We start from the raw sequence: 57,671 nt of genomic DNA, 5'->3' as shown, positions 1-57,671 counted from the left end.
TGTTTTTGGCTTCCTGTACCATATTCTGAACTTGACTTTCTTCGGTAACATCGGTCTTAATATATTCTATATTTAATGCCTTTGCTGTTTCCTGTAATGTAGTTTCATTTCTTCCAGAAATGATTACCTGAGCTCCTTTTTCTTTTAAAAGCCTAGCAGTAGCTTTTCCTATCCCAGAATTACCACCTGTGATCAATACTTTCGCATTTTTAATATTCATAATCTGTGCAATTTTCTTTAGTTGAATATCAAAAGTACAGTATGTATTCTAAATCTTTTGTTAAGCCGAAATATATTTTTTAAGGAATTGGCAGATATGAGAAATCTTTTACTTCAGTCATCACAAAAGAACTTTGCACTTTAGAAATATTTTCTAAAGAAGCTAATTTGTTGGATAGAAAATCTTGATAACGCTCCATGTCTTCTGCATAGATTTTAATTAGGTAATCAAACATGCCCGCTACATGATAACATTCTACAACTTCAGGGAATTGCTGGATGTCTTTTTCAAATTTTTTTAAATAATCAGTTTGATGGAGATTTAAAGTAACATTGCAAAACACCATTAGTTGTAATCCTGTTTTTTTTCGATCTAATATGGCTTTATATGATTTTATATATCCTTCACGTTCTAGTTTCTTTACACGTTCAAAAATCGGAGTAGTAGTTAGATTTAATCTTTCTGCAATTTCTTTAATTGTGATTTTACCATCTTTTTGTAATAACAATAATATTGACCGATCTATTTTATCCATAATAATTTTCTTTATAAAGCCTGATAATATATCAAATATAGAATAATATTCTTTTTGATTTATGAATAGATATTATTTTTTCTTAAAATGAGGCTAAATAGGGTTTTTAATTCTTTTAGATGTAGTTTTATGAATTGAAATGAGGATTTAGAATTCAATTCAATTTAAGAAAGTAAAGGCAAACATGCGATCTATATTAGCATTAGCTCTACAATTAAGAAAAAGAATAAAATAAATAGATGAAGAAACACGATTTTAACCCCGAGAGCTTAATGATGACTCATGGTTATAAACCAGAATTATCAGAAGGAGCTATAAAATGCCCTATTTTTCAAACATCAACCTTTGTTTTTAAAACTGCAGAAGAAGGAAAAGCTTTTTTTGAATTAGCTTATGGTTTGAGGGAGAAATCTCCAAAAGAAGAACTTGGTCTTATTTATAGTAGGATTAATAACCCCAACCTGGAAATCTTAGAAAATCGCCTTTGTTTATGGGATAAAGCAGATGATTGTGCAGTTTTTGAAAGCGGAATGTCTGCAATAAGTACAGTATTGTTAGAATTTCTTATGCCTGGAGATTTGCTAGTATATAGTAATCCTTTATATGGAGGGACGGATCATTTTATCCATCACTTTTTAGATAAAATAGGAGTACACACGATAGGAGTAATGCCGAATCAAAGTATAGATGAAGTACTTCAAATGATCAAAGATTCTGGAAAAGCAGATCGATTAGCAATGATTTATCTCGAGACTCCTGCTAATCCAACCAATGATATTGTTGATATCGAAAAATATAGCCAGATTGCAAAACAATTTAGTACTAATGACAGAAAAGCTTTGGTGGCTGTAGATAATACATATATGGGGCCATTATGGCAACATCCTTTACAGTGTGGAGCAGATTTGGTGCTGTACTCTGCTACAAAATATATAGGGGGACATAGTGATCTCATTGCAGGAGCAGTTTTGGGAAATGCAGAACTAATGTTAAGAGTAAAAACACTACGTACTTTCCTGGGAAATATGGTAAGTCCACATACAGCATGGTTATTGCTTAGGAGTTTAGAAACTTTAAAAGTAAGAATGGATCAGCAAACAAAAAATGCTCAGATCATTGCTGATTATTTGAATAATCATCCTAAGATTGAAAAGGTATATTATTTAGGATTACTAGAAGAAGAAACAGAAGGGTATAAAACATTTCAAAAACAATGCTCTGCTCCGGGAGCAATGGTATCTTTTGATATCATTGGAGGAGAAGAAGAAGCATTTGTATTCCTTAATAATCTTAAGCTAATGAAACTTGCAGTAAGTCTGGGTGGTACAGAAAGTTTGGCAGAACATCCTAAAACAATGACACATGCAGGTGTAGATGAAGAGCAAAGACAACAAATGAATATTACAGATCGATTAGTAAGGTTATCAATAGGAGTAGAGCACTCTAAGGATTTGATCTGGGATTTAGAACAGGCACTAGAGCAAGTAAAAATTGATTCTGAATTAGAATTAGAAAAAGTATAAAAATCATAATTTTAGAGTTTAACAACAAAAAGCACGGTTAATTTCTAACTGTGCTTTTTGTTGTTAAACTCTCTGTGCTATTTATCTATAAGGTATTTTACCCTTTGTTTTCACAAATATTTTTGAGTGTTGATAGACCTTTATCCCAATCTTTACCCATCATTTCTTCCATATTAGTAAATAGATTCATAAGATTCATAGGATAAGGCATCTCGCTTTGAAAACCCCAGGTTACTTTTGTAGTATTGTTTTCCTTTAGTACTTTAATATATCCTTTGGCTTCACTTTCATAGGGTTCATAAAATTTGAGATCGGTTTCAAAAAGATTTGGTGCTTCGATTTTGGCTATAGTTTGACTACCTTTACCTACTTCTTTTACATCACTGTCCCAACTGGCTTTTGCACCAATGGCTCCATCTGTGCCTGTAAAATCTTTTTTCATATTTGGGTCATAGTCATTCCATGGGCTCCATTTGTCTAAATCAGTTAGACTATTTACATTTTCCCATACAGTCTCAATAGGAGCATCTATGCTAATTGATTTTTCATAAACTACTTCTTTAGAAACAAAGATTGCCGCTATAAGGATAATAGCAATAAGTGCAATCAGTACAATTCCAATTTTCTTTAAGATTTTCATGTTATTGTTGTTTATTTATAGTTAAAATTAGATTCAATATATAATACTCTTAACAACAAAGGTTAGATTCATAGTTTGTTATTTCTGAAATGGGGATGTATACAAATTTAAAAGTTTTTTATAAATATGTATGTGTTAGCTAATTGACAGGTTTATTAGGAGTTAATTTAACCAGGGTTTTGATAGCGAATAAAAGAGATGCAATGTTTGAGTATTACTTATTTTACTCTTCTGGCTTCAAACGTTTTAAATAAAAAACTTTTATAGGCCCTAATAAAGCAAAGATCAGTGTTATCACTATTAATCCAGACTTTTACAATATAGCTTTTACCACTATCTGCATTATAAATAGTGCCCCCTGATAATTCTCCATCTTTATAACTTAAATTTTCTAAAATATTCATCCCAAGTAAAGGGCGTCCCTTAAGTTCTTTAAGAGGGTTCTTGTTATCCAAACCATTAAGATTAGATAATGGGCGTTCTGCTCTTTTATCGATTTTTCCATAAAAATAATCTCCATCCCTATAGATTTCAATAATAGAACCTCCTTTAATTTTCCATTTTCCGATATAGGTATCAGAACTTACAGAAGAAGATAGAAAAAGTAGGGGTAGAGCTAAGAATATGATAAATTTCATTATTGTAAACATAACAATTAAATTAGATTAATTCCTAAAAAAATTATAAATGGTTTATTATCAATAGAATAAAATCTTAAAGGTATCTAGGAAAGATTCTTATGTGCTTATCTGCGGTCTTATTTGGTTCAATTTTATTTTATAGAGTAACTTTTAGTTGTTGGTGTAGAAAAACAATGATTTTATATAAAGAAATATAAATTATGTACAATAAAGATGACAAGAAAGACTAGGACTATCAAAGAATGACATTTCTCTTGTTTTTGATAAATAAGAGGGTATATATGTAAAAAGCCGTTATTTATTTTAATAACGGCTTTTTGATTATAATTTAAACTTTTAGTTAGTATAACACCAGATTAAAGGAATCTATTTTAAAACTCCCACCATATCTTCGGGTTTTACCCATTCATCAAATTGTTCTTCGGTTACATATCCTAAAGCTACAGCTTCATGCTTAAGTGTTGTACCATTTTTATGAGCAGTATTGGCAATTTCAGCAGCTTTATAATATCCAATTTTGGTATTTAATGCAGTTACCAGCATCAATGAATTATTTAATAATTCGGTAATTCTCTTTTGATTGGGTTCAATACCTTGAGCACAATGCTCATCAAAAGAAATACAGGCATCCCCAATTAGTTGAGCACTTTGAAGCAAGTTTGCAGCCATTACAGGCTTAAATACATTCAATTCAAAATGTCCTTGCATTCCTCCAACATTAATAGCGACATCATTACCCATAACTTGTGCACATACCATAGTTAATGCTTCACATTGTGTAGGGTTTACTTTACCAGGCATAATGGAGCTCCCTGGTTCATTAGCAGGGATAATTAATTCACCAATCCCACTTCTTGGTCCAGAAGCCAGCATACGAATATCATTTCCTATTTTGTTTAATGAAACTCCTAATTGTTTTAAAGCACCGTGACTCTCTACAAAAGCATCATGTGCAGCCAACGCTTCAAATTTGTTCTCTGCTGTGATGAATGGTAGGCTGGTAAATTGTGCTATAAATTCTGAAACTCGTTTTGCATACCCTTTTGGAGTGTTTAACCCAGTTCCTACAGCAGTTCCTCCTAAGGCTAATTCTGCCATATGAGGTAAGGTGTTTTCTAATGCCTTAATTCCATGATCTAATTGAGAAACATAACCAGATAACTCTTGCCCGATAGTAAGTGGTGTAGCATCCATAAAGTGGGTACGACCAATTTTTACTACGTTTTTAAATTCTTCGGACTTTTTCTTAAGAGTATCTCTTAATTGAGTTACCCCCGGAATAGTTACTTCAACTATTTTTTTATAGGCCGCAATATGCATTCCTGTCGGAAAGGTATCATTTGATGATTGAGATTTATTAACATCATCATTTGGTTGTAATGTTTTCTCTCCTTCACCAATTGTTTTACCGGCTAATTGGTGCGCTCTATTAGCAACCACCTCATTTACATTCATATTACTTTGAGTACCAGAACCGGTTTGCCAGATTACCAAAGGAAATTGATTATCGTGTTTTCCTTCTAGTATTTCATCGCATACTTGTGAAATAAGATCTCTCTTCTCTATCGGTAATGCTCCTAATTCACAATTTGTATATGCTGCAGCTTTTTTTAAGTACGCAAAACCATATACAATTTCTAATGGCATAGATGCCGATGCACCAATTTTAAAATTATTTCTGGAACGTTCTGTTTGTGCTCCCCAAAGCTTATCAGCAGGTACTTTTACCTCGCCCATCGTATCCTTCTCTATTCTATATTCCATTTGGTAAGATGATTTGTTTTTTTTAAGAGTGCAAATTTAAGCATTTGCCTCACTACTTCTGAATAAAGCAGCTACTTTTTAGCATATAAATTAAGATCAGAAGAGATTTAAAAATAAATCATATTTCTGCTATGACATATAAACAAGAGTTATTATCTTTGACAAAATTTGAAAATTAGAATATTATTATGTTTGAATTCGATCAGTACCTTGGTTTTTTAGCGTTTTTAACTATCCTTACCATTGGATTTTGGTTAATGATCTTTTTATTAACCTTTGTTGTTCCTTATTGGATAATAGGAGCTAACATCGAGAACTTTAAATTAAGAAGAGAAGCTAAACGAAAAGCGAAAGAAGAAGCATAACAGTTTATAACGTATATAAAAAAAGGAAGTCATTTTGACTTCCTTTTTTTGTTTTATTAATATCGTTTTTTATTATCCTTCAAATTCTTCATCACCATTATTTCCTCTTTGAGAACGTTGTCTTTTCTTTTTCTGATTAAATCTATAGGTGAAGGATAGATTAAAACTACGTTCCCTCCATTGAAATTCATTATCCGAAATAAACGTAGTAGTAGTAGAGGTGCTTGTCCGTTTTCGAGAGTTAAATACATCACTAACGTTAAAAGTAAGCGAAGCCTTTTCTTTAAAAAGATCTTTGCTGAATGCAAAGTTCATACTAAAAATACCATCACTTTTTGTTTGTGCATTTTCACTAGGCCCTCTATAAAATAGACTGGTTTGCCAGTCTATTTTTGCCGGTAGTGTAACCTTATTATTAAGCCTTGCAAACCAACTAAAATTATCTGCATCAAGGTTTTCTCCATTATTCTCTCCTCGAACACTATTCTGAAACGCATTAAAATTACCATTTACTCTCCATTTTCTACTTGGATTGTAAGTAAGTGTAAACTCAAAACCATACCTATCGGAGCTGGTGAGGTTTATTGGAGTTCTCCTAATAACAGGGACTTCTGTACCAGGATTATTTGCATCTGCTCCAATAATAGCTGTGTCACCTGTATCTTCAGAAATAAAAGTGAATATCTGTGTAGAATGATTATAATATATAGATGTATTTAAAGTAAGTTTTCCCATTCTATTCAAATATCCTAAATCAAATGCATTAGAATAACTTGGGTCAAGATCTGGATTCCCCTGAAATAAGTTAGTAACACTGGATCTGGAAGGAAAAGGGTTAATAAACCTGGATCTAGGCCTGCGTATTCTACGGTTGTAGCCAAGAGTTAAACTTTGTTTTTCAGAGATTTCATACCCCAGATTAATTGTCGGAAATATATCGGTATAATTCTTTTTACTTAAATCATTACTAGTTTGTTGGTCGATAGTAATTCGTGTACTTTCTACTCTAAGACCTAATAAATAGGATAACTTTCCCCATTTACTTCCTAGTTGTGTGTACCCGGCATTTACTTGTTCTGTATATAATAAGGTGTTGGATAAATCAGAATTTGTAGTTATGATTCCGTTATCTTCTAACTGTACCAGATAATCAGTATCCAGGTCATTAAAATTACCTCTATATCCTAATTCGAATTGAGTGTTTTCACCAATAGGTAACACATAATCGGCTTGCAACAGAATACGATTTTGTTCTTCTATTGTTTCTACAAGCTCTACAGCGGTTATGTTTTCTTGTGTAATTTTTGAACGCTCATCTTCATTACTGTCTTCTATCTGAAAATCGAAAGTTAATTTATGACCACTGGTATCAAAATCTTTTGTATAATTAAGAGAGTATTGTTTCGTAATATCATCTTCAATTTCTGGATCAAAACGAATATTTTGACTTAAAATATCTCCATTTGAATTTAACTCCGTAATTCTATTTGTTGTATTACTTTCTTTATCACTAGATCTGTATAAAAAAGATGTAGTGACAGATGAAGTCTCATTGATATACCATTCGACTCCGATATTAGAATTCAATCCTTTACGTATCCTGTCAAAATTACGTTCTTCTCTTAAAAAGGAGTTTGGTAGGCCACTAAAAAGATATTGAGTTTGGGAAAAAGAATTTCCCGGAACTTCTCTATAGTTATATCCTGAAGTTGTAAAAAAATTAAAATCTCCAGATCGATAATTTAGGTTTCCCGAAATACCAGCAGATAGGGGATAACCTCCATTGATTGTAATCGCTCCATTCATACCCTGTAATTTGCTTCGCCTTAGAATAATATTTAAAATCCCAGCGGTTCCTTCAGCATCATAACGAGCAGAAGGAGATGTGATTACTTCAACTCTTTCTATAGATTCTGCAGGTAATTGCCTTAATGCATCGGTACTATTTAAACCAACTAAACCAGATGGTTTTCCGTTAATAAGGATTCTTACATTATCATTACCACGAAGCGCAACATTGCCTTCGACATCTACAGAAACAGAAGGTACGTTATCCAGTACATCGCTTACCGTACCACCGCTTACTGTGAGGTCTTTACCTACATTATAAATCTTTTTATCTAATTTAATTTCGACAGTGGTTTTTTCTGCTATGACTACTACATCATCTAGTGTTTCGGTATCCAACCCAAGATTAATCGTACCTAAGTTTGTGTTTTTGAATAACTTTTGTTTGGGAAGGTTTTTTGTTTTAAATGAAATAAACTCTACACTTATGTTATATACTCCGGCATCTACCTCGATATTAAATTTTCCGTTTTTATCGGTAATACCACCAGTAACAATTTTTTGTAACCTGGGGCTAAAAAAAGCTATGGTAGCATATTCGAGGGGTTTGTTGGTATCTTGATCTAAGATTAAACCAGTAATATTTACAGGCCCTTTTGAAAAGTTTCTGTTTTGGGCTGATAGCATAAGTGTTGATGCCGAAAATAATAAGAATAAAAATTTCTTCATTTTTAAAATTGAATAATTCTGGCCAAAAGTATCGAAGCAGATACAAGAAGGCGGTTAATGATGTGTTAAATGTGATGTACTCAAAATGTGTGATACGTAGTATCACCTATTATGCACTACATGCATTTAGACATGAAGAAATGTAAAAGGTTTAATCTTATGCGAAAAAATATTTTATAAGAGAGGGATTACTTATATAATATCAATAACTTTTTCTGGTGGTCTTCCGATTATTGCTTTATTTCCATTAACCACAATCGGGCGTTCAATTAATTTTGGGTTATTAGAAAGTATAGTGATCAATTCGGAATCGGTAAAATCTTTACCTTTAAAATTTTCTTTCCAGATAGCTTCATTTTTTCTAACTAAATCTATAGGAGGGATACCTAAAAGTTTAAGTATTTCTTTCAATTCTTCTTCTGAAGGTGGGTTTTCCTGGTAATTAACCACATTAATGTCTTTTTTTTGTTCTTCAAGTATTGCAAGACACCCTCTTGATTTACTACATCTAGAATTATGATAAATTGTGATCATTTTAATTTTGTGTTTTTTTAATCATCATTTTTTTGTCCCATTGTCATAAGGTAAGCCTTTAGAAATTGATTGATATTTCCATCCATTACAGCATCTACATTACCTGTCTCTTCTGCAGTTCTTACATCCTTAACGAGTTTATAAGGATGCATGACATAATTACGAATTTGAGAACCCCATTCTATTTTCATTTTAGAAGCTTCAATTTCGTCCCGCTGTGCTTGTTGCTTTTTGAGTTCAATTTCAAACAATTGTGATTTAAGCATTTGCAGTGCTTTTAATCTATTTTCTTGCTGAGATCTTGTATCTGAGCATGAAATCTGGATTCCGGTAGGGAAGTGGGTAAGCTGTACTTTGGTTTCTACTTTATTTACATTTTGTCCACCTGCTCCACTAGAACGAGACGTGATAATCTCATAATCAGCAGGATTGATGTCTATTTCTATACTATCATCAGCAAGAGGATACACATAAATAGAAGCAAACGAAGTATGGCGTTTTGCATTACTGTCAAATGGAGAGATACGTACTAATCGATGTACACCATTTTCTCCTTTCAACCACCCAAAAGCATAATCTCCTTCTATTTCTAGAGTAACTGTTTTTATACCCGCTACATCGCCACCTTGATAATTAAGTTCTCTAATTTTAAAACCTTGCTTTTCTGCCCACATCATATACATACGCATTAGCATACTTGCCCAATCACAACTTTCGGTACCTCCGGCACCTGCTGTGATTTGTAAAACAGCACTCATGCTATCCCCTTCATCACTAAGCATATTTTTAAATTCCAAATCTTCAATTGATGATTTGGTCTCATCATAACGCTCAGAAACTTCTGATTCGGTAGCGTCACCTTCTTTATAAAATTCATAAAGAACTTCGAGGTCATCAACTAATGTAACTCCTTTTTCATAATCAGAAACCCATTTTTTTTCAGCATTTAGAGTACGCATTAGTTTTTCGGCCTCCTGAGCATTGTTCCAAAAATCAGGAGCAAATGTTTTTTCTTCTTGATTCGCTATTTCTATAAGTTTGGCATCAATGTCAAAGATACCTCCTTAACGCAACCAGGCGCTCCCTAAGATCTTGTAAAGTCTCAGTATTGATCATAATTTATTTATTTTTGACAAAAATAAGATTTAACAGTTCAGTAAGAAGTAATTTTTGTGTTATTTTATAGATTTAGAAATTTTATCACATAAATCATAGTCTATGAAACTACGCTTCATTTGTTTATTCTTTCTAGCGGGGAATATCATTTCTGCCCAATTTTTGGAAAAACAGAAAAATCTTACATCTTTTGATGGCTATTTTAAGTTCTATTATAATGAATCAAAAGACGAAATCTACCTAGAAGTAGACAAACTTGACTCAGAATTTTTGTATGTACATTCGTTAGCTACAGGATTAGGATCAAATGATATAGGATTAGATAGAGGACAGATTGGTGACGGAGTAGTAGTTAAGTTTCAAAAGGCTGGTAATAAATTATTACTTGTACAGCCTAATCAGCGATATCGAGCTATTACAGACAATGTACTAGAGAAGAGAAGTGTTGAACAGGCTTTTGCAAAATCTGTACTGTTTGGATTTCCTATTAAAGAGGAGAAATCTAATACATATATTATTGACTTAACTCCTTTTCTTTTACAAGATACTCACAACATAATTAATCGATTAAAATTTCAAAAAGAAGGAACATACAGTGTTGATAAAACAAGAAGTAGTTTGAGCCTGGAAAGAACTAAAGCTTTTCCTAAAAATGTAGAATTTGAGGCTTTGATTACTTATAAGGGTTCATCTATGGGGCGAAATATTAGATCTATAGCGCCAGACTCAAAATTCTTAACGGTTGTTCAACATCATTCATTTGTGGAGTTGCCAGATAATGGATATAAGAAGAGAGAGTTTGATCCCAGAAGTGGAGCTATATCGATCTCATATATGGATTATGCTACACCGGTACAAGATCCTATAAAGAAGCGATATATTATTAGACATCGATTAGAGAAAAAAAATCCAAATCAGGCTATAAGTGAAGCAAAAGAACCTATCATTTATTATTTAGACCCTGGCACACCAGAACCAGTACGATCTGCATTATTAGATGGAGCAAGATGGTGGAATCAGGCATATGAAGCTATTGGTTTTAAAAATGCATATCAGGTTAAGATGCTACCTGCAGATGCAGACCCTATGGATTTAAGATACAATGTAATACAGTGGGTACATCGTTCTACCAGAGGTTGGAGTTATGGTGCAAGTGTGGTAGATCCCAGAACGGGAGAAATTCTTAAAGGACATGTAAGTTTAGGGAGTTTAAGAATACGTCAGGACTTTTTGATAGCTCAGGCATTACTACATCAACCTTTTGCAACGCGGGATGATAATTATCAACCCATGTTAGAAATGGCACTAGCTCGTATTCGTCAATTATCTGCACATGAAGTAGGGCATACTATTGGTTTTGCACATAATTTTACTGCAAGTACAAACGGAAGAGCCTCGGTGATGGATTATCCTCATCCAACAGTAAGGCTTAAGGATGGCAAAATAGATTTGTCTGATGCCTATGATACTAATATAGGAGAATGGGATAAGGTAACGGTAGCTTACAGTTACTCAGAGTTTGACAAAAACACCAATGAAAAAGAAGCACTTAATAAAATTTTGAACACAGCTTATCAATCTGGTCTTCGTTTTATTTCGGATAGTGATGCCAGATCACAAGGAGGAGCACATGAATTGGCTCATTTATGGGATAATGGAAAAAGTGTTACCGAGGAGTTAGGAAATATGTTGAAAATTAGAGAAGTTGCGATACGTAATTTTTCTTCAGACAATATAAGAAGTAATGAACCGTATTCGGTTTTAGAAGATGTTTTTGTACCTCTCTATTTTTTCCACAGATATCAAACTGAAGCTACTGTGAAGCTTATTGGGGGGCTAAATTATAATTATGCAGTTAAAGGTGATCAACAAACGATTGTAGAAACAGTTGGTTCGAAAAAACAAAAAGAAGCACTTGGGCAGGTTTTACAAACATTAGCTCCCGAAATTTTAGCTATTCCAGAAGATAAATTAAAATTGTTTCCACCAAGAGCTTTTGGATATGGTAGAACCAGAGAATCTTTTAAAGGAAAAACAGGAGTTGGTTTTGATGCTATTAGCGTAGCTTCTACAGCGAGTGACATGAGCCTTTCCTTGTTACTGCATCCTGAAAGAACCTCTCGATTGGTACAGCAAAAAAGTTTAGATCAAAATCAATTAGGATTAGTAGAAACTCTTGATCAATTGTTGAAATTCTCTTTTGAAACCAAAGCAAAAAATAAGTATCATAAAGAAATACAGCATACTGTAAAAACTAATGTTTTAAAACACTTAATGAACTTAAGTAAAAATACACAAGCATATTCACAGGTTAATGCTATTGCTTATGCCAAAATTAAAGGGTTAATCCCTCTTCTTAAAAACAAGACAGGTGATGTTACTGATAAGATGTATAATGAATATTACCTGAATCAAATTAATAATTTTATAGAAAAACCAGAAGATTTTAAAGCATTACCATCCCCAAAAATACCAGATGGATCTCCTATAGGTAGTTTTAGTTGTGGTTTTTAAATATGTATCTATCATTTAATATAATTTAAATAGATGTCAGTCTAAATTCTAGAATTTAGACTGACATTGTTTGAAGCACTACTATTTTACTTTTTATCTTTACCACTTTACAAATTCGAAATACCAAATACCGGACACTACATGACTATTGAAATTCAACTAAGGAATAAATTAAAGGAAATAAGTGAGGTTATAGATGCTAAGGCAGAAAACAATCAGGAAGTAGGGGTTTTATCGGGAGTTTCTGGAGTTGCATTATTTCAATTTTATTATTCAAAGTTTTTGGATGAGGATATTCATGCAGAAAAAGGAGCAGAAACCATTACGAGAGCAGTAGAACTCATTAATAATGGATTCACTTTTCCTACCTTTTGTACCGGAATTGCAGGAGCATGTTGGGTGTTGGAAATTCTTAAGGAAGAAGAATTTGTAGAGTTAGATGATGATTTTCTTTCATCAGATTTAGATTCTTATTTATTAGAAGCGATGAGAGCTGATATAGAAACAGAGAATTATGATTTTCTGCATGGTGCAATGGGGTATGGATATTACTTTTTAAAACGATATCAAAACTTGACTTCAAAAGAATCAAAAAAGAAGTATAAGAACTATCTGGATGAATTGATTACTGCACTAAAAAAATCATCAAAAAAGAATGACTACGGAATATGGTGGGAATCCGTTCTAAGGCGAGAAGAAGGGATTTCGGGGTGTAATTTAAGTTTATCTCATGGAATATCGAGTATGGTTAATTTTCTATCCCGAATAGCCGAACATAAAGAATTTTATGATGATGTTAGAGAGATATTAGAACAAGCAGTGAACTACATATTGCATTGTAAAAATAAAGACAAAACATTGACTGCTACATTTCCAAACTGGATTGTTAAAGAGAATATAGTGGATAACAATTCGAGATTAGCATGGTGTTATGGGGATTTAGGGATAGGAATATCAGTATTTCGAGCTGGTAAAATATTAGGAAATACCCAAATTAGTGATGAAGCAATAGCAATTTTAAAATATTCTACCCAACGAAGAGATATTGAAGAAGCAGGGGTTCAGGATGCTGGATTGTGTCATGGAGCATACGGAATACTTCTTATTTATAATTACTTATATAGAAAAACAGACGATATTGTATTTAAAGAAGCTTCTGATTTTTGGGCTCAGAAGGCATTGGATATGGCAATACATGAACAAGGGTATGCTGGATATATGGTATGGCGAGGGGTAGAAGAAGAGAAATGGAAATCTGAAGTAAGTTTACTTGAAGGTATCGCAGGTATTGGATTGTCTATTATATCCTATTTGGCTCCTTTTGAAACCAAATGGGATGAATGCCTTCTAATTAGCTAATTCTTTTTTCTATATAAAATCAAATAACTTCAAAAACTACAGCGTTAAAAGATTGTTTTAACTACTTCGTGGTAAGATTTTCTGTCATTTAATCTAAAAATAAAGTCGAAATTCTGGAAAATCGCTCGTTTTTCCAGAATACTCAATACTACTATTTGCATTAAGCTTATGGTGTGAGCTATGTTTGTTTCTGTCAAAGCGCTTTGATATTTGTATAATTTAAAATTAGATATCATGAAAAGTAAAAAGAAACTGAATCTTAAGAAAATGAATGTTGCACAATTAGATAGTATTAAAGGAGGGGTGAGATTTCCTTCTCCTGTTTTTACAAGTCCAACTCTCCCAACAGCAAACCCTGATGGTTGTGGTAATGGCACACAAGGATTAGCATGTCAATACTCTCAGACACCAATGAGTTGTATGGTGTGTGTGTAATGTTCAAAAGTAGATAACACTATTTTTCGATTTACTTAGAGAACACATTTTTAGCTGATTTGTGAATATATGGTTTTTCGAAAGTTGAGATGAATCGTCTGAAAATATATTTTCAGACGATTTTTTGTCTACATAATTTATATATGGAAAGTAGTTGCCAACTATAAAATATTAAAAAAAATGAAAGAAGTTCAGTTAACAAAAAGAGAGATTGATGTTATTGTTTTAATAGCTCAAGAGTTTACAACAAAAGAAATTTCTGATAAACTGTTTTTGAGTAAGCATACTATAGAAGACTATAGAAAAAACCTAATTTCAAAACTGAACGTTAGAAATTTAGCTGGATTAACAAAGTATGCGGTAATAAATAAATTGTGCGAACTTTAATATAGTTACTTAAATGTTTTAAAAAGAAGAAAAATATATTGATTACTCACTTCTTATACTCACTAACAAATGAGTTGTTAAAAAATATATACCGTTTGAAATGAACTTCAGACGGTTTTTTGTTTTATAACAGATAGGAATTATATTAATTCTTAATAAAAGAATAAATGTTTTGCTGATAGTTGACTCTGCTATTGCGAATATTTAGGTTTTACGTTGTTATGATGTATGAGATATGATAGAGCAAAACTACCTTTTTTGAGATTGGATATTCATTTTTTTAATGATTATTAATTTTTAAAAATAATCATCACATTTTTTCTAAAAACAAAATCGAAATTCTGGAAAAACGATCGAAATTCTGGAATCCCCAATACAAGATATTGCAATGAACCTCTTTGTTCTTCTATGTTTGTTGATGTCAAAGCGCTTTGATAAAAAGGAAGTTTAATAATTAAAATTTACAAAATGAGAAATTTAAAATTTGAAGAAGTACAAGAAGTAAATGGTGGAGATGGGGCGCAAGCTACAAAAGAAGTTATAGATGGGGCTTGTGCTACAGTTGCAGTTACAGGTGTTCTTGGATGGGCAGTACCAGGACTTAACGTGGCTAAAGCCTTTTGTGCTGGTTGGACTGTTGGAAAGTTAATTAATGATTAATACTAATTTATACAAAAAATAAAAAAATGAGAGATTTAACAAATATAGAAATAGCAAATACAAACGGAGGAGTAAAAGCAACTGAAGCAGCAGGAGCAAGTTGTGCAGTAGCAGTTTTAGCTGGAGCGGCATTAATTGCCGGTACCGGAGGTTTAGGAGCAGTAGCTGCTTGGAGTATTGGTGTAGCAGCATGTACAGGGTTTTCTGCAGCAGCAGCAACATCTAAATAATCAGATTAATAATTGTTATCTGTATTTATAGTGAAAAAGGAAATTGAAAAAGGTTAAATGATCCGATTATTAATTTCTTATGATAAACTCTCTTGAGTTTTATCTCAGGAGAGTTTACAATAACAATTTTTGTGTAAACCAATCATATCATTAAAAATAAATCGTAAAAATTAATACAATGAAAAAATTAAACCTTAAAAAAAGCACGATTTCTAATCTTCAATTACAGCAAATTAATGGAGGTGCCCATCAAGGGAACGTAGGAGTAGTCGATTCTTGTACTCCAGATTGTCAACAAACGTTTGGGATTTGCTTAACAGGATCAGGAAAGAAAAAAACATTTACAGGAAGATAAAAAATAAATCATATGAGTTCCTCACTATTTAGAAAAGAAGCTATACAAAGTAATACACAACGGTTATTAGGAGACGTTTTGTTAATTCGCCCCATGTCATTTTGGATCTTTACAGGAGCAATTACTTTGATTGTTATCATAGTGGGGTTCTTTTTAGCATTTGGAACCTTTGCCCGTCGTGAGATGGTAACTGGTTATTTAGTACCCGATAAAGGTTTAGTACGGGTATATGCTCCTTTTAATGGCATCATTGATCAAAAACATAGTACAGATGGTCAAGAAGTTAGTAAAGGCCAAAACTTACTCGAAGTTACCACAGAACGAGGTACAAAAGATAGTGTTAGTATCAATCAACAATTGATTACCAGGTTAGAAGAGCAAAAAATAAATCTAGAACAACGAATTGTAGATGAAACACTGGTTCTGGATAGTGAAGGTAGCCGCTTGTCGGTAATTCTAGCCAATCACAAGAACGAATATTATCAGATCAATCAACAATTACAAAGTCAGAAGGAACAAGTACAACTGGCAAAAAAACAATGGGATACCTATAAAAAATTAAGAGTAAAAGGGCTAGTTTCTGAAGATGACCTTAGCAGTAAAAGAAGTATATATTTTAGTGCTAGGGCTTCTTTAAATGCTACCAAAAGATTACAAATCAATAAGAAAACAGAAATAGCCAATATAAGAAAGCAGCAGGAACAATCTCCTTTGCGAAAAAGTACACGATTAAAAGAATTGCAAAACCAGCTAGCGCAAAAAGAAGAGCGCCTTATAGAATTAAAAAATAGCCATTCTTATATGGTTAAAGCCCCCGTAAACGGTCGCATTACTTCAACCCAGGTTAATATTGGGCAAAATGTATCTTCTGCTGTACCCATACTAACCATCATACCAGAAAATACAACATTGTATGCTGAGTTGTTTTTGCCTTCAAGAGCTATAGGTTTTATAAAAAAGAACCAGCGGGTATTGCTACGGTATGATGCTTTTCCGTATCAACGATATGGATTGTACCAGGGCAAAATTGTGCAAATAGCAGAAGCGGTTATTGGCCCAAATGAGGTTACTATACCCATTCCTATGCAAGAACCGGTATATCGTATAAAAGTTGCTCTAGATGTACAAACTATTAACGCATATGGCAAAAAAATGCCATTACAATCAGGAATGTCTGTGGCGGCAGACATTATTTTAGAAGAACGCAGCCTGGGACAATGGCTGTTAGAACCTATTTATAGTCTAAAAGGAAAATTATAGTATATGCAAAATCCAATTCATTTACTTCATTACGGCTGGGGAAAAAGAGTGCCTGTAATCATACAAACAGAGGTAGCAGAATGTGGGTTGGCTTCTATGGCCATGGTTGCTAATTACTATGGACATAAATTAGATCTAAACTCGTTGCGCCGTAAATACTCTATATCTTCTAAAGGAGCAACACTACAAGGTCTTATAAAATTAGCAGATAATCTTCAGTTTAGCTCCAGACCGCTACGCCTTGAATTAGAAGAGCTTTCGCAATTAAAAACCCCATGTGTTTTACATTGGGATTTAAATCATTTCGTAGTACTTACATCGGTAAAAGGAAATAAAATCACGATCCACGATCCAGCGGTAGGAAAAAGAATAATGAAGCTATCAGAAGTTTCGAAACATTTTACAGGAGTAGCTTTAGAGCTAACGCCTACACCAGATTTTAAACCGGAAAAAATTTCAAAAAGAGCAAAGTTATCTGATTTTTGGAGTAGAATAACTGGTTTGAAGCGGGTATTAACACAAATCTTAATATTATCATTGTTATTGCAGATATTTGCTATCGCTACACCGTTTTACATGCAATTGGTGGTAGATGATGTAATCATAAGCAGAGACCTGGATTTGTTGCTGATACTGGCATTAGGTTTCGGTCTAATGAAATTGGTTAATTTGGCAGTAACTGCGTTACGTGGAGTCGTTATTTTATATATGGGAACACAACTTAATATCCAGATGGCAGCTAATCTATTACGGCATTTATTAAAATTGCCAATGGATTATTTTGAAAAAAGACATATTGGTGATATCATTTCGCGATTTGGTTCTTTGGAAGATGTAAAACAATTGTTAACCACTGGCCTTATTGAAACTGTCGTTGATGGTATAATGGCTATTGGGCTTTTGGTAATGCTATTTATATATAGCACAACACTTGCTCTTATTGTACTAGCTGCTGTTGCATTATATATTATTGTACGCTTAGCATTGTATCGCCCATACAGGCAATTAAAAGAAGAAGCTATTGTAGCAGATGCCAAACAGAATTCTAATTTTATGGAAACCGTGAGAGGTATCCAAAGCGTTAAATTGTTTGGTAATGAAAGTCAACGACAAACCGTATGGCATAATTATTATGCAGATGCCATGAATACGGGTATACGAATAGGAAAACTGGACATTGGATATAACTTCATTAATGGATTTCTATTTGGTCTCGAAAATATTATAGTGATTTACCTGGCTGCCTCTTTGGTAATGGATAGTTTAATGACTATCGGAATGTTGTATGCTTTTATGTCTTATAAAGGCCAGTTTACAGAAAAGGCTTCTGCTCTGGTTAATAAATTTATACAGTTTAAAATGCTTTCCCTTCATATGGAACGCCTGGGAGATATTATCCTTACCGAGCAAGAAGAAGATATTGATAGTAAAAGGCAATTGTCACAGATAAAAGGAGAGCTAAACCTAGAAAATATTAGTTTTCGATACTCTGATAACGAACCGTATTTATTTAAAAACCTTAATTTTAGAATAGAACAGGGGAGTTCTATAGCAGTGGTGGGAGCATCGGGTTGTGGAAAAACTACATTGATGAAGGTGATGTTGGGATTACTAAAACCAGAAACAGGTACCATCCTTATTGATGGGTATGATATACGAAAGGTAGGGTTAAGAACATATAGAAATTTGATAGGTACAGTAATGCAAAATGATCAGTTATTATCGGGTAGTATAGCAGATAATATTTGTTTTTTTGACCCGGACTCTGATCAGGAATGGATAGAACAAAGTGCAAAAATGGCAGCTATACATCAGGATATCATGGCAATGCCAATGGGATATCATACCTTGATAGGGGATATGGGGAGTAGCCTGTCTGGAGGGCAAAAACAGAGATTACTACTCGCAAGAGCTTTATACAAAAAACCTAAAATATTGTTTCTCGATGAAGCTACCTCACATCTTGATGTAGGTCTGGAATCTGTAGTGAATACTACTGTAAAAAAGTTAAATATTACAAGAATAATTATCGCGCATAGACCAGATACCATTGCGATGGCTGATCGAGTAGTTGCATTACAAACCGGTCAATTGTTAGAAGCGAAAATACCTGATGTAGCAATGGCGATATAGAGACTAAAAAAACTTTACTTCTATTTTTAATAGAAGTAAAGTTTTTTTATAAATAATATAAACAAAAAGTTATTTATTAAATGCCTCCACCAATTTCAGTTTGACAACTTTCACAACTTTCAGTATGGCAGCCACCACCTCCACCACTTGCCATTTGATTGTTAGGATGTAAATGGACCCCGCCGTAAATTTTGTTTAAACCATTAATTTTAGAAATTTCAAACTTTTTTAATATGAGTTTTTTAGATTTGAATGATTGTTTTTTCATTAATTCTTTATTTAAAATTTAGAGAATCAAAAGTATGTAAAATTTAATTTCTCTATACAGGAGTATTTGGTCTATTACACGAAATTCCAGAATTCCGACTAACTTCTGAACTAATTTAATATGTGTAATAAGCCTTTTTTATTCTGCTCATTGTTTATTGTTTTCAGCTTTTCGTAATTCCTTAATAAAATAGGATGGTTTAATTTTAACTTGTTTATAAAAAGCATTAGAAAAGGTTTCGGCACTGTTATATCCCATTTCATTGGCGATAGCTTTTATAGTATATTTTTGTAACGTAATGTTTGTTTTTAGTTCTTTTACTGCATGTGCTATGCGAAGCTCGTTTAGATAGGTGGTAAAGGTTTTATTCTTATAGTGATTGATTACCCGAGATAAGTATTTAACATTAGTATTAATATCATCTGACAGTGATTGTGCGCTGATCCCAAGAGTAAGATATTTTAGTTCCTTTTCAAATTCATCTAATTTACCCAATATATGAGTTATATGTTTTTCAGGTACTTGTATAGTTTTATTAGCAGCAACGATTTCTGTTTTTTTATCAATATGTACAGACTCAGAAACTACGGTATGTGCTTCCATTAATTTTTCAAATCTTAAACGATATAATCTTTTTTTTCGATATTGATAATATAACAAGCCACCAGAAGATAATAGTAGTATGATAAGTATCAGTATACTCGAGACGTATGTGCTATTACTTTTGTTTAATTTTTGTATCAGAACATCCTGTTCTTCTAATAAGAGAGGAATGTCATAATCTTCTTTTACTTTTTTACTAATGAATATTTGGTCGTTTAAATATTCATTCAGAACAGTATTGAGTTTATTAAGGTATTTATTTTGATTTTGTAAATCATTTACGTTCTTGTAATAATTTTTTAGATATTCATAAGTCTTAATATGGGTATATTGAGGGATAGATTTTAATGTTTCTAATATAGAATCTGTTTTTTTAAAATAAGATATTGCCTTTTCTTTGTTGTCTAAATCATAGTATGATTTTCCCAGATAAAAATAAGCATCAATTGTCTTAGCCTTATCTTTAAATTCAATCATTGTGGGTAGAGCTTTGTTAATACTATCAATTGCGGTTTGGTACTTTCTTTTTGCATATTGATTAATACCTTCACATAAAACAAAGTATGATTTCATAGGAATCAAGTTTAAATCAGCACTTATAGAAGCTTTGTAATATCCTACAGTATTATAATAGGTGGTAGAATCATACTTTTTAATACCTAAATAGGTTTCTGCAATAATATGTAGAGTATAGAGATAATTTACTTTATGATTGTATTTGGTTCCATTTGAATAATATTTTTCACACTTTTTAAAAATTTCTAAGGCTTTTTCTTTATCATTTAAATGTTCACTTTTAATGGTGGCAATATGATAATCTACTCTGTTCACTAAATCAATATTTTTATTTAAAATGGCATGTTTACGTGCTTCGTTTAAGTTATTGATTGTTTTTTTGATATCTCTTTTTTCATACAAAAAAAGTTGAGCTTTAGCAAAGTAAGCAAGAGCTGGATATTCTTTATTTTGTTTACTTTTTGTATACATTATAATACTATCCATATATTTATGTTCCTCTTCATAATTAGAAATGTATTTATAGAGGTATAAACCTTTAACTATTTTTAAAGTATCTGTATTGTTCTTGGCTTTTTTTATATAAAAATCTGCAATTTTTTTTGCTTTCGTAGAATCTGTTTTTCGAAGTTTGAAAAACTGTTGAGCAAGTTCTTTGTAATTTTTTTGCAGTAAAGAATCTGTAAAATTTTGTGCCGTTAGTGAGGTCGAAGCAAAAAGAAATTGAAGTAAAAGATAACATATGAAAAACCTATACATAATATTTTTTTGGAGGAACATTTATTTTAGAGCAATATGCTAGTGCCATTCGCAAAAATAACATTATTTTTATTGGTCGAGTAGATTACAATATAAATCATATAGTATAATAAAAAAATGAAAATAGATCTTAGAAGCGATACGATTACCAAGCCTACTCCAGAAATGCTTACCGCTATGATGAATGCTGAGGTAGGGGATGATGTGTATAAAGAAGATCCTACAGTAAATGCATTAGAGGAAAAGGTAGCACATATGTTTGGTAAGGAAACTGCATTATTTTTCCCATCGGGAAGTATGGCAAATCAAGCAGCTATTAAGTTACATACACAACCAGGTGAACAATTGATTGCTGATAAATTTGCACATGTGTATAATTATGAAGGGGGAGGAGTTTCTTTTAATAGTGGTGTATCGTGTAAATTACTAGATGGCCATAGAGGTATGGTTACAGCTGCCCAGGTAGCAGCAGCAATTAATCCACCAGATTTTTATCATAGCCCATTAACAAGTTTGGTGTGTATAGAAAACACAACCAATAAAGGAGGTGGGGCATGTTATGATTTTGAAGAAATTAAAAAAATAAAGCAAGTATGTGATCAGAATGATCTTGGATATCATTTGGATGGAGCACGACTATGGAATGCCTTAGTAGCCAAAAATGAAAGTGCTGCACAATATGGAGAAGTTTTTGACTCTATTTCTGTTTGTTTAAGTAAAGGTTTGGGAGCGCCAATAGGATCTGTTTTGATTGGCGATGCTAAAATTATGGAGAATGCAATCCGGGTCAGAAAAATCTTAGGAGGAGGAATGCGTCAGTTAGGGTATTTGGCAGCAGCAGGATTATATGCTATTGAGCATCATATCGACCGATTAGCAGAAGATCATAAAAGAGCCAAAGAAATTGGTGAAGTATTAAAAAAATTACCTTTTGTAACACAAATCGAACCCATAGATACCAATATAGTTATATTTGTTATAGATGGCGATGAGGAAGATTTTATTGCACAGATGGCATCAAAAAATGTTCATTTTTATGGAATGGGGCAAGGCAAATTAAGATTTGTGACGCATTTGGAATATACCCAGCAAAAGCATGAGTACTTTTTAGAATTATTAACTTCAGTAACTCTGAATAAAAATAGAGCTGCTCATATATAATGAGCAGCTTTATTTATAAACACTTAAAAAATTAAATTTCTTTAGTATCGGCACCAGACGAATTTTCTTTTACAGAATTGATACCATTTTCCATTCCAGACTCAGAAGCATACATTTGACTACTACCTATTATCTGGCCATTACCAGCTTTTAGGTTAAAATAGAACTTACCATTTTTAGCTGTTTTACGTTCGTATCGACCATCTTCAGATGCATTTTTCTTAACTGAAGCGATTCCATTTTCAGCAGCAGATTTACTGTTGTAAACTTCACTACTTAAGATAACTTGTCCGTTTTTTGCTTTTAAGGTAAAATGATAGCTAGACCCTTCCTTATTTTTGAGTTCAAACATATTGTCAGATTTTAGTTAATTTTTTAGCTTTTGTTAAAATTATAGAATTAAAAGGAGAAAGAAAAATATAAAAATAGCTAACTGCATTTTTTTAAAGCCAACGTCCTTATAATTGATAACAAGGCTATTTAAATAAATCCAGTCCAGGAATATTTGGCATACCCTCCTTAGCTACTGCAGCTAATTCTGTTTCATTAACCTGTGTTGCTTTTGCAATAGCATTATTTAAAGCTAAAATTAAGTAATCCTCTAACTGTTCTTTGTCTTCTAATAGTTGATCAGATATAGTGATTTTTTTGACTTCTCTATTTGCGGTGAGTGTAATTTTAAGCAAACCATCAGGACTTTCTTCGTCTACTAAAACGGTATTTAACCTTTCTTTAGTTTCCTCTACTTTTTTCTGAGTTTCCTTTAATTTACCCATCATCCCCATCATATCTCCAAACATGTGTATGTGTTTTTAAAATTTATAAACACAAAATTAGTACTTTGGCTGTTAATAAACTAACAAGATTATTATGAAAACTTCATTCATTATATTCTTATTATCACTTATTTTCGCAACTTCTTGTAAAAAAAATACCATGACGACATTGGATTCTAAAGTTCAACCTCCTATAGTAGCTAAAAAGCCTACAAATCTAGAAAAACATGATGATGTACGTGTTGATAACTATTTTTGGTTAAATGACCGTGAAAACCAAGAGGTAATTGATTATTTAGAGCAGGAGAATACCTATAATGATAAAATGACTGCTCATACAAAGAAGTTTCAGACAGATCTTTTTGAAGAAATGAAGAGTCGTATTAAAGAAGATGATTCTTCGGTACCGTATAAATTAAATGGGTATTGGTATTTAACCCGTTTTGAAAAAGGAAAAGATTATCCTATATATTCTAGGAAAAAAGAAAGTCTTGATGCAGAAGAAGAAATCCTCTTTGATTGTAATAAAGAAGCCGAGGGACATAGTTATTATAGATTATCTGGACTTAGTATTAGTCCTGATAATAGACTGGCGGCATTTGGTGTAGATACTGTAAGCAGACGTAAATACACTATACGAATAAAAAACCTTGAAACAGGTGAAATATACCCAGAGACTATAGAAACAACGACAGGAGGCAGTACCTGGGCTACAGATAGTAAAACTTTATTTTACACCAAAAAAAATGAAGAAACACTGCGGTCTGATAAAATTTATAGACATGCTCTGGGAACTCCGGTATCAGATGATATAGAGGTTTTTAATGAAACAGATGACACCTTTTCTACATTTGTATATAAGACCAAATCTAAAAAATATCTTGTCATAGGATCAAGCAGCACGTTAACTTCAGAATATAGAATTTTAAGAGCAGATGATCCTACAGGAGAATTTAAAGTTTTTCAGCCAAGAATAAGAGGGGTAGAATATGGAATTGCCCATTATAATGATCATTTCTATGTGTTGACTAATGCAGATGAGGCTACTAATTTTAAACTAATGAAGGTGCCTGAGGGTAATACGGCCAAAGAGAACTGGAAAGATGTTATACCACACCGGAAAGACGTTTTGATTGAAGATGTAGAGATTTTTAAAGAGTATTTAGTTATTAGTGAGCGTAATAATGGCCTTAATAAGATTAATATTAAACGATGGGATGGTACTGCTGACTACTACCTTCCTTTCGATAATGAAACCTATACCGCTTATGTGAGTGCAAACCCTGATTTTGACACCAAAAACCTAAGATATTCTTATAATTCTCTTACCACTCCTAATTCGGTAATTGATTTTGATATGAAATCTAAGGAAAAAGAAGTGAAAAAGGAACAAGACGTACTTGGTGGTAAATTTGACAAGAATAATTATGTTTCAGAAAGAGTATGGGCAACAGCAGAGGATGGAACTAAGATTCCTGTTTCTTTAATATATAGAAAAGGCATACAAAAAGACGGAAATAATCCATTATTACAATATGGTTACGGTTCATATGGATCAACTATTGACCCTTATTTTTCTACAGCCAGATTAAGTTTACTGGATAGAGGGTTTATTTATGCCATTGCTCACATAAGAGGAAGCGAATATCTGGGAAGATCCTGGTACGAGGACGGAAAACTTCTTAAAAAGAAGAACACATTTACTGATTTTATTGATTGCTCAAAATCTTTAATTGCTCAAGGATATACCTCTGCCGATCATTTATATGCAATGGGAGGTTCTGCCGGAGGACTATTGATGGGAGCGATAGTTAATATGGCTCCAGAATTATATAATGGAGTAGTGGCAGCGGTACCTTTTGTAGATGTTGTAAGTACGATGCTTGATGATAGTATTCCTTTAACTACAGGAGAATACGATGAATGGGGTAATCCTAATGAAAAAGAGTACTATGCATATATGAAGTCATATTCTCCTTATGATAATGTTGTAGCTCAAGAATATCCAAATATGTTAATAACTACAGGTTTACATGATTCTCAGGTGCAATATTGGGAACCGGCAAAATGGGTAGCAAAATTAAGAGAGTTAAAGACAGATAATAATTTATTGGTATTGCATACGAATATGGAAGCCGGACATGGAGGAGCCTCAGGGAGATTTGAAGCACTTAAAGAAGTAGCAGAAGAATATGCCTTTTTATTAGATTTAGAAAGTATCAAAGAGTAATTAAAAAAAAATAATGTAACTTCGTACCGTTTTTGTAACAGTTAGTGGACCCCCATTTTATTCCACGAATCTGTAAAACACATTTATATGAGAGAAGATATTAGGGCTTATAATAATGTTTTAGAGCTTATTGGCGATACCCCGCTTATAAAATTAAACAGAATTATGAAAGACTTTCCGGGAAATTACTACGCAAAAGTAGAATCTTTTAACCCGGGACACTCCACCAAAGATAGAATTGCACTTTATATTATAGAAGAAGCAGAAAGAAGAGGTATTCTTAAACCCGGTGATACCATTATTGAAACAACTAGTGGTAATACAGGTTTTAGTTTAGCAATGGTTAGCGTGATCAAAGGTTATGATTGCATTCTTGCTGTTAGTTCTAAGTCCTCTAAGGATAAAATTGCAATGCTTAAGAATATGGGAGCAAAGGTATATGTATGCCCGGCCCATGTAAGTGCTGATGATCCAAGATCGTATTATCAGGTGGCAAAAAGACTTCATGAAGAAATAAAAGGATCTGTATATATAAATCAATATTTCAATGAATTAAATATTGATGCACATTATAATTCTACAGGACCAGAAATTTGGGATCAAACCAATGGTAAGCTTACACATTTTATTGCGTGTTGTGGAACCGGAGGAACTATCTCAGGTACTGCGAGATTTTTAAAAGAAAAAAATAGTAATGTGCGTGTTTTGGGAATCGATGCTTATGGATCGGTTTTAAAAAAGTATCATGAAACCAGAGAATTTGATGAGGAAGAAATATATCCTTATAGAATTGAAGGTTTAGGTAAAAATTTAATCCCTACTGCAACAGATTTTGATGTTATAGATAAATTTGAAAAAGTAAGTGATGAAGATAGTGCACATACAGCTAGAGAATTAGTGAAAAAAGAAGGGCTGTTTTTAGGATATACAAGTGGAGCAGCTATACAAGGTGTAAAACAACTTGCTGAGCAAGGTGAGTTTGATGAAAATAGTAATGTTATTATTATTCTTCCTGATCATGGATCACGATACATGAGTAAAGTATTTAGTGATGATTGGATGACAGAGCAAGGATTTTTTGATAGCAAAAATGAAATTGATGCAACAAAAGTTCAATTCATTAAATAAAATATATTTGAAATAAAATTATAAACATCCCGATATTTCGGGATGTTTTTTTTTGATATAATTTTTACAATATGCTTCTTATTTCCTCAATTGTTGATGTCAGTTTTATTTATTAAATTACAGAAAATCATTAAAATACTTGTGGTTCATTGTGTAGTAGATTTTATAAAGTGTTAAAATAACACTTTATAAAAGTGAAATTGAATATAATTATGTCATCAAATCAATTTTCCGTATTTTCGCACACTTATAAGAAACAATTTTTTGATAAATGAGAGATTTATTTGATAAGATTTATAAAGACAAAGGACCATTAGGAAAGTGGGCGGATCAGGCAGAAGGATATTTTGTTTTTCCTAAACTAGAAGGACCTATATCAAATAGAATGAGGTTTCAAGGGAGAGAAGTAATTACCTGGAGTATCAATGACTATTTGGGATTAGCAAATAAAGAAGAAGTTCGTAAGGTAGATGCAGAAGCAGCTGCAGCTTACGGATCTGCATATCCAATGGGAGCAAGGATGATGAGTGGGCATACAGATCTTCATGAACAGTTACAAGATGAATTGGCAGAATTTGTCGATAAAGAGGCATCATATTTATTAAATTTTGGATACCAGGGAATGGTCTCTACTATTGATGCACTGGTAAGCAAAGATGATATTATTGTATATGATGTAGATGCACATGCATGTATTATTGATGGAGTACGATTACATCAAGGACAACGCTATACATATCGACATAATGATATAGAAAGTATTGATAAAAACTTGATGAGAGCCACAAAAATGGCGCAAAAGACAGGAGGAGGAATTTTACTGATTTCTGAAGGTGTTTTTGGAATGCGAGGAGAGCAAGGAAGATTAAAGGAAATCGTAGCTTTAAAAGAAAAGTATAACTTTAGATTGTTTGTTGATGATGCACATGGATTTGGTACATTAGGAGCAACAGGAGCAGGAACAGGTGAGGAGCAAGGTGTTCAGGATCAGATTGATGTATATTTTGCAACTTTTGCTAAGTCTATGGCTAGTACAGGAGCATTTATTGCTGCCGACCAAGAGATTATAGATTATTTAAAGTATAATTTGCGTTCTCAAATGTTTGCAAAATCATTACAGATGCAATTAGTAGTAGGAGCTCTTAAGCGTTTAGATATGCTTAGAACAATGCCTGAACTAAAAGCTAAGCTATGGCAGAATGTAAATACTTTGCAGAATGGACTTAAAGAAAGAGGTTTTGACCTAGGAACTACACAAAGTTGTGTTACACCAGTATATTTAAAAGGAAGTATTCCTGAAGCTATGGCTCTGGTAAAAGACCTTAGAGAAAATTATGGAATTTTCTGCTCTATTGTAGTATATCCTGTGATACCTAAAGGGTTAATATTATTGAGATTAATCCCTACAGCTTCACATACTATGGAAGATATTGAAGAAACACTTATTGCATTTTCTGCAATACGAGAACGATTAGAAAACGGAACTTATAAGCGTATGTCTGCTGCTGTTGCTGCCGCAATGGGAGAATAAAGAACTAACATCAATATTTCTTGAAATAGAGATTGATTTGACCGCTACAAAATAAATCGGATTATAAAAAAGGCTACTAAAAGTAATTTCTAGTAGCCTTTTTAGTATAAATATTCTAAGTGTTTTAGCAGTGACAAGTCCAGTTTACTGTTGGATCATTAGTAATCTGCTCGTCCATACGTGCTCCTCCAACAATTTTTCTAAGATTCAATTCAGTAACAGTTGACTTTTCAAGAGATAATTTTTTGAAATTTAATTTTTGTTTTTTCATAATAGTAATGATTTAATGTAAATTAATATTTAATAGATTTCCCCCGAACATTATAGACACTCAGGCATATGTCTTTGTGTTTACTGTTGTTACATTTTGTAACTGAGGTAAATGTATAATTTGACTATAATGTTATGTCCTGATTCTTTTAGTTTTCAAGAAATCAGGACAATATTTTTATGAAAAAAGAAATCTAATATTAAACTGTGACCAAATCTGGTGGTTTGGCTACTTGGGAAGTTGTTAAGGAGGTAATCAAGGGGCATACTGCTCAGTTTTTGACTATATTAAAAAAAGGGTCTAACTTTAAAAAAGTCAAACCCTTAATATTTTTGTTTTTTTAAATAATTTTCTAATTGATATAATATTAGCAGGGGTCATATAAAACAGATGCAGGATCAAAACAGCCATATCCACAACAGAAAAAATTTACAGGGCAAGCTCTGCAGTTAGCTTCTTCACCTCCATTGATTTTTTTCTTTTGTTGGTTACTTAGATTTTTAACTCCATTTACATTTAAAATGTTTTTTAACATGATGTATAGTTTTAAGAATTTGAAAACTCTGATTTTTTTATAGACACTCAGACTTTATGTCAAAGTTTTATATCTACTTACTACAAGTAGAAATGTTGGTCTCATTAAAAATAGATAAAATCTAAGAAGGTGGTGTTAGCTATTTATTATTTTACTAAGTATTAATAATCTTAAATATAAAATTAAGACTACAGCAATCCCTAGCACATTAACTAATAGGTAGATAAAAATAAAAGCGGTTAAATGCTTTTTCTAAACGTTCGCCTCATCTTATGTTGCTCATGTTCATAACCATTCCAAAGGGCCTGGATTGCTTTATTTTCTTCAAGCTCGGGATTAGTTTCAACAACTTCAATCCCATTACGAAGAAAAGCTTCATTCATTTCTTTAAAAATAAGTGCAGTAACTCCTTTATTTTGGTATTCTGGATCTACTCCTATAAGATAAAAAGCTGCTGTGTCATTTCTACGCTGTGCTTTTAGGATATGAAGAAATCTTAGAGGATAGACTTTACCATTCATTTTTTTCAAAGCTTTTGAAAATGACGGCATTACAATCGAAAATGCTATAAGCTTACCTGTTTTATCCGCGATACAGGTAATATACTCAGGATTTAGATATGGTAAGTATTTCTTTTTATACATATCTATTTGATATTGCTGTATAGGAACAAAAGTTTGTAAGCTACTATAAGTTTTATTTAGTAGATCAAACATGTCATCAGCATATTGAAGTATCTCTTTACTTTTGTTGAATTTAAGGAGTTGAAGCTGATAACGTTCTTTAATAACCTGTGCGAATTTTATTACTTTTTCTTTGGTCTTTTTCGGAACTCTTATTTTGTATTCTACCCATGTAGCAGCAGGTTCAAAATTAAGTTGCTCCATATGTTTCGAATAGTAAGGGTAATTGTACCAGGTAATCATGGTATTTAACTCTTCAAATCCTTTAATTAGAATTCCTGCTTTATCCATATTTGAAAAACCTACAGGGCCCTCCATATATTCTAAGCCATGCTGAGTTCCATATTCTGAAACTTTCTCTAATAATGCTTTGGTTACTTCAATATCATCAATAACATCAAACCATCCAAAACGTACTTTTGGTTTTTTTTGTTCGTTTACTTCAATCCAATTTATAATTGCAGCGATTCTTCCTACTATGGTATCGCCTTTGTAAGCTAAGAAATATTTTGCATCAGAGTTTCTAAAAACAGGATTCTTCTTTGGATTCATCACATCTACTTCTTCCTTGATAATAGAAGGGACATAATATGGGGAATCTTTATATAATTCAAAAGGAAATTTAACAAACGTTGTTAAATCTCCTTTTGAAGTAATTTCTTTAATCGTAATCATATATCATCTCTAATTCATCACAAATATATAATCCTTTTATTAAATATTATGATTGCATACAGATCATTTTAATAATAATTGCATTAGATTCTTTATTTAAATGCCTAAAAGAGTTTTATTCCCGCTTTTTTCACCATTACTGATCTATTTTTTCTAATTCTTTGTCTAGATCAGAGTCATCGGTTTTATTATCTTTTTCCTCTTTGTTTTTGCGTTTTTGTTCTTCTTTTTTTCTTTTCTTTTCTTCTTTTTGACGCTTCTTTTCCTCTTTTTTTCTTCTCTTTTCTTCTGCTTTCTTATTTTTTTCTTGCTCCTTTTGGTACTTTTCGTACTCAGCATCCACATCTTCCTCTTGCTTTTCTTCTTCTTTTTTCTCTTCTTTTTTCTCTTCCTTTTCTTTATTATCAGAATCTAGCTCTTTTTCCATTTTTTCGAGTTCCTGGAGCTCTTTATCTATATCTTGTAGTTCTTGGTCAACCCCTTGTTGTTTCTCTATTTTGTCCAATTCGGCATCAATATCATCGATCATTTTTTGCTTTTCTTTCTCTGCTTGGATTTCAGCTTTTTCAGCTTTTCTGGCTTCTTTTGCTTCACGTTTTAGGCGTCGGGCTTCTTCTTTCTTAAATTTCTTACCTTCTTTTTTAGCGACCTTTTCATTTTCGATACGCTCACGCTCCAGTCGTTCTGCAGTTCGTCTTTCATCAAGATCTTTTTCAATACCTTCTCTTAGACTATCATCTTCAAAATCATTAACAAAAGGAGTTGTTTCTAATTTAAGGCTATCATTTTCATTTTCTTCACCTTCTTCACGGTCATCAAACTCTCCTTCGTTTTCTTCTTCGTTTTCTCCTTCACCTTCATTTTCTTCTTTTTCTCCTTCTTTAATACCACCTTCTAATCCTGGCTGCTCGATGATCTCATCTTTGGTATGCCAGTCAAATCGATAAGATGCTCCAAAACTAAAAGTAAAAATAGAAGGAGTATCTTTGAAGTTGAATGCAATATTTGCATCCAATTGTAAGTCTTTATTATATAAATAGGCCCCTCCGAGTCTAAGGATATTATCGCTATAAAAATCACTTTTTTGTCCCTGGTATTCTCCAAAAGCAGCCCATTTTTCATTAATTGTATGGGTAGAAGTAATAATCCAACCAATAATCGGATCATCTGTAGTTACTTTATCGACAATCAAATTGGTCACTAACACCCAATTTCCATTTAAACTGGTAGTCCAGTTATTCTGAGTCATTAAAACAATCTTTGGACTAAAAGTATCATCATTTGGTGCGGTAAATGGATTGTCTTTTGATACAAAATTTGCACCAACATAAGCAGAAACTGCCGGGATAAGGCTTTTCCACTTAAACCTGTAGCGCTCTTTCCAGCTTTTTAATTCATCATAATTAGTAGAATCTTTTTTTGGCTTCTTATATGGATCATAAATCAAGTATTTTGCACCAATTGTATTTACTTCAAAATTACTTCTCTTTATTTTTTCTTCGTTCCCACCAATGGTTTGTCTAACTCCATCTGCTCTAAATGTACCATTTAATCTAAGTTCTAATTGCTCAATTAACAAACCATATCGCACAGAATAGTCAAACTTAAAAACATTAGTTTTTGTGTTAAGGAGTTTATGTTTTTCTTTTCCAAAACCAAAACCACCTTCTAATTGTAAAACATTATTACCAACCGAAAAAGCACCTTGTGATGTACCAGGTCTATTGGTATTGATCTTCTCGGTATATTGTGCAGAAACCGTTAGGCTACATAAAAATAGGGTAATTAATAACAGAATAGACTTAGGGCACATATTCAATAGATTTGGTTCAAATATAGCAGATTTTATCATTTTTTTAGGACTGTCTACCTGTAATTGTATGCAGAGTTCATTATTTTTGAAAAAAAATGTTATGCAAGAAGCATCACTACAAGGGGTATTAAAGATAATTCTCATTATAATCTTAGTATATTATGGACTAAAGGTAATAACGCGATTATTTGGTCCTCTATTGCTTAGATATGTTACAAAGAAGGCAGGAGAGAAATTTAAACAACAATTTGATCAATATCAGCAACCCCAGCAGTCTACAGAAGGTGAAGTAACTATTGAAAAAAAATCAAAGCAAAATTCTTCTAATAAAGATGTAGGAGAATATATCGATTATGAGGAAATTGATTAATTTGGCTCTTTATTAGTAAACTCACACACATCATGTCTTTAATTAAAAGATTCTTACCTCATATTCTTGTTGTTTTAGGTTTTGTAATAGTTTCATTGGTTTATTTTAACCCAGTATTGAGTGGGAAAAAAATGAAGCAAGGGGATATTGTTCAATATTCTGGGATGGCAAGACAACAAACAGATTTTAGAAACCAAACAGGAGAAGAACCATATTGGGCGGATAATGCATTTGGAGGAATGCCAACGTATCAAATGGGAGCTCAGTATCCGCACAACTATGTAAAGAAATTAGATAGGTTAATACGATTTTTACCGCGACCAGCTGATTATTTATTTTTATATTTTGTTGGATTCTATATTCTTTTATTGGTTTTAAAAATGGATTATAGGCTCGCTTTTTTAGGCAGTCTGGCTTTTGGTTTCTCAACATATTTTATAATTATCCTGGGCGTAGGACATAATGCCAAAGCTCATGCTATTGGTTATATGCCATTGGTCCTTAGCGGTATCATACTTACATTTAGAAAAAAATATATATGGGGTTTTCTTTTACTTGCTATATCTATGGCATTAGAGATTGCTGCAAACCATTTTCAGATGACCTATTACCTGTTCTTACTAGTTCTTGTTCTGGGGATTTCATATTTGGTTGATGCTTATAAAAAGAAGGAGATACCAGATTATTTTAAATCGCTTGGTGTAATGGTAGTCGCAGTTTTATTCTCTTTAATGCTTAATGCTACCAGTCTTTTGGCAACAAAAGAATATACACAATTTAGCACAAGAGGGAATACGGGACTTACAATACAGTCTAATGGAAAAGAAAAAAAGAGTACAGGTTTAGATTATGAATACATTACTCGATATAGTTATGGTATTCTAGAGAGTTTCAATTTGTTTATTCCTCGTTTTATGGGAGGAACATCTCATGAAAATCTAGGCACCGATTCTAATGTTTATGAAGAATTATTAAGGTTGGGGGTATCGCCAGCTCAGGCAAAATCATATACAGAATATGTACCGACATATTGGGGGAGCCAACCATTTGTGGGTGGCCCGGCATATATAGGAGCCACAATACTATTTTTGTTTGTACTCGCTTTATTTTTGGTTAAAGGAAGATTAAAATGGTGGATCTTAGGAGGTTCTATTTTAGCACTGCTGTTATCATGGGGAAAAAACTTTAGCTTTCTTACAGAGTTATTTATAGACTTTTTTCCTTTGTACAATAAATTTAGAGCGGTTTCTTCTATACAAGTTATAGTAGAGTTATGTGTACCTATTCTAGGGATTATGGGAGTTCATAAGTTATTAAGTAAAGATGTAACTAACGATTCTAAAATTAAAGCTCTAAAATATGCAACAGGGATTGTGGGTGGATTAGCTTTACTGTTTTTATTGTTTAAATCAACTTTATTTAACTTTAGCGGACTTGGAGATGGCATGATTCTAGAACAAGGAGGACCAGACTATTTAAGAGCAATAAAAGAAGATAGAAAAGCAATGTTTACTACAGATACTTTGCGTTCATTACTATTGGTATTATTAATTGCTGGTGGATGTTGGTTATATATTAAGGGTAAACTGAAAGAAAATTTATTGCTAATCGGTCTAGGTGCTTTAATTACTCTAGATCTGGTTTTGGTAGATTGGAACTATGTAAACAAGAAAAACTTTGTGTCAATTAGGGAATTTAACAGCCCATTTATAGCTAATAAAGCAGATAAGGAAATTTTTAAGGATAAAGGACATTTTAGAGTATTTGATTTAACAACTGATCCGTTTAATTCTGGTAGAGCTGCATATTTTCATAATGCTTTAGGAGGGTATCATGCAGCAAAACCTGGTAGAATACAAGATCTTTTTGATTTTTACTTAGCTAAAAATGATGTTGGAATAATGAATATGATGAATGTAAAGTATATCATATCCCAGAATGAAGATGGAGTAAAAGCATTAACTAATCCATATACCAATGGAAATGCATGGTTTATCTCTAACATCAAACAGGTTAATTCTGCAAATGATGAAATATTGGCTTTAAAAGAAATAGATAATAAAAAGGAAGCAGTTATTAATTCTAGCATTAATGGTATGTCTTTTAAAACCAAGTATGCAGTGGATAGTTTAGCATATATAACGTTAACAGCACATAAACCAAACCATCTGGTTTATGAATCTAATTCTAAAGAAGATGGTTTTGCTATTTTTTCTGAAGTATATTACCCAGGATGGCAAGCGTCTATTGATGGAAACCCAGTAGATCATGCACAAGTAAATTATACATTACGAGGGTTGCCAATTCCTGCAGGAAAACATCAGATAGAATTTAAATTTGAACCTCAGGTTGTTAAAACAGGTAGTGCTATTACACTTACAAGCTCTATTATTTTTGTTTTATTAATAATAGGAGGGTTGTATTTTCAATATAAGAAAACAGGGAGTTTATTATCTTTAACAAAAGAAGGTAAGTAAGGTATATTGTGAAGGTTCTAATCATTACATATTATTGGCCTCCAGCAGGAGGACCCGGAGTACAGCGATGGCTTAAGTTTGTCAAGTATTTTAGAGATTTTGATATAGAGCCAATAGTATATGTGCCCCAAAACCCTACATATCCTCTTGAAGACACTTCTTTATTGCCTGAAATTCCTGAAGGAATAGAAGTCATAAAACAGCCCATTTTCGAACCGTATCGTTTTGCTCAGGTATTTTCTAAAAAGGAAACCAAAACGATAAGTAAAGGGATTATTGCCGGTGCAGCAAAGCAATCTTTCATACAGCGACTGCTATTGTATGTACGAGGTAATTTTTTTATCCCCGATGCACGTAAATTTTGGGTGAAACCTTCGGTGAAATATTTAGAAAAATATCTTTCAGATCACAAAATTGATACTATAATTACTACTGGGCCACCTCATAGTATACACTTAATAGGGAAGGAGCTGAAACAACAAACCGGCCTAAGGTGGTTTGCCGATTTTAGAGATCCATGGACTACCATAGGATATCATGATAAACTGAAACTCACAAAACGATCTATGCAAAAGCATAGATTTATGGAGAAAGAGGTATTGAGTACCGCAGATCATATTGTTGTTACAAGTTTTACTACACAAAAAGAGTTTAAAGCCATTGCTAATACTCCAATTTCTGTAGTGACTAATGGCTATGACAGAGAATCGATTCCTGAAACGATTTTGGATACCAAATTTACCATTTCACATATAGGATCTTTATTGTCTGGTAGAAATCCAGAAAATCTTTGGAAAGCCTTGTATGATTTGACCAAGGAAAACGAAGCATTTTCATTAGCATTTCAATTACAATTGGTAGGAGCTGTTAGTGATGATGTATTGTCTTCAATTCGGGAGGCTGGATTATCAGATTTTTTAGAACTGAAAGGTTATGTCCCGCATATAGATGCTATCAAAATTCAAAGAAGTTCGCAAGTTTTACTATTGATCGAAATCGACAGTAAAGATACTCGATGTATTATTCCGGGTAAATTATTTGAATATATGGTTTCTAAAAGACCTATTATAGCATTGGGCCCTGCTGGTGCAGATGTATCAAAACTTATTTTTGATACAAATTCAGGATGCTTTTTTGAGTATTATGAATACGAAAAGATAAAAACACAAATACTCGAATATTTTGTTCAGTTTCAAAAAGGAACATTAGCATCTCATGTTATTGGTGTTGAAAAATATAGCAGGAGGGAGTTAACCAAAACACTGACCACACTATTGAAGAATCCAAAAACTTAAATTGTAGTATTGCCCAAATTTATGATCACTTCTATTTAACACACATACAATTATTCTTCATCTTATTATGAAATACCACTCGAATTGATACTTTTTTCGCTATTAATATTGACATGTATAATAGATAGATATTACACATGTCAAATAAGATATAGCAGATATCCAACAATATATAGCAAATAAAAAACAACGTCTTTTCGTGATAAACATCTTTCTAGGTTTGTTTAAAATATTAATTATTAGAAACAAAATTACGTAAGCTCTGAGGTTTTCTTTTTTTAAACCTGAGATCACGCCTCAAAAAAAGATGTGAAAATGATGAAACGAAAACAAATTAAAGTAAGTGTGTTGGCCTTATCGATGATGGCCATATTGTCTATTGGATGTAGTAAAGACGATGATGTACAGCCTCCGGCAGAAACTCCTGATGAGACCCCTGTAGTAAATAAGGCTCCTGTAATTGATACTCAAACGTTTACTACAGCAGAAGATATCGCCGATGATGTGGTGATCGGTACAATAGCAGCCACAGATCCAGAAAGCAAAACGCTTACTTTTACACTGACTAAAAACAGTACTGATCTTTTTGAGTTAACCGAAGCGGGAGAATTAAGTTTGGTAGCTGATAAAAAATTGGATTTCGAAACAGTTACCTCACACACACTAACCGTAGAAGTATCAGACGGTACTCATAAAGCTAGTGCAGATATTACTATTTCTGTAGAGAATGTGGTAGAAGCCTTTATCACTACCTGGGAAACTACTACTGCTAATGAAGAAATTACTTTTCGATTTGATACAAACCGAACTTATGATTCTACTATTGATTGGGGAGATGGAACAATAGATACTAATGTAACAAGTACACCACTGCATACCTATGCAATTGCTGGTGTCTATACAGTTAAAGTTTCAGGAAAATTTCCTAGTGTTAATATGAATTGTGACAATGAAGATGTTCAGAAACTAAAGACTATAGAACAGTGGGGAGATATTATATGGGAATCTTTTCATGTTACTTTTAGTAGTTGCGAAAGTATGAAATATAATGCTACAGATGTACCTAATCTTTCTAAGGTGACTATTATGTCGGGTATGTTTATTGGTGCTGCTTCTTTTGATGGAGATCTTAGTAAATGGGATGTAAGTAATGTAACTAATATGGATCGTATGTTTGGCGCAGCTTCTTTTAATGGAGATGTTAGTACTTGGGATGTAAGCAAGGTTACAAATATGAATAGGATGTTTTATGGTGCTACTTCTTTTAATAGAGATCTTAATAATTGGAATGTGAGTATGGTGACTAATATGACTGAAATGTTTGGTCTAGCTGATTCTTTTAATGGAGATATAAGTCAATGGGATGTAAGTAATGTAACTGATATAGATAAGATGTTTGTTGGCGCTAAATCTTTTGATAGAGATCTTAGTAAATGGGATGTAAGTAATGTAACTAATATGGAGGGTATGTTTGCTCGTGCTACTTCTTTTAAAGGAGATTTGAGTACTTGGAATGTGAGTAAAGTAACTAATATGACTTTTATGTTTAGTGGTGCTATTTCTTTTAATGGAGATCTTAGTAATTGGGATGTGAGTAATGTAACGATTATGTATGATATGTTTAGTAAAACTAACATGTCTACGGCCAACTACGATGCGTTACTTACCAAATGGGCGGCTTTACCAAATTTACAATCTAATGTAGCTTTTGGAGTACACGGGTTAACCTATTGTGACGCATGGCATGCTAGACATACATTAATAAACGATAAGAACTGGACATTCACCGGTGATGATAGTTGTCCTAGATAGGTAATTGAGGGATATTTATATAAAAAGAGGTTGTTATATATAAACAACCTCTTTTTTTTACCAGGTTTTAAATGTTCTATATTCAAACTAGAAATCACTTCCTTTTAAGAATGTATGTATAGTACAGATATCAAACAAAGCATAGCGAATATCAAACAGCGTATAGCGAATAAAAAACAACTTCTTTTCGAGGTAAACATCTTGCTAGGTTTGTATCAAAATATCAAGTATTAGAAACAAAATTACGTAAGCTCCTCAGGTTTTCTTTTTTTAAAATCTGAGCGTACGCCTCAAAAAAATGTACAAATGAAGAAACGAAAACAAATTAAAGTAAGCGTGTTGGCTATATTGATGATGGCCGTATTATCTATTGGATGTAATAAAGATGATGACGCACAACCTCAACCTCCTGTAGTTAATGAAGCACCAGTGATTAGTGCTCAAACATTTACTGTGGCCGAAAATATTGCTGATGATGTAGTTATTGGTACTGTAGCAGCAACAGACCCAGAACAAGCTTCGATTACTTTCGAACTTACCCAAAATAGTAATGATCTTTTTGAGTTGACCGATGCGGGAGAATTAAGCCTGGTAGCGGGTAAAAAACTGGATTTTGAAACTAGTACTACATATACGCTTACTGTAGAAGTATCTGATGGTACGCATAAGGCTAGTGCAGATATCACCATTTCTTTAGAAAATGTTGAAGAATCTTTTATTACGACCTGGAAAACGACCACGGCTAATGAAGAAATTATTTTTCAACTTAATGATGAACTAATCTATGATTTTACCATTGATTGGGGTGATGGAACCATAGAAGCTAATGTAACAACTAGTCCGAAGCATACTTATGTAGAGCCAGGTGTACATACCGTTTCTGTTTTTGGAGTATTACCAGCAGTTCAATTTAAAGATAAACCTGGTGATGTTGAAGGAGAAGGTGCTGTTTCAAATGCTGCAAAATTAGAAACGATAGAGCAGTGGGGAGATAATGAATGGGAATCTTTTGCAGAAGCTTTTATTGATTGCGAAAATATGACGTATAATGCCAAGGATATACCAAATTTGTCAAAGGTAACAGAATTGCAATCTATGTTTTATGGTTGTACTAAGTTTAATGGGGATATTAATAATTGGGATGTAAGTACCATAACAAGCATGAGAAGTATGTTCTCTGGTGCCAGTTCTTTTAACAAAGACCTTGATCAATGGGATGTTAGTAATGTAACAAATATGACAGGGATGTTTTCTAATGCTACTTTGTTTAATGGAAACATAAGTACATGGAATGTAGGTAAGGTAGAAAAAATGGGCTCTATGTTTTTTAAAACTACTTCTTTTAATGGAGATATAAGTACATGGAATGTAAGTAAGGTAACTAATATGAATGGTATGTTTAGCGATGCTACAGTTTTTAATGGAGATATAAGCAAATGGAACGTTACTAATGTAGTTAGTATGGCATCTATGTTTAGTGAAGCTACTTCTTTTAATCATGATCTTGGTAATTGGGATGTAAGTAATGTTACGAACATGAGGTTTATGTTTTCTATAGCTAAAGCTTTTAATAAAAATCTTAATAATTGGGATGTGAGTAAGGTAACCGATATGGCGGATATGTTTAATGGGGCTATTGCTTTTAATGGAAACATAGATGCTTGGAATGTAAGTAATGTAATTAGTACCAAAGGAATGTTTACTCATGCGCAATCTTTTACAGGAGATCTTAGTAACTGGGATGTGAGTAAGGTTGGTAATATGAATTCTATGTTTTTTTACGCTACCTCTTTTAATGCAGATATTAGTAAATGGGATGTGAGTAGTGTAGTAAGTATGTCATCAATGTTAGATGATTCTATGCTTTCTAATGATAATTATAATACGCTATTAATCGAATGGTCCAAATTACCAAACATACAATCCAATGTAACTTTAGGAGCAAAAGGTCTAGAGTATTGTAATGGTAATGTACAAAGAAACACTTTAATAGTCGTAAAAGGTTGGACTATTACAGGGGATGTGGCTAAGATTTGCCTAGATAAATAATACGTATAATGTTATTAAAAGAGGTTGTTAGAAGTAACAACCTCTTTTTTATTATAACAAGTAATATAGTAGTATAAAAGAATTTTGAAATGAAAAAATAATGAAATCGTAATAAGCTATTACCGCTAATCTCGTATTTTGTACTTTTAGGCTCTAAAATTAAAACTATCGAGAAATAGTAATGGGAGTAGTTGTTAATCAAACCATACGAAATATTATTATTACCTGTCTTGGGTTTGGTATTGGAGCTATAAATACCTTGTTCTTATTCACCAATTTTATGGATGAAGAACACTATGGATTGATTTCTTATCTAATTACAGCTTCAAATCTGATATGGCCCTTAATGGCATTTGGTGTACATAATACTCTGGTGAAGTTTTTTTCATCCTATTCAGATCAGAAGCAACAGGATAAGTTTCTAACTATGATGTTGATCTTACCCTTTTTGCTAGCCTTGATCCTGGGGTTGATAGGTGTTTTTTCCTATACTACAATCCTTGATTTGTTTAGCGATAAGAATACAATAGTACAACCTTATGTCTGGACTATTTTTATACTGGCGTTTGCGGTATCTTATTTTGAAGTGTTTTTTGCATGGTCAAAAGTAAAGCTCAAGAGTGTATTCGGAAACGTAATGAAAGAGCTGTTCTTAAGGTTGTGCATCAGTATTCTTTTGTTTTTGGTGTATTTTGAAATCCTTACAATTCAGCAATTCGTATACGCACTTATGATTGCATATGTATTGCGTACAGGTATTATGCAAGTATATGCGTTGAAGCTTCATCGTTTTAAACCACAATTTTCACTACCTGATAATTATATTTCGGTACTTAAGTATTCTGGATTGATATTGATTGCAGGTTCTGTGGCTACCTTATTAATTGATTTGGATAAGACGATGATAGAGCGCTATCTTCTTATAGAAAATGTGGCTAAATATGGTATATGCGCCTATATCGCCAGTGTGATTATTATTCCTTCTAGAGCTATGCACCAGATTACATATCCTTTAACAGCTAAATTAATTAACGAAAAAGCAAAAGATCAATTACGGGATTTGTATAAAAAAAGCTCTCTAAATCTTTTGGTAACCAGTGGATTACTTTTTGTGCTAATTATTTGTAATGTGCATCAGCTTTTTGAAATTATTCCTGATGAGTATGAATTGTATATATGGGTTGTAATTTTGATCGGAAGTGCTAAACTATTCGATAATCTTTTAGGAAATAATAATGCGATCTTATATAGTTCTGATTATTACAGAATGGTATTATATATAGGAGTAGGGATGGCAATTCTTACTGTCATACTCAATATGCTTTGGATTCCTGATTTTGGAGTTACTGGCGCAGCTATTGCTACATGCATTGCAGTGTTTTGCTATAACTTTGCTAAGTTATGGATTGTCTATGCTAAATTTGGGATGCATCCGTTTTCGAAAAAAATAGCTTTGACATTAGTGCTAATTATAGCTTTTGTTTTTGGATTTTATTTTTGGGAATTACCGTTTCATCCGATTCTTAATATCATTTTTAAAAGTATTATAATTGGCTTGGGATATGCTATTGTTTTTTATATGCTGAAAGTATCTGTAGATATTAATAATTTAATACAGAAAATCCCTCGAGATGCTTAAAGCATACTACTCTGAGGGATTTTCCAACTAACCAACCAAAAAATTTAATGTCTTATATGTCTTCTTAGCTTCTACTTCTGCTGCTACGAGAACGAGAATTGTTTGATCTCGATGCTCTGTTAGAAGTATTGCTTCTTTGTCTATTTGTTGTTGCTCTGGATCTATTTGTTCTCTTACTACTATATTGACTGTTATTAGAACGTTTTGTTACATTACCAGAGTAATTTCTACCAGAACTTCTTTGTCTTTGAACCTGATTTGTCTTTGCTACGGTATTACGAGACCTATTATTTCTGTTATACTTAGGTCTGTTGGTTACAGCACTTCTGGTTCTTTGTTGAGTTGATTGAACTCTTTGTCTAGAAGGAGTACTTCTATTGTTTGATTGTACTCTCTGTCTGGTCTGAGTATTTCTACTCGTCGTACGTGTTCTTGTATTTGGTGTTACAGAACGTGTTCTGTTTACATTTCCGATTTTATTGTTATTCGATCTACTTCTGGTCGTACTTCTGGTACTATAGTTATTTGATCTGCTACGAGTCGTATTACCTCTATTATAATTAGATCTACTACGAGCTACTTTATTATAGTTACGATCATTTCTTTTATACATTGCTGTTCTATGACCTCTTGTTCTATATGTAATACCTCTGGCACTAGAGCCTCTATATCCTCTGTTATAACTTGATACTCTACTATGTGGTCTGTAATAGTTACGGCTTCTGTATGGTCTGCTGTAATACCCACTATAATAATTAGATCTGTATACAGTATATGAACATCTATAAGGAGTATAATATCTTCTGTATGGTCTTTCATACACAATACATCTGCTTACTACTGGTATTGTAAAATAAGCGTGAAACGGTCTGTATTCATAATATCTGTTATATCTGTTAATATAACCTGTACAGTTTAAGAAATTTCCGTAGTTATTATAATGAACATATAATCCACCAACTCTTGAGATACGTCCATAATTATTATAATTGATATATATGTCTCCAGCTTGTATAATTCTACCGTTATAGTCATAAAAGATAGGTACATCTTCTATTTGTACTACAGCTCCATAATCATCATACTGTACATAAGAATCATAATCATATCCAGAGTTAAAACTTATGTTTACTCCAGGAGCATTAACTCCAACACTTACACCGCTTCTTTGTCCATTGATATAAAAATCAAATTGACCATCTGCATATACCGAAAAATTAATTCCTCCTTCAGAGAAGATGAATGATTTTCCATAATTGTAATATCGAGCAGATGATTCTGTATTCGTTTCTGAAGCGTTAGCAGTAAATGATGCTAACAATAAGCCTGTAAAAAGTAAAACAAAATTTTTCATAATCTGTGGTTTTAAAATGAGAACAGAAATTAATTTTTCATTCTCAATTTTATAGTATCAAGCAGTGTGCCAAAAAACTAAACACTTAAAAGACAGTGGTTTATGTTTTTGGAGTTTCTAAAACTGTTCTACTTGTATGTACACTATCTAGAAAAAAGATTATAAAAATATATTCATTAAGAGGGGTAACAATATTCTTTGTGTATTGATATGAAGGTGTAAACTTTAAAAATTAAGATGATGAATACATTAAAAAATATTTTGGGAATAGTATTATTAACTACTTTTTTGATAAGCAGTTGCTCAAAAAATGATGATGATCCTATACCACAGCAAGAAATTCTTGATTATAATGACATTCTAGGATTTTATGAATCCAACGGTGTGCAAAAACAAGATTTTACAGTTGATGCGACCACAGGAGGTACTATTACCGGAGAGGACGGGACTAAGATAATTTTTCCTCCAAATTCTCTGGTTGATAGTGATGGAAATTTAATTAGCGGTACAGTAGATGTTGCGATTAAAGAAATTTTTACGGCAAGTCAAATGATTTTGTCTAATAAACCTACTAATGCAGTTAATTTTTCTGACGAAAATACCTTTCTTCTTTCTGAAGGAGAGACAGAAGTTGTGGTTACTCAAAACGGAAACTCTCTGGATATGGCACCAGGTACATTTTATCAGGTTCAGGTTCCATCTGCAGGAGGTGCAGATAATGATATGCTCCCTTTTGCCGGGACGATAACAAATGATGGAAGTATTGTTTGGAATGCAACACGAGATGTTGGAATTGGTAATAGTGCAAGTGGTATTGTATATAATGCAGCTCCGTCTTCTTATATCTATGATGTATTTGATACTGGATGGTCAAATTGTGATAAGTTTTATGCGTATCCAGGAGCAAAAACCACAAATTATATCAATTTAACTAATAGCCCTAATGCTACAGAAACTGCTGTGTATTTAGTTTTTGAAGAAAATAACTTGCCTGCTGTTGTTAAAATCTTTAATGCCGGGACTCCAATCATACAAAGCTATACAGACTCTTTACCAGTTGGGTTAGCAGTTACCTATATAGTAATTACTATCGAGAATAATCAACAGTATTTGGCGATTAAAAATGTAATTATCTCTGAAGAAGAAGAGCTTTCGTTTAATTTTGAACCTAAAACAACACAAGAAATTTTGGACACCCTGGCATTATTAGATTAAAGTTATAATTGGTTTATGGTTTAGATTGATATTGGATTATTATTAATTATGGAGTGTTTGACATCAAACACTCCATAATTTTTATATACGATACTTTACCAATTATATCATTATATGGAAATAACGAATAGCTTATTTTCTATTTAGGAAATAGACTCTTGTCGATATTAGGGATTACTTTTAGTGCATTTTTATAATACAGCTTTTTTAATACTTCATCATCAAGATCTAACCCGTACATTTTCCAGAAAGCATGATATCTTTTGTAGTAGGGAAAATACTCATCGTCTGATTCTAAAACTCTGAAGTAGGTATAGTACTCTTTGGGTTTCCACGAATCTTTTCCGAACATTACTCTGTCTTGATATTTGGTAAGAAAAGCTTTTGCATTACGGGGTTGCCTACCTAATTCTGCTATGACCGCTCCAATCTCGCTATACATATTTGGCATTTCATCCATAAGCTCAGCAAGTTTTGCAAGGTTGTTTCCGTACCACCCTAAATGTGCATTGATAAACTTAGTACTTTTATGTTTTTTAAAAATATTGTGTTGTTCTTGTATAATGGTTTCCCAGGAACCTGTTACTTTGGAATCTCTTTTTCTTCTTGATCGCAGCTTAAGTTCTAGCCAGCGCTCATTCTTATTATCATGTGCATCCCAAAATGATTTTGGATCTGCAGAATGTATCAAAACCGGGATGCCTAGTTGACCACATTTTTCCCATACAGGCCCTATTCGCGGATCATCGATCTTAATACGATTGCCTTTACTATCTTTATTATCCATCCCCTGGCTTTTATAGATCTTCAATCCATTAGCTCCCATGGCTACGTCTTTTTCTATTTGAGCAACTGTTTTTTCTGTCCAACCAGGTTCATCTATTCCTTTAAGATCAATATTTGTAAATACAATAAATCTATTTGGGAAATTTGTTTTAACATTTTCTAGTGATTTGGTAAGATGTTCATCAGATCCTCTACCTCTTCCTGATAGATTTACCATCACCCCCATGTTTAGTTTATCCATTTCGGTAACAACCTCTTGCAGATTTTGTGTTGGCATTCTAAATTGATGATTATGAACATCGATAAATGGATATTTTGCTTTTTTAATTTCTGCTCCGGGAACGACTAGAGTAGAGGGTGGATCATAGTCTTCGAATTGCATTTTTTGGGCATTTATTGATGCACTAACGATTATAAAAAATAATAGAAAAGTTTTGCAGAAATTCATATTTTTTGATTTGATATTTATTGAAATGACTACTTGAGATAAGTATGTGGTATAAATATATAATATTCATGCTGTCTTGAAAAAAGGTTAACAACACTTTAAAATTAAATAAGAAAAGAGATTCGTCAATTGTATGTGGTTTTTGCGTTAGGGATAGTAGTGTAAATCCCGCAGCACGCCAATAGTGTGCGAGGAATTGCAACGGATAGCCCGCTCGAACGCTCTAAATAAAAAACCCCGCTACCAAATACTCCAGGCAACGGGGTTTAAACAACTAACCAATCTTTATACAATCTATTTTTTAATCATCATCATCGTCGTCATCGTCGTCGTTATATCTTTTTTTTCTTTTTCTATTCTTATAATAGTGACTATCATCATCATTGTCGTCGTCATTATGTTTATAATGTTTATTTTTCCAATTCTGATTATAGTATGGGGAATGAGTGATTGAACATCCATCTATTCCACAATATCCACAGCCATCATAATGTACATTACCTTCTACATATTTTATTCGTCCATATTTTTTATAGTAGATATGTAGTCCTCCTATTTGATATACTAATCCTCTTCTATTATATCTCATAGATATTGAGCCTATTCTACGTACTCTATTATATCGGTCATATGTAATATAATTACGTCCTACCTTTTTTAGTCTACCATAATGATCATATCTAATGAAGTTGTTATAATGTCTACGATGTGCATATGAACCTGGCGTATTATAAGTGTTACGGCTCCAATTGCCATGATGAGATCTACCTCTTCTTTTAATGATTCTGTAATCTATGTCTCCTTCTGGATACACAAAAAACTTTACTCCGCCCTCTACAAATATAATGGGTTGTGCTTGGTGATAGCGTTTTGTAACCCTATCCTGGTGATCCGAGTGTTTTTGGTCGGTCGCTTGTGCAGTTGTTCCTACTAGTAATAATACTGCAATAAAAAGTATCATTTTTTTCATAACTTACATGTTTTGGGTTTGTGCCTACTCATTAGCTTTTCGGCTTCCGCTATTTGACAAGTAGTGTTTCAAATGGCGTGCCAAAAATTTGAAAGAAATCAAAAATTGATTGTAATTAATTGATTTTTAGTGAGTTATTTTTTTAAAGATGTTTTTACTCTCTATAATTTTCTTTAAAGAAGTGGTAGCTGATAATTCTATTTTGATTGGTTGTAGAGATTAGAGTTGTAAAAACTTATATAAATTTTGATTGGATTTTTAAGTGAACACTATTTTATAAAATAGTATTTAAAATACGTTGAATTTGTATGTTCTGGTAGGTTGTATCGATTTCGAATTAATGAAATTATGTAACAAATTGACCTATTGTATACTTTGTAATTATGAAGTAAGAAGTATTAGAACGCAAAATGGGTTAGAGTGGCATTACTTTTGATAAGAAAATATCGCTAAAATTATAGCTTCTCCTTCAGATATTCTCCTGTATATGATCCTTTAATTTTTACAATTTCTTCGGGCGTACCTTCTGCAATGATATTGCCCCCGTTTTTACCACCTTCGAGTCCAAGATCAATTATATAATCGGCACATTTTACAAGATCTAAATTATGCTCTATCACTAAGATAGAATGCCCTTTTGCAATCAATTCATTAAAAGACTTGAGTAATTTTTTAATATCATGAAAATGAAGCCCTGTGGTAGGTTCATCAAAAATAAATAATGCTTTGTCTTTGGTATTTCCTTTTACCAAAAAGGAGGCAAGTTTAATTCGTTGAGCCTCACCACCAGATAGTGTAGATGAACTTTGCCCTAATTGTACATATCCAAGACCAACGTCTTGTAAGGGTTGTAGTTTTCTTTGAATTTTGGTTTGATTATGATCTGAAAAGAAATCAATGGCATTATCTATGGTCATTGAGAGTATATCATGAATATTTTTATCATGAAATGCTACTTCGAGAACATCTTTTTTAAAGCGTTTTCCGGCGCAGGTTTCACATTCCAGATGTACATCGGCCATAAACTGCATCTCTATCGTAACTTCTCCTTCTCCTTTACATGTTTCGCATCGACCACCATCTACATTAAAAGAAAAGTGCTTTGCTTTATAGTTACGAATGCCGGATAATTTTTGGGTAGCGAATAAGTTACGAATATCATCATAGGCTTTAATGTAAGTAACAGGATTAGAGCGAGAGGATCTACCAATTGGATTTTGATCTACAAACTCTACATGTTTTATATTACTATAATTGCCTTTAAGTTCTGTAAACTGTCCGGCTTTTTCTCCATAACCTCCCAATTGTTTAAGTAAAGAAGGGTAAATGATTTTTTTGACAAGAGTACTCTTACCACTACCAGAGACTCCTGTAATAGCTGTAAAGACTCCCAGAGGAACTTTTACATCAATATTTTTTAGATTATTCTCACGTGCACCAATGATTTCGACATTATATTTTGAAGTTCTTCGAGTTTCGGGAACTTCGATTTCAAGGGCTCCATTCAGGTATTTTGCAGTAAGAGAATCTGCTTTCAGGATTTGATCAAAAGGACCTGTTGCAACGACATGACCGCCATAAGTACCAGCTTCGGGACCTATATCGATGATCTCATCGGCCGCTTTCATAATATCCTCATCATGCTCTACGACAATTACTGTATTTCCTAAATCACGAAGAGATTGTAGTACTTTGATCAGCTTTTCGGTATCTTTTGGGTGTAATCCTATACTAGGTTCATCAAGAATATACATAGAACCAACCAGGCTACTTCCTAAGGAGGTTGCCAGGTTAATACGCTGTGACTCTCCTCCGGATAGTGTATTTGATTTACGATTAAGCGTTAAATATTCTAGTCCTACATTTTGTAAAAATTCTAATCGACTATTGATTTCTTTAAGAAGACGATTAGCGATTTTAGCGTCGTATTCGTTAAGATTAATATTTTTAAAGAAATCGGCTAATTCGTTTAAGGGTTTTTCTACCAAATCTGTTACTGTGGCTCCATCAATCTTCACATAATTAGCTTCTTTACGCAATCGCTTTCCTTTGCAGGTGTTACATTTCGTTTTTCCACGGTAGCGAGAAAGCATTACACGATTCTGAATTTTATACGCTTTGGCTTCTAGTTCTTTAAAGAAACTGGTAATACCTTCAAAATATTCATTTCCTTTCCATAGTAATTCTCTATCCTGATCTGATAATTCGAAATATGGTTTATGAATAGGGAAATCAAATTTATAGGCACTATTTACCAATTGATCTTTATACCATCCCATACTATCACCTCGCCAGGGAAAAACGGCTCCTTCGTATACACTTAATGCAGTATTTGGGACAACAAGATCGTCATCAATACCTATTACATCACCATAACCTTCACATTCTGGACAGGCACCATACGGATTATTAAAACTAAATAAATGTATATTGGGTTCGAGGAAAGAGACTCCGTCTAATTCGAATTTATTACTAAATTGTCTTAGGTTACCACCATTTAGTGTTTCGATAAAGCAAGTACCTTTCCCTTCAAAAAATGCAGAGCCAATAGCATCTGCCAAGCGGTTATAAAAGTCTTCTTCGTCTCTTTTTACGATACGATCGACAACTAAATAAAAATCATCATTTTCTTGTATAGCAGCGTCTTCTATCCTGGTTACAGTACCATTATTTTTTATACGTGCATATCCTTGTTGTTGTAATACTTTTAGTTTTCCTTCTAGTGTACGACCATCTTCAATATGAATAGGGGAGAGTAGTAATAGTTTTTCGCCATCTTCAAAAGATTTTACGTATTCGATTACATCGCTTACTCTATCTTTTTTTACCTGATTACCAGAAACAGGGGAGTAGGTCTTACCAATTCTGGCAAAAAGTAATTTTAAGTAATCGTAAATTTCTGTAGTAGTACCAACAGTAGATCTTGGATTTGTAGAGTTTACTTTTTGCTCTATTGCTATTGCAGGTGCTATCCCTTTAATGTAATCTACTTTGGGTTTATTAAGACGCCCTAAAAACTGTCTGGCATAGGAGGAAAGGCTTTCTACATATCTGCGTTGTCCTTCGGCATATAAAGTATCAAAAGCCAAACTAGATTTACCAGAACCAGATAATCCTGTAATGACTACTAATTTGTTTCTAGGAATAACTGCGTCTAAATCTTTCAGGTTGTGAAGATTAGCTCCTTTAATAATTATATTCTCTTTTGGATCTAAGGTTGTAATGTCTTGAATCATAGTAAATATGCGGTAAGAGAGCAAAGATAAGGATTACTAAACAAGTATTATAACGTATGTAGATTGAAAGTTTAGTTAAAAAAATTAACAAGAAATTGTTTGAAATTAAATGAATGTTACTATATTAGCCCCTGATTAAGGAACCAAAATTTAAACAAAACTGCCTATAGCATACCTTTACTTTAAAAGTTTAACATAGCACGAGCCCCACGCTTGTTTGTACTAAATAATAGTCAAGGTATGAAAAATTACACCCTAACAGACGCAGTTCTGGTTAATAACTACATTAAAGGAGACGAATGTGCCCTTTCTGTTCTTATCGAACGTCATAAGCAACGTATTTACAGTTTTATTTATTCAAAAGTTTTTGATAGAGATGTCTCTGAAGATATTTTCCAGGATACTTTTATTAAAGTGATCCGAACCTTAAAAAATGGAAAATATAATGAAGAAGGGAAATTTCTTCCTTGGGTAATGCGTATTGCCCATAATTTGGTAATTGATCACTTTAGAAAAGGAAATCGTATGCCAAAATTCGAAGATAATGGAGAATTTAGTATTTTCTCTGTAATCAGCGATGGAAACCTAAATGCCGAAAAGAGATTAATAAAAGATCAGGTAGAAGAAGATTTACGTAATTTGATTCAAGAATTACCAGACGATCAGAAAGAAGTCTTAATAATGCGTATGTATAGAGACATGAGTTTTAAAGAAATATCTGATAAAACAGGTGTTAGTATAAACACTGCTCTTGGTAGAATGCGATATGCATTAATTAATTTAAGAAAAGTAATAGAAAAAAATAATATTGTTTTAACAAATTAATAACTTTTTTATACAATAAAGTAGATTTAGTGCCGTTATCCCTGTATAACCCTTTAATTTAAGATTATATAATATGGCAAAATTTTACTTTAAGTCTTCTAAAAAAGAGGAAAAACATTTAGTACCAAGCGGAAGAACAATAGATTTTCTTCTAAACTATTCAAAATCGTTACAGGTTGTAGAATATAACAATCTTAAGTTTGAAACGATTTTAAATTAAACTTATAAAAGGCCTATTTCTTAATAGGCCTTTTTGCTTTTTGGTACTCGTCTAAAACAGTTTTTCTACCTATAGTTTTGGTAATGATATCTTTATCAAGATCCCAGCCTCTTGCAGGAGAATATTCTCTACCGTACCATATGATTTGAAGATGCAGGTCGTTCCATAGTTCTTTAGGAAATAACCTCTTGGCGTCTTTTTCGGTTTGCGTAACATTTTTACCATTAGTAAACCCCCATCTATACATTAATCTATGAATATGTGTATCTACAGGAAATGCAGGTACACCAAATGCTTGAGACATTACTACACTAGCAGTTTTATGACCAACAGCTGGTAAGGATTCCAGAGCTTCAAAACTTTGAGGAACCTCTCCGTTATAGTTATCGATAAGAATTTGAGATAACCCATGAATTCCTTTGGATTTCATAGGGCTTAACCCAACAGGTTTTATGATTTCCCGAATTTCTTCTACAGATAATCTAATCATTGCATAGGGATTATCTGCTCTGTCAAATAGGAGTGGAGTGATTTTGTTCACTCTTACATCTGTACTTTGCGCACTCATTAATACTGCAATGAGTAAAGTATAAGGATCTTTATGATCTAATGGGATTGGTATTTTTGGATATAATTCCTGAAGTGTCTTAATCGTAAAATCTACCTTTTCCTGTTTGGTCATATTACAAAATTAATTTGAGCTAAAGTTAAAAATAAAATTAGTAGCTTATGGTTTAATAGTTACTAAAACATTAATTGAGGTCATTTATTAGCTTTAGTAAAGTTTCTTTTTTTCTGGTCGCTAACGGAATTTTGTTTTTATCTTTTAATACAAGGTAATCCCCATCTCGTTTATCATATCGTAATAAATAATCCAGGTTTACTAAATGAGATTGATGGCATCTAAAAAATTGTTGCGATGAAAGTATATTTTCATATTCCTTAAGTCCCTTAGATACTAATAGACTATCCTGTTTATGGATAAAAAACTTTGTGTAACTACCGTTTGCTTCCAGATGCATGATATCTTTAACAAATACAATCTGAATACCATATTTGTCTTTTAGAACCAAACGTGTAGGTTCTTTTGATTCATCATTTATGTTATCTATAAGTGTTTGTACTCGCTGTGGCGTTTTATGATACTCAAATTCGGATCTTGCCTTTTTGATAGCTTCTACTAATTCTTCGGGGTCAATAGGCTTTAGCAGATAATCTAAGGCACTAAATTTTATTGCTCTTAACGCATATTTTTCATGAGAAGAAGCAAATATTACCTGGAAATTGATTTCAGGTAATTTTCGTAATACATCAAATCCAGTACCATCTGGCATCTCAATATCAAGAAATACAAGATCTGGTTCGCTAGCAGTAATTAATGCGATTCCTTCTGCTACATTTGTTGCTTCTCCTATGAAATCTACATTAGGACAATACTCATTAAGTAACTCTAAAAAATTTCTTCTTGCTGCAGGGTTATCTTCTATAAGGACTACTTTCATTTATATGTATTGAAATGGTAAATTGAATGTTACTTGTGTACCTTGAGAAAGGTCTTGGATGTCAAATGCAATTTTTTTCTTTCGCATTTTACGATATAAATCGATACGTTCTTCTGTTATTTTTATAGCATGAGATACATGATCTTTACGTTTTATCTTTATAGCTTCTTCTATTCCAGATCCGTTATCCAATATTTTTAATACCAAATGGTCTCCTTCCATCGAAAAATAGATATGAATTGTTGCACCTTTTTTTAAAGAAGTAACACCATGCTCTATGGCATTTTCTACAAAAGGTTGTGCAAACATAGGAGGAATGGCAATTTCTTCACTAATTAAACCGTCTTCTACTTCAATTTTAAAAGTAAAAGGATGATCGCGTTTTAAGTTTTGAATACTCAAGTAATTATCCAACATATTGATTTCCTGATCCAGGCTAATAAACTCACTTCTTGAGTTATCTAACACTTGTCTGATCAGTTTTGAGAACTTTACCAGATATAAACTTGCTTTTTTTGCATCTCCCTGATTCATATAATCCTGTATAGAAGTCATGGCATTAAAAATAAAATGCGGATTCATTTGTACACGCAGTAGGTTTTGTTCTATGTCCTGTGCTCTTTGTTTTAGTGCTAATCTTTTTTGTCGGTTTACTAAATAGAGCACCAATCCGACAAGTAGCAAAATAACACTAATAACCCCAAAAATAGTTTTATTAAAATTAGCTTGTTTTAATTCTAAAGATTGGATAGAGGCTTGTTGAGCCAAACTCTTGATTTCCTGTTCTTTTTTTTCAGTTTCGTATTGTATTTGTAGCTGAGAAATTTGTTTGGATTTCTCTTTACCAAGTAAAGAATCATATGTTGCATGATACAATTCATAAGATGCTAACGCTGCTTTATGATTGCCTAATGCTTTTTGGACTTTTGATAAAATAAGGGAACCATCTCTAACTTCTGCAAGGTGATCAGTTTCTTGTGCAAGTTGAATACTCTTGGTTAAGTATTCATTTGCTTGTATATTATTTCCTGTTTTCCAATGAATTTCACCAATAGAGTTCATTGCCGAAATTACTAAGGATTGATCCCCAGTTTTTTGACCTAATAAAAGACCTTTTTGTAAATATTTTAAAGCTTTTATAAATTCCTTTTTTGTACTATATAATGTACCTATATTAGTGTAAATAGAACCTAAACCTCGTTTATCACCAAGGTCTTCTCTAATTTTTAATGAACTAAGATAATATTCTAGAGCTTTAGTATAATTGGTTTGCTCTTTATAAGCAATTCCGATGTTATTTTGGATATTAGCTATAAAATACAAAGCCTTTAATTCTTCAGCAATTTTCAAGGATTTAAAATAATATTCTAGAGCTTTATTAAAAAGATCTTGTTCATGATAAACAAGACCTATATTATTAAAGGCAAATATAATGTTGTTTTTATCGTTAAGTTCTTCAGCAATTTTCAAGGATTTAAAATAGTATTCTAATGCTAGACTATAATTTCCTTTCCTAAGATAAATTACCCCAATAGAATTATAGATATTATTGGGGCTATGCCCTAATTCTTTGTATATTTTTAATGACTTTAACTGATATTTTAGGGCTTTACCTAGGTCTCCTTGTTCTTGATAAGTATCCCCTACGTTACTATAATTTTTAGCAACAGATAATTTTTCACCTATTTTTTTGTCAATTTTTATAGATGCAAAATAATATTCTAAAGCTTTATCAGGGTTTCCCTGATCACTATTTATAAAGGCAAACCCTTTGTATGCTAATGAAACGCCTTTGTCATATTTTATTTTCTGTGCTGTTTTTAGAATTTCTTTTAGAATTTTAGAAGATTCTTTATAGTTTCCTTTTTGAGTGGTTACCCAAGAAATTTGAAAATAAGCATCTACAATACCCTCTTGATAGTTTGTTTTTTCGGCTAATTGAATTGCTTTATTAGCATAACGAACTGTTTGTGAAGAATCGGTAAATGCATATTGCTGGGCAATAATATTATATGTATCAACTTTTTCTTTCTCAGGAATATTTGTTTCAAGTACTTGTAAAAGCGAATCAATTTTTACCTGATTTTGTGAAAAAACATTAAAAACAATTAAATAGAAAAAGAGGACTAGAGTATTTTTTTTCATATTATAAATTCAGATATATCTCCAAATACAAGATTTGATTATTTTTTAATTGCTATTATTTCTTTTCCGATATTGTTGGAGGTAAATTTATAAAACTTCTTTTTGCTGTATAGGTATTTTGAAGAGGAATTATTTTTATAGATATTGAAATGGTAAATTAAACGTTACTTGTGTACCTTGAGAAAGATCTTGAATATTAAATGCAATTTTCTTTTTTCGCATTTTACGATATAAATCGATACGTTCTTCTGTGATTTTTATAGCGTGAGATACATGATCTTTACGTTTTATCTTCATAGCTTCTTCTATTCCAGATCCATTATCCAATATTTTTAATACCAAATGGTCTCCTTCCATCGAAAAATGAATATGGATAGTTGCACCCTCTTTTAAAGAAGTAACACCATGCTCTATGGCATTTTCTACAAAAGGTTGTGCAAACATAGGAGGAATGGCAATTTCTTCACTAATTAAACCGTCTTCTACTTCAATTTTAAAAGTAAAAGGATGATCGCGTTTTAAGTTTTGAATGCTTAAATAATTATCCAACATATTTACTTCTTGATCCAGGCTAATAAACTCACTTCTTGAGTTGTCTAATACTTGCCGAATAAGCTTAGAGAATTTTACCAGGTACAAACTTGCTTTTTTTGCATCTCCCTGATTCATATAATCCTGTATAGAAGTCATGGCATTAAAAATAAAATGCGGATTCATTTGTACACGCAGTAGGTTTTGTTCTATGTCCTGTGCTCTTTGTTTTAATGCTAATCTTTTTTGTCGGTTTACTAAATAGAGTACCAATCCGACAAGTAGCAAAATAACACTAATAACTCCAAAAATAGTTTTATTAAAATTAGCTTGTTTTAATTCTAAAGACTGGATAGAGGCTTGTTGAGCCAAACTCTTGATTTCCTGTTCTTTTTTCTCAGTTTCATACTGTACTTGTAATTGTGATAATTGTTTTGATTTCTCTTTTCCTAAGATTGAGTCATAAATGGCATGATATCGTTCATAAGATTCGAGAGCAGCTTTATGATTACCCAATGCTTTCTCTACTTTTACTAAGCCATATAAAGCACTTTTTACAGAGGTAGAAAAACCAATCTCCTGACCAATAGTAATACTTTTGATAAGATATTCTTTGGCCTGCTGATAATTTTTTAATTCGAATTCAATTTCACCTATGGTATTCATTACGATAGTAGATGAAGATTGCTCTCCAATTTCTTGACTTAATGACAATCCATTTTTTAAGTACTTCAGTGCTTCTTTATATTTTTTTTGATTGAGATATATTTCACCTATTAAGCAATAATTAGATATCATGATGCCTTTAATATTTAGATCTTTGGCAATTTTCAAGGATTTAAAAGAATATGCTATAGCTTTGGTATTGTCTCCTTGTTCAAAATAAATATTTCCAATATTTAAATAATCTACAGGTATACTTGATTGATTTTTAGTGCTTTCGCTAATTTTTAAAGATTTAAAATAATATTCTAACGCTAAGTCGTAATCTCCTAAAGTTTCATAAATAAACCCAATATTGCTAAGAGAAACAATAGTTTTTCTTTTACTGCCTATTTCATCATTGATTTTAGAAGCTTTTATAAAATATTCTAATGCAGAGGAATAATTACTTTGATACACATTGATTATTCCCATATTGTTGTATCCGGTAAAGAGCCCATTCTTGTTATTTAGTTCTTTAAATAACTCTAATGCTTTAAAATTATAATCTAATGCTTTGGTGTAATTTCCCAATCTGGCATGTGCTTGTCCAATATTGCTATAACAGAAAGCTATGTCTTTTTTATTCCCTAGAGAATCTTCTATTTTTAATACTTTTGTAAAGTGCTCTATTGCCATAGCATACTCACCTTTCTTTTTATATGTAAGTGCTAGATCATTATACGCTTTGGCTCTGCCATTTGCATATTTTGTTTTTTGATATATATTAAATTCTTTATCCGAGTGTTCTAATTTCATAATAGCCTGATTTATATTATAATGCGCATCAGAAATTCCTTCAATATAATTTAATTGTTTAGAAAGATTAATCGCTTGATTTGCATAGCTAAAGGTTTTAGTAGAATCTGTAGAAGAATATTGAAAAGCTATACTATTGTAGATATCTACTTTTTCTTTATCTGTGATTTCGGTTTTAAGTAGTTGTAATAAAGAATCTATTTTGACCTGGCTTTGCGCAAGAGTACTAAATACATTTATATAGATAAAAACAGTGAATAGAAGTATTTTTTTATCAATATTTAGAAACACAAACGGCGACATATATCAAATAACATTTATTTATATGCAAGAATACATAAATATCTGAACGCAACAAAAAGGTTGTGCCAGGTAATAGAAGTAAAGATTTAGATATCAAATTTATTTCTGAAGTATTAAGGTAAATCTAATTCTATTTTTTTGAAATTTTATAACTTGCCCTACTATACAAAAATAAGTAATAGATAAGTTGAATCTTATTGTTTATTACATACAAACTAGGATATTTAGTTACACAGATATTATAAACTACATTCAAATCATATACAATGACAACATTAAAAGCGGGGGATAAGGCCCCTAACTTTTCGGCACTAGATCAGGATGGAAATACAATTACCTTAGGCGACTATCAAGGAAAAAAACTTGTTGTTTTTTTCTACCCTAAAGCTAGTACTCCTGGATGCACAACAGAAGCCTGTAATCTAAGAGATAATTACCAGACTTTTCTGGCACAGGGTTATGAAATTATTGGAGTAAGTGCTGATAGCGCCAAACGACAGCAAAATTTCAAAAATAAATACGAACTACCTTACCCGTTATTAGCAGATGAGGATAAAGCAGTAATTGAAGCATTTGGAGTGTGGGGTCCAAAGAAATTTATGGGTAGAGAATATGATGGAATTCATCGTACTACTTTTGTCATTGATGAAAAAGGAATAATTTCTGAAGTTATTGCAAAAGTGAAAACCAAAGATCACGCTGCACAAATTTTGTAGACGTAGGAATACTATGTATTAAAAAAGCAGTATAGTAAATAACTATACTGCTTTTTTAATACATTTTGTACCTGTAATTTACTTTACAGTTTCTATTGTTTTATATCCAAAAAAGTTATTGGCTTTTATCATTTCGGGAATAAGGTCCGGCAATTGATCTTCCCATCCAGATTCTCCCTC

The 57,671-nt window shown here is 32.5% G+C and carries 49 protein-coding genes (2 of these 49 only partly in view); 24 read left to right on the top strand and 25 right to left on the bottom strand.

The features are described 5' to 3' along the window. Positions 1 to 220, bottom strand: the start of a protein-coding gene (locus tag AAFU52_RS23540) for an SDR family oxidoreductase (protein WP_438423816.1). It extends 509 nt beyond the left edge of the window; the window shows 220 of its 729 coding nt (coding positions 1-220); it begins with the start codon at positions 218 to 220; its stop codon lies beyond the left edge, outside the window. 79 nt (positions 221 to 299) lie between these two features. Beyond that, positions 300 to 755: an Lrp/AsnC family transcriptional regulator gene (locus tag AAFU52_RS23535; RefSeq protein ID WP_034238836.1), complete on the bottom strand. Its 456-nt coding sequence runs from the start codon at positions 753 to 755 to the stop codon at positions 300 to 302. Between the two features lie 239 nt (positions 756 to 994). Here AAFU52_RS23535 and AAFU52_RS23530 point away from each other — a divergent pair, with 239 nt between their 5' ends. Beyond that, the gene (locus AAFU52_RS23530; RefSeq protein WP_024769580.1) at positions 995 to 2,278 is read left to right on the top strand and encodes a cystathionine gamma-synthase family protein; all 1,284 of its coding nucleotides are present in this window, start codon (positions 995 to 997) and stop codon (positions 2,276 to 2,278) included. A 97-nt stretch (positions 2,279 to 2,375) separates the two neighbouring features. On the opposite strand, the gene AAFU52_RS23525 is transcribed toward AAFU52_RS23530, so the two are convergent. The 3 genes from AAFU52_RS23525 to fumC form a co-directional block, all read right to left on the bottom strand. After that, entirely contained in the window at positions 2,376 to 2,918 is a 543-nt protein-coding gene (locus AAFU52_RS23525; RefSeq protein ID WP_024769579.1) for an SRPBCC family protein, read from the bottom strand. 218 nt (positions 2,919 to 3,136) lie between these two features. Further along, positions 3,137 to 3,556, bottom strand: coding sequence for a DUF2147 domain-containing protein (locus AAFU52_RS23520; protein WP_035091097.1), 420 nt, complete (start codon positions 3,554 to 3,556; stop codon positions 3,137 to 3,139). 369 nt (positions 3,557 to 3,925) lie between these two features. Further along, entirely contained in the window at positions 3,926 to 5,323 is a 1,398-nt protein-coding gene (fumC, locus tag AAFU52_RS23515) for a class II fumarate hydratase (protein ID WP_024769577.1), read from the bottom strand. Positions 5,324 to 5,511: 188 nt separating this feature from the next. Here fumC and AAFU52_RS23510 point away from each other — a divergent pair, with 188 nt between their 5' ends. Further along, on the top strand, positions 5,512 to 5,688 hold the full coding sequence (locus AAFU52_RS23510) for a hypothetical protein (RefSeq protein WP_167549785.1): 177 nt from the start codon (positions 5,512 to 5,514) through the stop codon (positions 5,686 to 5,688). Positions 5,689 to 5,760: 72 nt separating this feature from the next. On the opposite strand, the gene AAFU52_RS23505 is transcribed toward AAFU52_RS23510, so the two are convergent. The 3 genes from AAFU52_RS23505 to prfB form a co-directional block, all read right to left on the bottom strand. Then, on the bottom strand, positions 5,761 to 8,205 hold the full coding sequence (locus AAFU52_RS23505) for a TonB-dependent receptor domain-containing protein (RefSeq protein WP_438423813.1): 2,445 nt from the start codon (positions 8,203 to 8,205) through the stop codon (positions 5,761 to 5,763). Positions 8,206 to 8,397: 192 nt separating this feature from the next. Further along, positions 8,398 to 8,739 (bottom strand): arsenate reductase (glutaredoxin), encoded by a 342-nt coding sequence (arsC, locus tag AAFU52_RS23500; protein WP_024769575.1) that lies wholly within the window; start codon positions 8,737 to 8,739, stop codon positions 8,398 to 8,400. A 17-nt stretch (positions 8,740 to 8,756) separates the two neighbouring features. Further along, a protein-coding gene (prfB, locus tag AAFU52_RS23495) for a peptide chain release factor 2 (protein WP_438423808.1) occupies positions 8,757 to 9,855 on the bottom strand; the annotation gives its coding sequence in 2 pieces (ribosomal slippage) (positions 8,757 to 9,791 and positions 9,793 to 9,855; 1,098 coding nt in all). A gap of 102 nt (positions 9,856 to 9,957) precedes the next feature. On the opposite strand from prfB, the gene AAFU52_RS23490 reads away from it, so the two are divergent. The 9 genes from AAFU52_RS23490 to AAFU52_RS23450 all read left to right on the top strand — a co-directional run bounded on the left by AAFU52_RS23490 (position 9,958) and on the right by AAFU52_RS23450 (position 19,188). Continuing rightward, on the top strand, positions 9,958 to 12,369 hold the full coding sequence (locus AAFU52_RS23490; protein ID WP_438423806.1) for a zinc-dependent metalloprotease: 2,412 nt from the start codon (positions 9,958 to 9,960) through the stop codon (positions 12,367 to 12,369). Positions 12,370 to 12,510: 141 nt separating this feature from the next. Beyond that, positions 12,511 to 13,728 carry a lanthionine synthetase C family protein gene (locus AAFU52_RS23485; RefSeq protein WP_438423804.1) on the top strand — a complete coding sequence of 406 codons (1,218 nt, stop codon included), beginning with the start codon at positions 12,511 to 12,513 and terminating at the stop codon, positions 13,726 to 13,728. 234 nt (positions 13,729 to 13,962) lie between these two features. Then, positions 13,963 to 14,163, top strand: coding sequence for a hypothetical protein (locus tag AAFU52_RS23480; protein ID WP_106794123.1), 201 nt, complete (start codon positions 13,963 to 13,965; stop codon positions 14,161 to 14,163). A 180-nt stretch (positions 14,164 to 14,343) separates the two neighbouring features. After that, positions 14,344 to 14,550 carry a response regulator transcription factor gene (locus AAFU52_RS23475; RefSeq protein ID WP_024769570.1) on the top strand — a complete coding sequence of 69 codons (207 nt, stop codon included), beginning with the start codon at positions 14,344 to 14,346 and terminating at the stop codon, positions 14,548 to 14,550. A gap of 468 nt (positions 14,551 to 15,018) precedes the next feature. Then, entirely contained in the window at positions 15,019 to 15,210 is a 192-nt protein-coding gene (locus AAFU52_RS23470) for a hypothetical protein (RefSeq protein WP_438423802.1), read from the top strand. A gap of 26 nt (positions 15,211 to 15,236) precedes the next feature. Beyond that, positions 15,237 to 15,440, top strand: coding sequence for a hypothetical protein (locus tag AAFU52_RS23465; protein ID WP_024769568.1), 204 nt, complete (start codon positions 15,237 to 15,239; stop codon positions 15,438 to 15,440). Between the two features lie 178 nt (positions 15,441 to 15,618). After that, the gene (locus AAFU52_RS23460) at positions 15,619 to 15,795 is read left to right on the top strand and encodes a hypothetical protein (protein WP_161635260.1); all 177 of its coding nucleotides are present in this window, start codon (positions 15,619 to 15,621) and stop codon (positions 15,793 to 15,795) included. 12 nt (positions 15,796 to 15,807) lie between these two features. Continuing rightward, entirely contained in the window at positions 15,808 to 17,055 is a 1,248-nt protein-coding gene (locus AAFU52_RS23455; RefSeq protein WP_438423799.1) for an HlyD family secretion protein, read from the top strand. A 3-nt stretch (positions 17,056 to 17,058) separates the two neighbouring features. Next, positions 17,059 to 19,188, top strand: a complete 2,130-nt coding sequence (locus AAFU52_RS23450; RefSeq protein WP_438423796.1) for a peptidase domain-containing ABC transporter — start codon at positions 17,059 to 17,061, stop codon at positions 19,186 to 19,188. 76 nt (positions 19,189 to 19,264) lie between these two features. Here the strand turns inward: AAFU52_RS23450 and AAFU52_RS23445 are convergent, their stop codons facing one another. Both AAFU52_RS23445 and AAFU52_RS23440 read right to left on the bottom strand, forming a co-directional pair. Beyond that, positions 19,265 to 19,456 carry a hypothetical protein gene (locus tag AAFU52_RS23445; protein WP_024769565.1) on the bottom strand — a complete coding sequence of 64 codons (192 nt, stop codon included), beginning with the start codon at positions 19,454 to 19,456 and terminating at the stop codon, positions 19,265 to 19,267. Between the two features lie 147 nt (positions 19,457 to 19,603). Then, positions 19,604 to 21,334: a helix-turn-helix domain-containing protein gene (locus tag AAFU52_RS23440; RefSeq protein WP_438423793.1), complete on the bottom strand. Its 1,731-nt coding sequence runs from the start codon at positions 21,332 to 21,334 to the stop codon at positions 19,604 to 19,606. Positions 21,335 to 21,451: 117 nt separating this feature from the next. Between AAFU52_RS23440 and AAFU52_RS23435 the strand changes: the two genes are divergently transcribed. After that, complete coding sequence (locus tag AAFU52_RS23435; protein WP_438423791.1) at positions 21,452 to 22,495, top strand: threonine aldolase family protein; 1,044 nt, start codon at positions 21,452 to 21,454, stop codon at positions 22,493 to 22,495. A gap of 31 nt (positions 22,496 to 22,526) precedes the next feature. On the opposite strand, the gene AAFU52_RS23430 is transcribed toward AAFU52_RS23435, so the two are convergent. Both AAFU52_RS23430 and AAFU52_RS23425 read right to left on the bottom strand, forming a co-directional pair. Beyond that, a complete protein-coding gene (locus AAFU52_RS23430) occupies positions 22,527 to 22,847 on the bottom strand; it encodes a YegP family protein (protein WP_024769562.1) in 321 nt (106 codons plus the stop codon). A 124-nt stretch (positions 22,848 to 22,971) separates the two neighbouring features. Continuing rightward, on the bottom strand, positions 22,972 to 23,295 hold the full coding sequence (locus AAFU52_RS23425; RefSeq protein WP_438423789.1) for a YbaB/EbfC family nucleoid-associated protein: 324 nt from the start codon (positions 23,293 to 23,295) through the stop codon (positions 22,972 to 22,974). A 70-nt stretch (positions 23,296 to 23,365) separates the two neighbouring features. On the opposite strand from AAFU52_RS23425, the gene AAFU52_RS23420 reads away from it, so the two are divergent. The 3 genes from AAFU52_RS23420 (at position 23,366) to AAFU52_RS23410 (ending at position 28,160) form a co-directional block, all read left to right on the top strand. After that, on the top strand, positions 23,366 to 25,501 hold the full coding sequence (locus tag AAFU52_RS23420; protein ID WP_438423787.1) for a S9 family peptidase: 2,136 nt from the start codon (positions 23,366 to 23,368) through the stop codon (positions 25,499 to 25,501). Positions 25,502 to 25,588: 87 nt separating this feature from the next. Further along, positions 25,589 to 26,629, top strand: coding sequence for a PLP-dependent cysteine synthase family protein (locus AAFU52_RS23415; RefSeq protein ID WP_024769559.1), 1,041 nt, complete (start codon positions 25,589 to 25,591; stop codon positions 26,627 to 26,629). A 271-nt stretch (positions 26,630 to 26,900) separates the two neighbouring features. Continuing rightward, positions 26,901 to 28,160, top strand: a complete 1,260-nt coding sequence (locus AAFU52_RS23410) for an aminotransferase class I/II-fold pyridoxal phosphate-dependent enzyme (RefSeq protein ID WP_024769558.1) — start codon at positions 26,901 to 26,903, stop codon at positions 28,158 to 28,160. Positions 28,161 to 28,284: 124 nt separating this feature from the next. Here AAFU52_RS23410 and AAFU52_RS23405 read toward each other — a convergent pair whose 3' ends face one another. The 4 genes from AAFU52_RS23405 to AAFU52_RS23390 form a co-directional block, all read right to left on the bottom strand. Continuing rightward, positions 28,285 to 28,431, bottom strand: coding sequence for a hypothetical protein (locus AAFU52_RS23405; protein ID WP_161635258.1), 147 nt, complete (start codon positions 28,429 to 28,431; stop codon positions 28,285 to 28,287). Between the two features lie 367 nt (positions 28,432 to 28,798). Further along, the gene (locus tag AAFU52_RS23400; RefSeq protein ID WP_161635257.1) at positions 28,799 to 28,966 is read right to left on the bottom strand and encodes a hypothetical protein; all 168 of its coding nucleotides are present in this window, start codon (positions 28,964 to 28,966) and stop codon (positions 28,799 to 28,801) included. A 239-nt stretch (positions 28,967 to 29,205) separates the two neighbouring features. Beyond that, positions 29,206 to 30,324: a GNAT family N-acetyltransferase gene (locus tag AAFU52_RS23395; RefSeq protein ID WP_024769557.1), complete on the bottom strand. Its 1,119-nt coding sequence runs from the start codon at positions 30,322 to 30,324 to the stop codon at positions 29,206 to 29,208. A 136-nt stretch (positions 30,325 to 30,460) separates the two neighbouring features. Next, positions 30,461 to 32,176, bottom strand: coding sequence for a transporter (locus tag AAFU52_RS23390; protein WP_438423781.1), 1,716 nt, complete (start codon positions 32,174 to 32,176; stop codon positions 30,461 to 30,463). Between the two features lie 61 nt (positions 32,177 to 32,237). Here AAFU52_RS23390 and AAFU52_RS23385 point away from each other — a divergent pair, with 61 nt between their 5' ends. From AAFU52_RS23385 to AAFU52_RS23360, 6 genes are all read left to right on the top strand, one after another. Next, positions 32,238 to 32,507, top strand: a complete 270-nt coding sequence (locus AAFU52_RS23385; RefSeq protein WP_438423780.1) for a DUF4834 family protein — start codon at positions 32,238 to 32,240, stop codon at positions 32,505 to 32,507. Positions 32,508 to 32,539: 32 nt separating this feature from the next. After that, positions 32,540 to 34,984, top strand: coding sequence for a YfhO family protein (locus AAFU52_RS23380; protein ID WP_438423778.1), 2,445 nt, complete (start codon positions 32,540 to 32,542; stop codon positions 34,982 to 34,984). A 5-nt stretch (positions 34,985 to 34,989) separates the two neighbouring features. Beyond that, on the top strand, positions 34,990 to 36,279 hold the full coding sequence (locus tag AAFU52_RS23375) for a glycosyltransferase family 4 protein (protein ID WP_438426655.1): 1,290 nt from the start codon (positions 34,990 to 34,992) through the stop codon (positions 36,277 to 36,279). A gap of 315 nt (positions 36,280 to 36,594) precedes the next feature. Continuing rightward, positions 36,595 to 38,091: a BspA family leucine-rich repeat surface protein gene (locus tag AAFU52_RS23370; protein WP_438423776.1), complete on the top strand. Its 1,497-nt coding sequence runs from the start codon at positions 36,595 to 36,597 to the stop codon at positions 38,089 to 38,091. Positions 38,092 to 38,397: 306 nt separating this feature from the next. Then, positions 38,398 to 40,140 (top strand): BspA family leucine-rich repeat surface protein, encoded by a 1,743-nt coding sequence (locus tag AAFU52_RS23365; protein ID WP_438423774.1) that lies wholly within the window; start codon positions 38,398 to 38,400, stop codon positions 40,138 to 40,140. Positions 40,141 to 40,321: 181 nt separating this feature from the next. Then, positions 40,322 to 41,779 (top strand): oligosaccharide flippase family protein, encoded by a 1,458-nt coding sequence (locus AAFU52_RS23360; protein ID WP_438423773.1) that lies wholly within the window; start codon positions 40,322 to 40,324, stop codon positions 41,777 to 41,779. A gap of 64 nt (positions 41,780 to 41,843) precedes the next feature. Here AAFU52_RS23360 and AAFU52_RS23355 read toward each other — a convergent pair whose 3' ends face one another. Next, a complete protein-coding gene (locus AAFU52_RS23355; protein ID WP_438423770.1) occupies positions 41,844 to 43,133 on the bottom strand; it encodes a hypothetical protein in 1,290 nt (429 codons plus the stop codon). Between the two features lie 240 nt (positions 43,134 to 43,373). Between AAFU52_RS23355 and AAFU52_RS23350 the strand changes: the two genes are divergently transcribed. Beyond that, the gene (locus AAFU52_RS23350) at positions 43,374 to 44,348 is read left to right on the top strand and encodes a hypothetical protein (RefSeq protein ID WP_438423768.1); all 975 of its coding nucleotides are present in this window, start codon (positions 43,374 to 43,376) and stop codon (positions 44,346 to 44,348) included. Positions 44,349 to 44,487: 139 nt separating this feature from the next. Here the strand turns inward: AAFU52_RS23350 and AAFU52_RS23345 are convergent, their stop codons facing one another. The 3 genes from AAFU52_RS23345 to uvrA all read right to left on the bottom strand — a co-directional run bounded on the left by AAFU52_RS23345 (position 44,488) and on the right by uvrA (position 49,788). Next, positions 44,488 to 45,516 (bottom strand): amidohydrolase family protein, encoded by a 1,029-nt coding sequence (locus tag AAFU52_RS23345; RefSeq protein ID WP_438423765.1) that lies wholly within the window; start codon positions 45,514 to 45,516, stop codon positions 44,488 to 44,490. 367 nt (positions 45,517 to 45,883) lie between these two features. Next, positions 45,884 to 46,552: a hypothetical protein gene (locus tag AAFU52_RS23340; RefSeq protein WP_438423763.1), complete on the bottom strand. Its 669-nt coding sequence runs from the start codon at positions 46,550 to 46,552 to the stop codon at positions 45,884 to 45,886. 455 nt (positions 46,553 to 47,007) lie between these two features. Beyond that, complete coding sequence (gene uvrA / locus AAFU52_RS23335; protein ID WP_438423761.1) at positions 47,008 to 49,788, bottom strand: excinuclease ABC subunit UvrA; 2,781 nt, start codon at positions 49,786 to 49,788, stop codon at positions 47,008 to 47,010. 240 nt (positions 49,789 to 50,028) lie between these two features. On the opposite strand from uvrA, the gene AAFU52_RS23330 reads away from it, so the two are divergent. Then, complete coding sequence (locus tag AAFU52_RS23330) at positions 50,029 to 50,613, top strand: RNA polymerase sigma factor (protein WP_024769545.1); 585 nt, start codon at positions 50,029 to 50,031, stop codon at positions 50,611 to 50,613. 233 nt (positions 50,614 to 50,846) lie between these two features. Here AAFU52_RS23330 and AAFU52_RS23325 read toward each other — a convergent pair whose 3' ends face one another. The 4 genes from AAFU52_RS23325 to AAFU52_RS23310 form a co-directional block, all read right to left on the bottom strand. Beyond that, entirely contained in the window at positions 50,847 to 51,515 is a 669-nt protein-coding gene (locus tag AAFU52_RS23325) for an endonuclease III domain-containing protein (RefSeq protein ID WP_024769544.1), read from the bottom strand. A 70-nt stretch (positions 51,516 to 51,585) separates the two neighbouring features. Then, positions 51,586 to 52,335, bottom strand: a complete 750-nt coding sequence (locus tag AAFU52_RS23320) for a LytR/AlgR family response regulator transcription factor (protein ID WP_024769543.1) — start codon at positions 52,333 to 52,335, stop codon at positions 51,586 to 51,588. Further along, a complete protein-coding gene (locus tag AAFU52_RS23315; RefSeq protein ID WP_438423758.1) occupies positions 52,336 to 54,480 on the bottom strand; it encodes a tetratricopeptide repeat-containing sensor histidine kinase in 2,145 nt (714 codons plus the stop codon). It abuts the gene before it with no gap. Between the two features lie 135 nt (positions 54,481 to 54,615). Continuing rightward, positions 54,616 to 56,763: a tetratricopeptide repeat-containing sensor histidine kinase gene (locus tag AAFU52_RS23310; RefSeq protein ID WP_438423756.1), complete on the bottom strand. Its 2,148-nt coding sequence runs from the start codon at positions 56,761 to 56,763 to the stop codon at positions 54,616 to 54,618. 278 nt (positions 56,764 to 57,041) lie between these two features. Between AAFU52_RS23310 and bcp the strand changes: the two genes are divergently transcribed. Continuing rightward, positions 57,042 to 57,491 carry a thioredoxin-dependent thiol peroxidase gene (gene bcp, locus AAFU52_RS23305; protein ID WP_024769541.1) on the top strand — a complete coding sequence of 150 codons (450 nt, stop codon included), beginning with the start codon at positions 57,042 to 57,044 and terminating at the stop codon, positions 57,489 to 57,491. Between the two features lie 78 nt (positions 57,492 to 57,569). On the opposite strand, the gene AAFU52_RS23300 is transcribed toward bcp, so the two are convergent. After that, a protein-coding gene (locus AAFU52_RS23300; RefSeq protein ID WP_024769540.1) for a TonB-dependent receptor crosses the window boundary here: on the bottom strand, positions 57,570 to 57,671 show its 3' end. Its footprint extends 1,347 nt past the window's final position; 102 of the gene's 1,449 nt are visible here — the last part of the coding sequence; the start codon falls outside the window, past its right edge; it ends in the stop codon at positions 57,570 to 57,572.

The organism is Aquimarina macrocephali, from assembly GCF_051627225.1.
Lineage (GTDB): Bacteria > Bacteroidota > Bacteroidia > Flavobacteriales > Flavobacteriaceae > Aquimarina > Aquimarina macrocephali.
Note: the sequence above shows the minus strand (reverse complement) of the source record. Positions and strands in the feature narration are given on the sequence as shown.

Bases quoted from the DNA above. Each gene is read 5' to 3' on its own strand.
- AAFU52_RS23535 (WP_034238836.1), bottom strand. From the start codon at position 755: ATGGATAAAATAGATCGGTCAATATTATTGTTATTACAAAAAGATGGT.
- AAFU52_RS23530 (WP_024769580.1), top strand. From the start codon at position 995: ATGAAGAAACACGATTTTAACCCCGAGAGCTTAATGATGACTCATGGT.
- AAFU52_RS23525 (WP_024769579.1), bottom strand. From the start codon at position 2,918: ATGAAAATCTTAAAGAAAATTGGAATTGTACTGATTGCACTTATTGCT.
- AAFU52_RS23520 (WP_035091097.1), bottom strand. From the start codon at position 3,556: ATGAAATTTATCATATTCTTAGCTCTACCCCTACTTTTTCTATCTTCT.
- fumC (WP_024769577.1), bottom strand. From the start codon at position 5,323: ATGGAATATAGAATAGAGAAGGATACGATGGGCGAGGTAAAAGTACCT.
- AAFU52_RS23510 (WP_167549785.1), top strand. From the start codon at position 5,512: ATGTTTGAATTCGATCAGTACCTTGGTTTTTTAGCGTTTTTAACTATC.
- AAFU52_RS23505 (WP_438423813.1), bottom strand. From the start codon at position 8,205: ATGAAGAAATTTTTATTCTTATTATTTTCGGCATCAACACTTATGCTA.
- arsC (WP_024769575.1), bottom strand. From the start codon at position 8,739: ATGATCACAATTTATCATAATTCTAGATGTAGTAAATCAAGAGGGTGT.
- AAFU52_RS23490 (WP_438423806.1), top strand. From the start codon at position 9,958: ATGAAACTACGCTTCATTTGTTTATTCTTTCTAGCGGGGAATATCATT.
- AAFU52_RS23485 (WP_438423804.1), top strand. From the start codon at position 12,511: ATGACTATTGAAATTCAACTAAGGAATAAATTAAAGGAAATAAGTGAG.
- AAFU52_RS23480 (WP_106794123.1), top strand. From the start codon at position 13,963: ATGAAAAGTAAAAAGAAACTGAATCTTAAGAAAATGAATGTTGCACAA.
- AAFU52_RS23475 (WP_024769570.1), top strand. From the start codon at position 14,344: ATGAAAGAAGTTCAGTTAACAAAAAGAGAGATTGATGTTATTGTTTTA.
- AAFU52_RS23470 (WP_438423802.1), top strand. From the start codon at position 15,019: ATGAGAAATTTAAAATTTGAAGAAGTACAAGAAGTAAATGGTGGAGAT.
- AAFU52_RS23465 (WP_024769568.1), top strand. From the start codon at position 15,237: ATGAGAGATTTAACAAATATAGAAATAGCAAATACAAACGGAGGAGTA.
- AAFU52_RS23460 (WP_161635260.1), top strand. From the start codon at position 15,619: ATGAAAAAATTAAACCTTAAAAAAAGCACGATTTCTAATCTTCAATTA.
- AAFU52_RS23455 (WP_438423799.1), top strand. From the start codon at position 15,808: ATGAGTTCCTCACTATTTAGAAAAGAAGCTATACAAAGTAATACACAA.
- AAFU52_RS23450 (WP_438423796.1), top strand. From the start codon at position 17,059: ATGCAAAATCCAATTCATTTACTTCATTACGGCTGGGGAAAAAGAGTG.
- AAFU52_RS23445 (WP_024769565.1), bottom strand. From the start codon at position 19,456: ATGAAAAAACAATCATTCAAATCTAAAAAACTCATATTAAAAAAGTTT.
- AAFU52_RS23440 (WP_438423793.1), bottom strand. From the start codon at position 21,334: ATGTATAGGTTTTTCATATGTTATCTTTTACTTCAATTTCTTTTTGCT.
- AAFU52_RS23435 (WP_438423791.1), top strand. From the start codon at position 21,452: ATGAAAATAGATCTTAGAAGCGATACGATTACCAAGCCTACTCCAGAA.
- AAFU52_RS23430 (WP_024769562.1), bottom strand. From the start codon at position 22,847: ATGTTTGAACTCAAAAATAAGGAAGGGTCTAGCTATCATTTTACCTTA.
- AAFU52_RS23425 (WP_438423789.1), bottom strand. From the start codon at position 23,295: ATGTTTGGAGATATGATGGGGATGATGGGTAAATTAAAGGAAACTCAG.
- AAFU52_RS23420 (WP_438423787.1), top strand. From the start codon at position 23,366: ATGAAAACTTCATTCATTATATTCTTATTATCACTTATTTTCGCAACT.
- AAFU52_RS23415 (WP_024769559.1), top strand. From the start codon at position 25,589: ATGAGAGAAGATATTAGGGCTTATAATAATGTTTTAGAGCTTATTGGC.
- AAFU52_RS23410 (WP_024769558.1), top strand. From the start codon at position 26,901: ATGAGAGATTTATTTGATAAGATTTATAAAGACAAAGGACCATTAGGA.
- AAFU52_RS23405 (WP_161635258.1), bottom strand. From the start codon at position 28,431: ATGAAAAAACAAAAATTAAATTTCAAAAAATTATCTCTTGAAAAGTCA.
- AAFU52_RS23400 (WP_161635257.1), bottom strand. From the start codon at position 28,966: ATGTTAAAAAACATTTTAAATGTAAATGGAGTTAAAAATCTAAGTAAC.
- AAFU52_RS23395 (WP_024769557.1), bottom strand. From the start codon at position 30,324: ATGATTACGATTAAAGAAATTACTTCAAAAGGAGATTTAACAACGTTT.
- AAFU52_RS23390 (WP_438423781.1), bottom strand. From the start codon at position 32,176: ATGATAAAATCTGCTATATTTGAACCAAATCTATTGAATATGTGCCCT.
- AAFU52_RS23385 (WP_438423780.1), top strand. From the start codon at position 32,238: ATGCAAGAAGCATCACTACAAGGGGTATTAAAGATAATTCTCATTATA.
- AAFU52_RS23380 (WP_438423778.1), top strand. From the start codon at position 32,540: ATGTCTTTAATTAAAAGATTCTTACCTCATATTCTTGTTGTTTTAGGT.
- AAFU52_RS23370 (WP_438423776.1), top strand. From the start codon at position 36,595: ATGATGAAACGAAAACAAATTAAAGTAAGTGTGTTGGCCTTATCGATG.
- AAFU52_RS23365 (WP_438423774.1), top strand. From the start codon at position 38,398: ATGAAGAAACGAAAACAAATTAAAGTAAGCGTGTTGGCTATATTGATG.
- AAFU52_RS23360 (WP_438423773.1), top strand. From the start codon at position 40,322: ATGGGAGTAGTTGTTAATCAAACCATACGAAATATTATTATTACCTGT.
- AAFU52_RS23355 (WP_438423770.1), bottom strand. From the start codon at position 43,133: ATGAAAAATTTTGTTTTACTTTTTACAGGCTTATTGTTAGCATCATTT.
- AAFU52_RS23350 (WP_438423768.1), top strand. From the start codon at position 43,374: ATGAATACATTAAAAAATATTTTGGGAATAGTATTATTAACTACTTTT.
- AAFU52_RS23345 (WP_438423765.1), bottom strand. From the start codon at position 45,516: ATGCAATTCGAAGACTATGATCCACCCTCTACTCTAGTCGTTCCCGGA.
- AAFU52_RS23340 (WP_438423763.1), bottom strand. From the start codon at position 46,552: ATGAAAAAAATGATACTTTTTATTGCAGTATTATTACTAGTAGGAACA.
- uvrA (WP_438423761.1), bottom strand. From the start codon at position 49,788: ATGATTCAAGACATTACAACCTTAGATCCAAAAGAGAATATAATTATT.
- AAFU52_RS23330 (WP_024769545.1), top strand. From the start codon at position 50,029: ATGAAAAATTACACCCTAACAGACGCAGTTCTGGTTAATAACTACATT.
- AAFU52_RS23325 (WP_024769544.1), bottom strand. From the start codon at position 51,515: ATGACCAAACAGGAAAAGGTAGATTTTACGATTAAGACACTTCAGGAA.
- AAFU52_RS23320 (WP_024769543.1), bottom strand. From the start codon at position 52,335: ATGAAAGTAGTCCTTATAGAAGATAACCCTGCAGCAAGAAGAAATTTT.
- AAFU52_RS23315 (WP_438423758.1), bottom strand. From the start codon at position 54,480: ATGAAAAAAAATACTCTAGTCCTCTTTTTCTATTTAATTGTTTTTAAT.
- bcp (WP_024769541.1), top strand. From the start codon at position 57,042: ATGACAACATTAAAAGCGGGGGATAAGGCCCCTAACTTTTCGGCACTA.